This window comes from Candidatus Binatus sp. (genome assembly GCF_030646925.1).
Taxonomy (GTDB): domain Bacteria; phylum Desulfobacterota; class Binatia; order Binatales; family Binataceae; genus Binatus.
In genome coordinates, this window is sequence record NZ_JAUSKL010000047.1 from 1 (window position 1) to 55,942 (window position 55,942).

42 protein-coding genes, 1 tRNA gene and 1 pseudogene are annotated in these 55,942 nt (G+C 60.8%); 13 read left to right on the plus strand and 31 right to left on the minus strand.

The annotated features are described in order from the left end of the window. The 4 genes from Q7S58_RS07775 to Q7S58_RS07790 form a co-directional block, all read right to left on the minus strand. On the minus strand, nt 1–239 hold a 239-nt coding region (locus tag Q7S58_RS07775), incomplete at its 3' end, for a hypothetical protein (protein WP_304823036.1). Nucleotides 240–2,440: 2,201 nt separating this feature from the next. Then, nucleotides 2,441–3,016 (minus strand): hypothetical protein, encoded by a 576-nt coding sequence (locus tag Q7S58_RS07780; protein ID WP_304823039.1) that lies wholly within the window; start codon nt 3,014–3,016, stop codon nt 2,441–2,443. A gap of 819 nt (nt 3,017–3,835) precedes the next feature. Beyond that, the gene (locus tag Q7S58_RS07785; protein WP_304823042.1) at nt 3,836–4,912 is read right to left on the minus strand and encodes a hypothetical protein; all 1,077 of its coding nucleotides are present in this window, start codon (nt 4,910–4,912) and stop codon (nt 3,836–3,838) included. 1,170 nt (nt 4,913–6,082) lie between these two features. Next, nucleotides 6,083–6,640 (minus strand): CPBP family intramembrane glutamic endopeptidase, encoded by a 558-nt coding sequence (locus tag Q7S58_RS07790; protein WP_304823045.1) that lies wholly within the window; start codon nt 6,638–6,640, stop codon nt 6,083–6,085. A 66-nt stretch (nt 6,641–6,706) separates the two neighbouring features. Here Q7S58_RS07790 and Q7S58_RS07795 point away from each other — a divergent pair. Next, nucleotides 6,707–7,774: pseudogene (locus Q7S58_RS07795) on the plus strand (DUF1329 domain-containing protein); the annotation flags it as partial. A 128-nt stretch (nt 7,775–7,902) separates the two neighbouring features. On the opposite strand, the gene jag reads toward Q7S58_RS07795, so the two are convergent. The 9 genes from jag to Q7S58_RS07840 all read right to left on the minus strand — a co-directional run bounded on the left by jag (nt 7,903) and on the right by Q7S58_RS07840 (nt 20,940). Further along, nucleotides 7,903–8,970, minus strand: a complete 1,068-nt coding sequence (gene jag, locus Q7S58_RS07800; protein ID WP_304823049.1) for an RNA-binding cell elongation regulator Jag/EloR — start codon at nt 8,968–8,970, stop codon at nt 7,903–7,905. Between the two features lie 10 nt (nt 8,971–8,980). After that, a complete protein-coding gene (yidC, locus tag Q7S58_RS07805) occupies nt 8,981–10,750 on the minus strand; it encodes a membrane protein insertase YidC (protein ID WP_304823053.1) in 1,770 nt (589 codons plus the stop codon). Between the two features lie 4 nt (nt 10,751–10,754). Further along, nucleotides 10,755–11,090, minus strand: coding sequence for a membrane protein insertion efficiency factor YidD (gene yidD, locus Q7S58_RS07810; protein ID WP_304823056.1), 336 nt, complete (start codon nt 11,088–11,090; stop codon nt 10,755–10,757). Beyond that, nucleotides 11,087–11,473: a ribonuclease P protein component gene (gene rnpA, locus Q7S58_RS07815; RefSeq protein WP_304823059.1), complete on the minus strand. Its 387-nt coding sequence runs from the start codon at nt 11,471–11,473 to the stop codon at nt 11,087–11,089. Before rnpA ends, yidD begins: the two co-directional genes overlap by 4 nt. A gap of 196 nt (nt 11,474–11,669) precedes the next feature. Then, a complete protein-coding gene (gene rpmH / locus Q7S58_RS07820; RefSeq protein ID WP_304823062.1) occupies nt 11,670–11,828 on the minus strand; it encodes a 50S ribosomal protein L34 in 159 nt (52 codons plus the stop codon). A 181-nt stretch (nt 11,829–12,009) separates the two neighbouring features. Next, nucleotides 12,010–16,794 carry an NAD-glutamate dehydrogenase domain-containing protein gene (locus tag Q7S58_RS07825; protein ID WP_304823065.1) on the minus strand — a complete coding sequence of 1,595 codons (4,785 nt, stop codon included), beginning with the start codon at nt 16,792–16,794 and terminating at the stop codon, nt 12,010–12,012. 161 nt (nt 16,795–16,955) lie between these two features. Then, nucleotides 16,956–17,654: a hypothetical protein gene (locus tag Q7S58_RS07830; RefSeq protein WP_304823067.1), complete on the minus strand. Its 699-nt coding sequence runs from the start codon at nt 17,652–17,654 to the stop codon at nt 16,956–16,958. Between the two features lie 825 nt (nt 17,655–18,479). Continuing rightward, the gene (locus Q7S58_RS07835; RefSeq protein ID WP_304823070.1) at nt 18,480–20,072 is read right to left on the minus strand and encodes a DHA2 family efflux MFS transporter permease subunit; all 1,593 of its coding nucleotides are present in this window, start codon (nt 20,070–20,072) and stop codon (nt 18,480–18,482) included. Nucleotides 20,073–20,151: 79 nt separating this feature from the next. After that, nucleotides 20,152–20,940 (minus strand): class I SAM-dependent methyltransferase, encoded by a 789-nt coding sequence (locus tag Q7S58_RS07840; protein ID WP_304823073.1) that lies wholly within the window; start codon nt 20,938–20,940, stop codon nt 20,152–20,154. A 329-nt stretch (nt 20,941–21,269) separates the two neighbouring features. Here Q7S58_RS07840 and Q7S58_RS07845 point away from each other — a divergent pair. The 3 genes from Q7S58_RS07845 to Q7S58_RS07855 all read left to right on the plus strand — a co-directional run bounded on the left by Q7S58_RS07845 (nt 21,270) and on the right by Q7S58_RS07855 (nt 24,271). Continuing rightward, nucleotides 21,270–21,345: transfer RNA gene (locus Q7S58_RS07845), tRNA-Thr, on the plus strand. A 294-nt stretch (nt 21,346–21,639) separates the two neighbouring features. Beyond that, on the plus strand, nt 21,640–22,392 hold the full coding sequence (locus tag Q7S58_RS07850) for a PTS sugar transporter subunit IIA (protein WP_304823076.1): 753 nt from the start codon (nt 21,640–21,642) through the stop codon (nt 22,390–22,392). Between the two features lie 658 nt (nt 22,393–23,050). Beyond that, entirely contained in the window at nt 23,051–24,271 is a 1,221-nt protein-coding gene (locus tag Q7S58_RS07855; protein ID WP_304823079.1) for an iron-containing alcohol dehydrogenase, read from the plus strand. 458 nt (nt 24,272–24,729) lie between these two features. Here the strand turns inward: Q7S58_RS07855 and Q7S58_RS07860 are convergent, their stop codons facing one another. The 10 genes from Q7S58_RS07860 to Q7S58_RS07905 all read right to left on the minus strand — a co-directional run bounded on the left by Q7S58_RS07860 (nt 24,730) and on the right by Q7S58_RS07905 (nt 35,724). Then, nucleotides 24,730–25,572: an adenylate/guanylate cyclase domain-containing protein gene (locus tag Q7S58_RS07860; RefSeq protein ID WP_304823082.1), complete on the minus strand. Its 843-nt coding sequence runs from the start codon at nt 25,570–25,572 to the stop codon at nt 24,730–24,732. 358 nt (nt 25,573–25,930) lie between these two features. Further along, nucleotides 25,931–26,689: a hypothetical protein gene (locus Q7S58_RS07865; protein WP_304823085.1), complete on the minus strand. Its 759-nt coding sequence runs from the start codon at nt 26,687–26,689 to the stop codon at nt 25,931–25,933. 21 nt (nt 26,690–26,710) lie between these two features. Next, entirely contained in the window at nt 26,711–28,105 is a 1,395-nt protein-coding gene (locus Q7S58_RS07870) for an NADH-quinone oxidoreductase subunit C (RefSeq protein WP_304823089.1), read from the minus strand. Nucleotides 28,106–28,272: 167 nt separating this feature from the next. Next, a complete protein-coding gene (locus Q7S58_RS07875) occupies nt 28,273–29,709 on the minus strand; it encodes a proton-conducting transporter membrane subunit (RefSeq protein WP_304823092.1) in 1,437 nt (478 codons plus the stop codon). 5 nt (nt 29,710–29,714) lie between these two features. Next, a complete protein-coding gene (locus Q7S58_RS07880) occupies nt 29,715–30,368 on the minus strand; it encodes an NADH-quinone oxidoreductase subunit K (RefSeq protein ID WP_304823096.1) in 654 nt (217 codons plus the stop codon). Continuing rightward, the gene (locus Q7S58_RS07885; RefSeq protein WP_304823099.1) at nt 30,365–31,273 is read right to left on the minus strand and encodes a respiratory chain complex I subunit 1 family protein; all 909 of its coding nucleotides are present in this window, start codon (nt 31,271–31,273) and stop codon (nt 30,365–30,367) included. The genes Q7S58_RS07880 and Q7S58_RS07885 overlap by 4 nt, the downstream gene beginning before the upstream one ends. A gap of 4 nt (nt 31,274–31,277) precedes the next feature. Further along, nucleotides 31,278–33,275, minus strand: coding sequence for a proton-conducting transporter membrane subunit (locus tag Q7S58_RS07890; RefSeq protein ID WP_304823102.1), 1,998 nt, complete (start codon nt 33,273–33,275; stop codon nt 31,278–31,280). Then, a complete protein-coding gene (locus Q7S58_RS07895) occupies nt 33,272–33,970 on the minus strand; it encodes a PTS sugar transporter subunit IIA (RefSeq protein ID WP_304823105.1) in 699 nt (232 codons plus the stop codon). The genes Q7S58_RS07890 and Q7S58_RS07895 overlap by 4 nt, the downstream gene beginning before the upstream one ends. A 351-nt stretch (nt 33,971–34,321) precedes the next feature. Next, nucleotides 34,322–34,780, minus strand: a complete 459-nt coding sequence (locus Q7S58_RS07900; RefSeq protein ID WP_304823108.1) for a MaoC family dehydratase N-terminal domain-containing protein — start codon at nt 34,778–34,780, stop codon at nt 34,322–34,324. A gap of 107 nt (nt 34,781–34,887) precedes the next feature. Next, complete coding sequence (locus tag Q7S58_RS07905; RefSeq protein ID WP_304823111.1) at nt 34,888–35,724, minus strand: enoyl-CoA hydratase/isomerase family protein; 837 nt, start codon at nt 35,722–35,724, stop codon at nt 34,888–34,890. Between the two features lie 166 nt (nt 35,725–35,890). Between Q7S58_RS07905 and Q7S58_RS07910 the strand changes: the two genes are divergently transcribed. Further along, nucleotides 35,891–39,739 carry a G8 domain-containing protein gene (locus Q7S58_RS07910; RefSeq protein WP_304823114.1) on the plus strand — a complete coding sequence of 1,283 codons (3,849 nt, stop codon included), beginning with the start codon at nt 35,891–35,893 and terminating at the stop codon, nt 39,737–39,739. Nucleotides 39,740–40,028: 289 nt separating this feature from the next. On the opposite strand, the gene Q7S58_RS07915 is transcribed toward Q7S58_RS07910, so the two are convergent. Then, nucleotides 40,029–40,922, minus strand: a complete 894-nt coding sequence (locus tag Q7S58_RS07915; protein WP_304823117.1) for an alpha/beta hydrolase — start codon at nt 40,920–40,922, stop codon at nt 40,029–40,031. Between the two features lie 174 nt (nt 40,923–41,096). Here Q7S58_RS07915 and Q7S58_RS07920 point away from each other — a divergent pair, with 174 nt between their 5' ends. Both Q7S58_RS07920 and Q7S58_RS07925 read left to right on the plus strand, forming a co-directional pair. Then, nucleotides 41,097–42,089, plus strand: a complete 993-nt coding sequence (locus Q7S58_RS07920; RefSeq protein ID WP_304823121.1) for a magnesium transporter CorA family protein — start codon at nt 41,097–41,099, stop codon at nt 42,087–42,089. Nucleotides 42,090–42,270: 181 nt separating this feature from the next. Continuing rightward, nucleotides 42,271–43,104 carry a hypothetical protein gene (locus Q7S58_RS07925; protein WP_304823124.1) on the plus strand — a complete coding sequence of 278 codons (834 nt, stop codon included), beginning with the start codon at nt 42,271–42,273 and terminating at the stop codon, nt 43,102–43,104. A gap of 27 nt (nt 43,105–43,131) precedes the next feature. On the opposite strand, the gene Q7S58_RS07930 is transcribed toward Q7S58_RS07925, so the two are convergent. Further along, the gene (locus tag Q7S58_RS07930) at nt 43,132–44,106 is read right to left on the minus strand and encodes a radical SAM protein (RefSeq protein ID WP_304823127.1); all 975 of its coding nucleotides are present in this window, start codon (nt 44,104–44,106) and stop codon (nt 43,132–43,134) included. Between the two features lie 138 nt (nt 44,107–44,244). On the opposite strand from Q7S58_RS07930, the gene Q7S58_RS07935 reads away from it, so the two are divergent. From Q7S58_RS07935 to Q7S58_RS07945, 3 genes are all read left to right on the plus strand, one after another. Further along, nucleotides 44,245–45,054, plus strand: a complete 810-nt coding sequence (locus tag Q7S58_RS07935) for an SDR family oxidoreductase (RefSeq protein WP_304823130.1) — start codon at nt 44,245–44,247, stop codon at nt 45,052–45,054. Nucleotides 45,055–45,260: 206 nt separating this feature from the next. Further along, entirely contained in the window at nt 45,261–46,160 is a 900-nt protein-coding gene (locus Q7S58_RS07940) for a XamI family restriction endonuclease (protein ID WP_370655482.1), read from the plus strand. A 2-nt stretch (nt 46,161–46,162) separates the two neighbouring features. Next, the gene (locus Q7S58_RS07945; RefSeq protein WP_304823136.1) at nt 46,163–47,743 is read left to right on the plus strand and encodes an N-6 DNA methylase; all 1,581 of its coding nucleotides are present in this window, start codon (nt 46,163–46,165) and stop codon (nt 47,741–47,743) included. Nucleotides 47,744–47,788: 45 nt separating this feature from the next. On the opposite strand, the gene Q7S58_RS07950 is transcribed toward Q7S58_RS07945, so the two are convergent. The 3 genes from Q7S58_RS07950 to Q7S58_RS07960 all read right to left on the minus strand — a co-directional run bounded on the left by Q7S58_RS07950 (nt 47,789) and on the right by Q7S58_RS07960 (nt 50,407). Further along, a complete protein-coding gene (locus Q7S58_RS07950) occupies nt 47,789–48,790 on the minus strand; it encodes a hypothetical protein (RefSeq protein WP_304823138.1) in 1,002 nt (333 codons plus the stop codon). A 146-nt stretch (nt 48,791–48,936) separates the two neighbouring features. After that, a complete protein-coding gene (locus tag Q7S58_RS07955) occupies nt 48,937–49,857 on the minus strand; it encodes a methionyl-tRNA formyltransferase (RefSeq protein WP_304823141.1) in 921 nt (306 codons plus the stop codon). 115 nt (nt 49,858–49,972) lie between these two features. Continuing rightward, nucleotides 49,973–50,407, minus strand: coding sequence for an NUDIX hydrolase (locus tag Q7S58_RS07960; RefSeq protein ID WP_304823144.1), 435 nt, complete (start codon nt 50,405–50,407; stop codon nt 49,973–49,975). A 129-nt stretch (nt 50,408–50,536) separates the two neighbouring features. Between Q7S58_RS07960 and Q7S58_RS07965 the strand changes: the two genes are divergently transcribed. Further along, nucleotides 50,537–51,559, plus strand: coding sequence for an alcohol dehydrogenase catalytic domain-containing protein (locus Q7S58_RS07965; protein ID WP_304823148.1), 1,023 nt, complete (start codon nt 50,537–50,539; stop codon nt 51,557–51,559). Nucleotides 51,560–52,381: 822 nt separating this feature from the next. On the opposite strand, the gene groL is transcribed toward Q7S58_RS07965, so the two are convergent. Together groL and Q7S58_RS22120 are read right to left on the minus strand one after the other, a co-directional pair. Further along, nucleotides 52,382–54,085 carry a chaperonin GroEL gene (groL, locus tag Q7S58_RS07970; protein WP_304823151.1) on the minus strand — a complete coding sequence of 568 codons (1,704 nt, stop codon included), beginning with the start codon at nt 54,083–54,085 and terminating at the stop codon, nt 52,382–52,384. A 39-nt stretch (nt 54,086–54,124) separates the two neighbouring features. Next, nucleotides 54,125–54,484, minus strand: a complete 360-nt coding sequence (locus Q7S58_RS22120) for a cupin domain-containing protein (protein WP_370655481.1) — start codon at nt 54,482–54,484, stop codon at nt 54,125–54,127. 166 nt (nt 54,485–54,650) lie between these two features. Here Q7S58_RS22120 and Q7S58_RS07975 point away from each other — a divergent pair, with 166 nt between their 5' ends. Continuing rightward, nucleotides 54,651–55,100 carry a hypothetical protein gene (locus Q7S58_RS07975; protein ID WP_304823154.1) on the plus strand — a complete coding sequence of 150 codons (450 nt, stop codon included), beginning with the start codon at nt 54,651–54,653 and terminating at the stop codon, nt 55,098–55,100. Nucleotides 55,101–55,265: 165 nt separating this feature from the next. Here Q7S58_RS07975 and Q7S58_RS07980 read toward each other — a convergent pair whose 3' ends face one another. Further along, nucleotides 55,266–55,547: a hypothetical protein gene (locus Q7S58_RS07980; RefSeq protein WP_304823157.1), complete on the minus strand. Its 282-nt coding sequence runs from the start codon at nt 55,545–55,547 to the stop codon at nt 55,266–55,268. A gap of 255 nt (nt 55,548–55,802) precedes the next feature. Between Q7S58_RS07980 and Q7S58_RS22125 the strand changes: the two genes are divergently transcribed. Continuing rightward, a partial coding sequence (locus Q7S58_RS22125; protein ID WP_370655455.1) for a 4Fe-4S binding protein occupies nt 55,803–55,942 on the plus strand: 140 nt, incomplete at its 3' end.

Below are 55,942 nucleotides of genomic sequence, written 5' to 3' on the forward strand. Positions count from 1 at the left end.
CCATCCGCGCAAGCGCCGTCAGCCAGGCGGCCAGTTCCAATTCGCGCGGCGAACTTTTTCCCCGTACAATCACCCGCCGCCCTGCCTGCGGCGTAATAGTCGCGCTCGATTCGAGCACTGGATCCCAGCAGAGTGCCGAGAGCTAGGAAGACTAGAGTGTGACGTTTCGGAATTTTCGATTCTGTTCCTGAAAAGAAGAAAAAGCCCGCATCCATATAGGGTTTTTGAACCGAGGACATAATCAAACAGAGTTTCTGCAGATTTCAAGAATTTGAGCTATATCATCTCGTCGAACCTGCAAGGTTGTCGAAATCATTAGAGTGCTCAGCGTCGAAATCATTAAGAGACGTGCTCTAACAACTTCCACGAGCCTTCACTAGCAATCACCGCCGGCGTCCGCTCGATCGCGCTCACGGCTTCTCCGATGGGCTTACTCGAAGGCCTAGGAGATTCGGGTTTAAGACTTGGGAGGGGCAGCCGAAGGATTTAGCGATTGGATGGCCGGCGTCAAAACTTCGCTGCATTTCGCTAGCGGCGGTTCGGATAGCAGCGTTCGGTACACTTCCTCGGTCATGCGCCGCGGTTTTGGTGGTACTGCAGCTGGAGCTGCAAGAACGTTAGGATCCTGCGGACTTTCCTTCCTTACCCGGCGCAAAGCCCGCCTGAATCTGCCTTCTTGCTGACTCGGATACGTTAGCCCCAAGCACCCCCGGCAACGAAAAGGTCCATTGAAGTAAAGCACCGCGACTCGCTGATTGCACCCCGGACAAAGAAGCCACGGGCGCTGTCCGCCGTAATTGCAGGCACTGAACGCGAGTGCAACCGTATCATTAGCCAACACGGCGGACCCGTCCTGCCCCTTGGTCGCGTAAATGAGCTCTATCTGCTGTGCCTGGACCTTGACGTGTACCTCCGCTCCTTTGCCACATTTTTCCGACGAGCAGCGAAACGATTTGCCAGGCTTTACCAGTCCCTTTCGGTATCAGCTGCGGATGTCTATCGACACGTAACCGTCGACTGTTTCCTTCGCCAAAGGGTTCGAGCGCCGTGTTAGGACTTCTTCATGCGACCTTCTTTCCAGCGCTTCTTCATCAGCTCGGAAAGGCGCTTCCTGCCGGCCGGCGTGAGCCCACGGCGCTTGGAGGTGCCGGCAGCTGCCTTTGAGGTCGCTATGCCGCTTCTGGTCGAAGTGCTCGGCCTCGAGTTGCTACCCTCCAAGGCCGTGATAGCTCGATCGAGCCGATCTCTTTCCTGCTTTAGTTCTCCGAAGGGTGCCAATGTCGGCTAAACCTTTTCCGTAGCCAAGAGCCGAATGCGAAGCCGAATCCAATCGCCGGTCCTAAAATTAGGCACTGGAAAGCGATCTCGATTGGATAGATATTTCTCTCAGTCTTGTCCAATGCAACGTCGATTAACACACCGATAGCGACGCCCGCAAAGAAGAAACTATAGCTGAATCTCGACGCCCATTCAGAAAAAACTCCGACGGACGCTGCTAGGAGAAAGGGAATAAAGAACATAAATGCCAGCGGTAATGACGGTCCGAGCCCGTTGAAGTAGGTTGTTGGGATTCTGTAAAAGAGAGTCACCAACAATATACCAAAGATCGTAACAGCCAACCCATCTGACAAAATTCCAACGATCCGCTTCATGGAATACTCCAACCGCCTATCATGCAGCCTACTGCAGCCGCATTACATCCGGTACAGGCACCCCAAGGAATGATGAATTGCCAAGAAGAAGAGTTGCACTGGTTAGGTGTATAGCAATCGTCGTGCGCCTTGCAGCAAGCCAAGATTCCAGGCAATCCATTCATGGCGAGTCCGGGGAGCCCTCCAACACTGCACTTCTGGTCCTGCTCTTGGAATCCGGGTCTAACGTTACCGTTGCCGGTAGGCGGATTTGAATTCTGGCCGTTCGGGTAGTTTCCTCCGCCCTGCATAGATGCAAGCTGCACCTTCCGTTGGCTCCAGACGTTCGCGTATACAATCCCCGCAACTAAGGGCGCCTGAATCGAGTGCGCTGGCTCATAGAGCTTGGGATTTACCCACGGAGTGCCACCAAATAGTTCGGATAGGTCCAAACCACCTGTTACCAAGATGTCGACTGCCACCGCGACTAACAGTGCGCCAGTCAAAACACCACCACTGCCAAGATCTACAGCGACTAAGCTGGCCCAGAGAGATAAACCTCCGGCGGCCAGCCCGGCACCTGTTCCGATACCCGCATTTACTCCCGCTTGCTCTCCGCTGAGACCTCCGGATTCGGGAATACTTCCGCCTTGGCCGGCTAACCCCGGACCACCTCCGCCACCGCTGCCACCAACCGCCGAGATGGGTCGCTGGAGGGTCGGGCTGTAGTAGCGGCCGGTCTGGCCACCACCACTTCCGCTGCCGCTGCCCGCACCAACCTCCGAAATGGGCGCGAAGCCTCACGAAAGTTAGGTCACTCGGCTAGGCGCAGTTGTATCACCGATGATGGAACGGGGCGGTACTGCCTTCCCTTTCAAATACCAAGCAACGATAAGACCCTCGACCGCACCCGCGAGCGTGCCCGAGAGCGCGAAATATGGAACAAAGGAATAGTCTCGCACCGGGGGACCTTCAGGGAGGACTGTGATCAGCGAATACAGAAGAATGAAACCGGCTCCGGCTACCCCTCCCGCCAATACTGCGACCATTGAGAGCTTCGCGAACGACAGTCTAGCTGCAACTGAACTGCCCTGTGCGAGCATCCACGCCAACGCTCCTATGAAGGCTGCCCATGGACCCATGGCTACCAACGCAAGTGGGAAGTAGATCACCGCAGCCATCATGAAGCGCAACCACAATGCAGGTTCGATGGTATGCGCGCCCGAGGTGCTGACCCAAAAGAGAAGTGCGAGTTCCCCGGCAAGCGGCACAAGAAGCGATGACACGATCGCGACTCGCCAGGAGATCCGACGAATCAGAACAATAACCATCAAACCGGCTAGCGGCAAAAGAAGCGCGAAGTAGTGAATCGGTGATGCAGGCATAGTTTCCTCGATAATCACCAGCTTACGGTAGAATCAATTGTCTGCACGAGGGAATAGTAAAAGGAGTGAGCGGATTCTGTCCACAACGCTGATAGCACTGTTGATGCCCTATCGCTCGATATTGCTGCACAGACGCCGACCCGAAGTATCTGTTCTCAAAACCGAGGAGACATCCGCGAACGCAGTTGGCCGTCGGATTGTCACCAAAGTCTCTGCAGCATGGTCCCGCGGCGCAGGCATACGAATCGGCCGGGGTTGCGGAACATTCAGCGTCGTATTGTGAACATGCGCTAGGCGGAGCGCCGTTGGCCGCTACCAGCTGCGCCTTCCCTTGGCTCCAGACGTTCGCTCTCACACTTCCCGCGACTAGAGGCGCCTGAATCGGATGCGCCGGCTCATAGAGCTTAGGATTCACCATGGAGTGCCGCCAAAGAGTTCGGATAGGTCCAGTCCACCCGTGACCAATACATCGACTATGATCGCCACGCCTACTGCACCAAGGATCGCAGGGGTCAGAAGACCGCCGCTTGCCACATCTACCGCCCCCATAGACCAGATAAACGATCCCGCACCAACAGCTACTCCGGCTCCGCTTCCGATCACCGTATTCATAACAGCTTGATCTCCGCTGAGGCCACCGGACCCAGGTATAGCTCCGCCTTGGCCGGCCAACCCCGGACCACCTCCGCCACTGCTGCCCGCACCAACCGCCGAGATGGGTCGCTGGAGGGTCGGGCTGTAGTAGCTGCTGCCGTAATAGAGGCCGTCCGCGTCTTGCTCCAACCCTTGAAATAGAAACGGATCGCGAAACAGTTAGGACTAGTTCACGCGTCCGATTGCTGGAGCAGTTCTCTCGTCTTTTGGTCCTGCGCCTTTAACGGGTATGGGAAGCAAGAACTTGACCCTTGGAAGTTTTCTGCCTTCGCCAGTCCAATACAGATGCGAATGTGCACGTCGGATATGGGGTCGTAGGTTTCGCCCGCTCCCTCCGTCGGATTTATGCTGCTGCTCGATTTCCCAGCGCTCGATAGTTTGCTGGAACTGACGACCTACGGTCCGCGCATCGGGTTCTCGAAGATCGCGCCAGCGTTCTGGGTCTTTCTTGCGGATCGACTCTTTGACGGCTGGCTTGGATCCGGGGTGAACGACCCGGACGGTATCCGGCTCGCCACCGAGATATAGCAGCGTCGTTATAGCCAGCCGGAGATAAGGGTCTTCACGCATAACTTGCACGACTGCGCTTCTGCCGGCCTCAGTAGATCGGATCTCGATAGATTTTAGGTATGCTTGGAAGCATTCGCCTAGTGTCGCTCCGGTGAGGCGAAGAGTTCCAAACTGTATCCAAGCGGGGGCCACCGCTGCTTCCAGAAAGTTAAATCTCATCTCCAATGCGTTTTTTCCGTCATCGCCTGTCTCAATGTCGTACCGTATACCAACCGCTGTAGGCCTGTCTGAATCGGCTGCTTTGGGGAACACGAGAACAGGGAAGCGCGAAGGCAGACGCAGTGCAGCGAGAGGTGTTTGCTCTGGCCAAGGTGTATTTGAGAGACACTGCGCCAATGCTGGTTCGATAGAATAGACGGGTTTCGACTCTCGCCAGCCAGCCCAACAAACCAGCGAGTAGATATTGACCTTGTGCGTACACAAACTCTCCGGGTCTTTAGGGTCGAAATCGCTCGCCATCACTACGGAAGCTGCGGCACCAGTGTACAGAGTTATTTCGGGTGGGATTTCGTCGATTCCCATCTGTTCTGCGGCTTCGTCTTGTATCGAGAGAGCCTGATCAATCGCAGCGTTCATTCTTCTGCGGTATTGTCGCCACGCACCTTCGAGCATTTCGCTGGCTGCGCGTGCTCTACTGGATTCACTCCCGATGGATTCAAATTCAACAGCCACTTGCTTCCTCCATCTGCCCTACCGCCGTTTGTCCGTTGGCCGCACACGCTCCTAAACGATTCTATCGAATGCGGAGCGCGAGGCGAGAGCCTCGCCGATTTTCCCGAACAGTGAGTTAGCAGACTGCCGCGCGACCGACAAACGTCGAGCAAGCGTGGGCACCGAAAATGTGTCTTTTTGTGTCTGAGCCGAGCAAACCGAGACGATGCCGTTACAACCCCCCGGCCACCTTAGCAATCTGGTGCCTTTCGACCACTCGGCCACCTCTCCGCTTGAGAAATCAATAAGTACGCAATTATCGTCAGGTTTCCAGCTCCGCGTTATCGGAATGAGCGAAATCCGATGGCTCGTTGGCGTACGCTCTCGGGTTCGAGTACAGCGTGGAGGTACCGATCGGGTGTTGTAGTACCGCGAGGTCAGCGCCGATTCTTAAGTGCGCCCTTCAAGCGGTTGGCCACCTCGGAAATATCCGGCTGACGTCGTCCGGCTCGGGGAGCCTTCGGACCCTCGTTTTCTGGATTCAAATCGCCGCGAACGAGGCTTGCAACGCGCTCCCAAGCTTCCGGGGTCAGCGGACGAGAACTTCTGAGTTCGACCAACTCCTTCTGAACTCCGGGAATGGTAAGCAGGAGCCGGATTGCGGCCAGATCGCCTTTGGCGATTCGCGACATTGCCGATCTAGATGTTGTTGCTCACCGTGGTGGGATTGTATTGGGCCATTTGACACAGCATCGCGCGCAGCAGAGCATGGCGGCGCCACCTCGGGAACCGCTGCAAAGAGATTCCAACCGCCCTTCCTGTTCGTTCCTACAAAAGCGGAAGTTCGATCCCTTCGTGTTCCGGTTCCCTGTCGTGCTCGACCGGTGCCGATCAACTTGTCATAGTGGCGTAGCCGCGGGGGATAACGCATTGGAGATTGTCGCGAGTCACTGATGCCGGTACGCGGATGCACGGTCGGGAGGCCGTCTGACGCCATGACCAAGGCCGAATTGATTGAAGCGTTGTCGAACTAAACATTCTCGGATCCGACAGAGGTAAATTTAAGATTTTCCAGGCTATATTGCGCAAGGTTTGTTGGAACCCGCCCCGCTGCCGCTGACTAAAGATCAGCAGCACGGGATGCGCCTCCAGTAACGGTTCGTGGAGAGGCCCAGAAGAAGAGCATGCAGCTTATAGCTCGAAAGCGACAACATCCAACATCAAATGAGCGAGGATACAGGCCAGCAAGCTGCGCCGCCAAAAATAAAGAATCACAAAAGGCAGAAGTGCAGGCAATTTGATCAACATGCCGTGTATACCCCAAATCGGTGCGTGAACCACCACGTTCATGGCTAGTGGGACAGCGATTGCCAAAGTTGTGCTCTGGGTCGATTCCTGGATTCGCTCGATCGCGTAACCGCGGTAGCCTATTTCCTCAGCGACAGCGTTGGCGATCAGGCCCGCTACGTCCAACCATTTTGGACGCAACGACGCATACAATACGCTGCCTGCCTTCAATTCAGCCATTACAACCGGCATCGAGGACGCGATTCTCAAAAGTTGGTGATCGAGTTGTAAACACACCAGAATAATTGCGAACGTAGCCAATATGTCTGCTACGGAAATACCGCGAATGCCTATCGAGGTAAGAGAACGCCGTTCCCAATAGACAACGATCGCGGGTATAGCAGTAATCACTACTAGCTTGGAGGCCAAACCAACAGATTCCCAAGCTGCGATCCACGACATCCCCCACCCTATCCTGAGAAGATCTAAAAAAGGCTCCCGGTAAGGCGGTATCGGCAGTACAAGGATGCGACCGAGAAATACTCCTCGCAGGTTCGATTGACCTCCGATCGCCGTAGCCTGCTCGGTTACGTGGCGGGCCAGCCGTTCCCGCTCATCGACGCCAACGATCGCGACGTCGGTGTCAAGGTCATCTGGAACAACGTGTTTCGCCCGATCACCAGTGACGACTACGATCTCCGGTTCTATGATTGCGACACGGAGTATCAGAAAAAGGGCCCGCAGACCTCCCAGATCGAGTACTTTCAGATCGGTCACTATGCCGGCTACGACCTCGTCGGTCGCACCGAAGTCGAACCGTTGCCAACCGATCCGGATTTCAAGAAAACCGGACGTTTGTGGCTGTTCGCCCTCTATCCGGTGCTCGCACCGCAGGAGCTTCATGGCATTGGATTCGTCCGCTGGCGTTACGCCGATCCGTCGAAGGGCGATGACACCTGGTCGCTCAACGCCGGCTCGCGCCGCGTCCGCCGCATCGACGAATCGATCCTGAGCTCCGCCGTTACCTCGGGAACTGCGGCGTTCTCGTGGGATCCCGATCATTACTCCGGCTTCAACGCCAAGACCGAGGAGTACGACTATAAATTCGTTGGCGAAAAGAACATGCTCGGCAGCATGCATGCAGCGCATTCGCCCGAGGTCCGCTGCGCCACCGACGGCGGCGCCAGCGCTTGCCCCGAGAACTGGGAAATGCGCCACCTGTACGTGCTCGAGGTTACGCCGCGCCCGGGACACATCAATGCCATCGATTCGCGCAGCATGATCTACTTGGACGCCGAAATGTGGTTCGAGCCGTACATCGACACCTATGATCGAAGCGGCAAACTATTCCGTTCGCACATCTACTGGCTCGCTTATCGCGATCGCCCAGTGCCCGATGCCCGCGTTGCCATCTATCCCTTCAAGCGCGGGTTCGTCGTTGCTGCGGTCTCGACCGACGTTCAGTCCGGTCAAGCCACGATGTGCTACCTGCCGGGCATCGAAACGCCGGAGAAGGAGTGCTGGTACATCAATATGGGCGCGGTGGATCGGCCGTTCTTCACCACCGACGCGATGGTCCGCGCGGCGGCGATGTAATCAGCTAGTCGAAACTGTCCCCTAACCGGACTGGCGTGGTCGAAAGATCGCGCCAGTCTTTTTTTGCACTAAAACAAGGAGGCGGCCTCGTTCGACTGCCTCTTTCGCATCCCACCGTCGCGACTCATCTACACGATTCGCTTCTGCCCGTGCTTGAATCCGCCCTGCTCGCCGAGCGCATCGTTGCGTTCCGGCGGGCGTTCGCGCTCGGGCTGGCGTTCGCGCTCGGGCTGGCGCTCGCGCTCGGATTGTCGCTCACGCTCCGGCTGACGCTCCCGTTCGCGGCGGTGCCCGCGTCCCTGATTCGCCTGCCCGTCGGCGTGCTCGCGATTGCCGCCGCCGACCGGGATGATCTCGATCTCGCGCAGATATCCGTCGCCGGCCGAGCGCGTCGTGATCATCGGGTCGTCTTTCAGCGCGAGATGCACCACGCGCCGATCGCGCGGCGGCATCGGATCGAGCTTGATCGACTGATGCTCGCGTTTGGCGCGTTCGCCCATCGAGAGCGCCATCCGATGCAACTGCTGGCGGCGGCGCGCGCGATACGATTCAGTCTCGAGCGAGATCGGCGCCGAGTCCTTGATTCGCCGCGACAGGATGCGGTTGACCACGTACTCGAGCGCATCGAGCGTCTGCCCGTGACGGCCGATCAGGATGCCAGAACCGTCGCCCTGAATCTCGAGTTCGAGCGCTTCCGGATCCGATTCGATCGTCCGCACTGCGGCGCGCTCGCCCATCAGGTCGAGAATCTGGCGCAGGATGGCGATCGCTTCGTGGCCCTGTTCTTCGAGGCCCGCGCTTTGTCGCGTGCCGGTTTCCTCGTCGTCGGGGGTGGCGGAAGATATCGGCTTTTGCGGCGGACGTTCGCGCGGCGGCGGCTCCGATCGTTGCGGTGCTTGATTGCCGCGTTCGTCGGATGAACGCGCGTCGCGCTGCGGCGCCGACCGCGCGTCGGCGGGACGCTCGGGACGGATCGGCGGCGCCGGCGGAGGCGATTGCACGCCGCTCGACGCGGCGCGCGATTCGCGCCGGCTCACGCGCACTTTGGCCTGGCGCGAACCGAGCCCCAGCACGCCCGCGCGCGGAGTCGCCAGCACCTCGATCGAGACGTCGTCCTCGTGTGCGCCCAGTTGATCGAGCGCGTCCTTGATTGCCTGTTCAACTGTATTCGCGGTGAGTTCGATAAAGTCGGCCATGCTACGTCAGCTATGTCGCTGGAGAGTACTGTTTGAATTCGCGGTTCAGAAAAAATTGCTGGATCACGCCCAGCATGTTCGACGAAAAATAATACAATGACAGTCCCGCCGGAAAGTTGATCAGCATGATCGTGAAGATGAGCGGCGTCAGCATCATCATCCGTTGCTGGCTCGGGTCCGGCGAAGTCGGCGTCATGTATTGCTGCGCGAAGCTCGATAGCCCCATCAGCAGCACCAGCACCGGCAGCCCGTGGCATTGAAGCATCGGGAGCTGCGGCAGCCACGAGATATGCAGGCAATCGGGCGTGGACAAATCATTGATCCAGCCGATGAACGGCGCGTGGCGCAGCTCGATCGAGTTGAGCAGCGCCTCGTACAGGCCGATAAAAATCGGCAACTGCAGCGCCATCGGGGCGCATCCGCCGAGCGGATTGACGTGATTGCGCTTGTAGAGGTCCACCATCTCTTTCTGCAGTTGCTCGTTGTTGTCCTTGTATTTTTCGCGCAGCCGCTCCATCTGCGGCTGCAGGCGCTGCATCTTCATCATCGAGCGCTGGCTTTTGATCGACAACGGCAGGAACACGATCCGCAGCGCAATCGTCAGCAGGATGATGTCCACCCCATAATTTGGTGCGATTAGATGAAATAACTTGAGCGTGCGCAAGAACACAAGCGCAAGGATTCCAGCCCAGCCGAAATCGATTGCCTTGTGCAGCGCCGGATTCGCGGCGTCGAGCGTATCGAGCAGTTTCGGCCCCATGTAAACGCGAGTTTTGACCTGGTTCGCGCCGGGGAAAAGCAGGCGGGCGACCGCTTCGTCGCCTGCGTAGGCCATCGCGAGCGTGCCGACGGAGGGACTCTGCGGCAAAAACACCGATAGAAAGTAGCGATCGCCGAAGCCCGCGTAAGTGATCGGGCCGCTCACCGGCTCGACGCCCTTGCGCAGATTCTTTTCGTCCTGCGTGAGGACTTTGTCCTTAACGTCGGCCTGCAATTCGGGGATGTCGTAATAGCCGAGATGCGCCGTCAGCGGCTGGCTCATCGAGACACCGATCTGCTGCAGCGGCGGACCGCCCGCGACCGCGACGTCCATCTCGAACACGTAACTGCTCGGGTGAAAAGTAAAAGTCTTCTCGATCTTCGTGCCGTCGGCGGTCACCGCGGTGAAAGAGACCTTCGCCTCTGCGCCAGTCACGTCGATTCGATCTTTGGGCGCTGTCGCAGAACTCCCGGCGCTCGCCGCATAGATCAAATCCTGATCGCCGAGCACTTCGCCGTCGCGTGTCATCACCACGCCGAGCGGCAGATGCCCGCCCGGAGACATGGACACCATCTCGTACCATCCGCTATCGGCGGCGGCCTTCTCCTGGTAGCGCTTGAGCCGAAAACTCTTGAGGCGCGCGCCGCGCGTGGTCAGCAGCGCGACCCAGTAATCGGAATCGATCTCGATCGTCCGCTCTTCTGCGGACGTGGCGGTTGCTGCCGATGCGAGCGCCTTCACCTGCGCTCCGCTTGCCGCAGTGCTGCTGGCGACCGCTCCTGGAGCTGACGTCATCGATCCAGCGGGCGTCGAGGAGACCGCGCCCGGCCCTGCTACGCTCGACGCCTTCGACGCGGGCGCATTTGCGAGCGCCCGGCTCTCAGCAGCTTTCGCGGCCTTGGCCTGCTCGGCGGCCTGCTGGCTGGGCGGCGGATAGATCCTCTTCAGCACGAGTTCCTGGTAGGCGAACACGATCGCCAGCGACAGGATTACGGCAATTAGAACTCTGCTGGTATCCAACTATTTAGTCCCTTGCGCTTGAATTGTAGGTTTGAGATTCGGCATCCGGCGCAGCCTCGATGTGCGAGCGCCTGGCCGGCGCCGGGTCGTATCCATCGCCGCCTAGCGGATTGCAGCGCGCGATTCGCCACGCCGCCCTCGCGCCGCCGCGAATCAGCCCGTACTCGCGAATCGCGCCTGCGGCATACTCCGAGCAACTCGGCTCGAACCGGCATGCGCGCCCGAACAGCGCCTGAATCATCGGTGAGATCGCGCCACGATAAATCGCGATCGCGCCGAGTGCCGGATAGCGCGCGGCTCGAGTGAGCGGGATGCTCGCGATGCTTCCCCGCGTTTTCACGTGCGCTCGGCTCCCAGCCTGATCGCGATCTTGCCGACGCCGGCGGCCAACTCCGAAAAAATCATCGACGACGCCAACTCGCCTGCGCCGCTACGCGCGATCACGACCAGCGACGTGCCGGCCGGAATCGATTGTCGAAGCGCGAGGCGAAAGCATTCGCGGACGCGCCGCTTCAGACGATTTCGCACCACCGCATTGCCGATTCGCCGCGATACCGTCACGCCGAGCCGCGAGCGCTCGATGTCGTGCGGCAGCGGACCGGCGTACAGCACGAAATGCGGACATTGGATGCGGATGCCCTTGCGCTGCAAGGCGAGAAATTCCGCGCTCCGATGCAATCGATCCGCGGCGCTGAATCCCAGCGATGTACGAGCCGAGGGCATCGCGGCGCCCCTTACCTCGAACCTCGAAATGATATCGCTCGGCGCAATTGGAGCGGCCTCGTGCGAAGCTTGCGGTCGCGAATCCGTGGTTGCCACGACGCCGGCCGTTGTCGTTACCTGAACTGAATTCCGATCGAATTGGCAGGCGGCGCCCGATGGCGTCCGCGCGGCTGAACCGTCCCTGCCCAACCCTTGGTTAGCCCGGCTGCTTCGGCGGGATCGAGATGGCGAGCCTCACGCGGCCCTTCGCGCGGCGGCGTTTCAAAATCTTGCGCCCGCCGGGAGTGGCCATTCGCGCCAGAAATCCGTGAGTTCGTTTTCGTCGGCGGTTGTGCGGTTGATAAGTCCTTTTCATCGCTGGCGGCCAGATTCACTTGTGGATTCAGACCGTTGGGTCTGTTGTAGGTCGGGTCTCGGCATGTCGATGGCGAAGCAGGGCCGAGTGGTCTCGACATCCCCGATCATGCAATCGAACCATACCGCACGCCATTGAGCAAGACTCTAGCCTAGCCTTTGGCGCTGGATTGGACCATATTTTACGGCGCTTGGGGTTGAGCGGCGGCGGCGAGGCGCGATAGCGCGCGAATCAGCACGTGAATCGCGGGCAGGCCCGGCGATGGCATCAGCTTCAGTTCGTCGAACAGGCGCGCAACTTCGGCGAATCGATTCGAGCGTGCAAGCTTCAACTGCGCGATTCCTTCCGCGACGCCGGCCTTGCCCGCGTCGAGCACCGCGCAGCAGAGCGCGACTCGCGCGGCGCGCAATTCGGCGGCGAGTTCCTGCCCCGCGCGCCGCTCCCATCGATCCTCGATCCCGATCGACAACAGCGCCTCCTCGAGCAGCGCAAAATTGATCTCCGCGCTCAGCCCGAAGTAGGCGCGGGCGGCCGCTGGAATTTCGATCGCGCGCGCGCAACTCAAGCTCAAGACGGCGAGGATGTGATCGGCGAACGCGAGCCGCGCGAGGCCGTGCGCGAGTTCGCCGTCGGCGACGTCGTTTCTGAGTTCGCGATAGATGCGCTCGAAGCGCTCGCGCTCCGCGGCGGCGAGCATCGTTTCGAATTGCCCCGACAGCGACTCGAAGGCCGGCTTGAAGTGCGAAACCACCGCGCCAATCGAGCGCGCCGGCTCCGCCTGCGTCAGCGCCCATCCGGTGGCGCTGCGCGACGCGCGCTCGAGCGCCAGGTACGCGCCGAGATCATTGTCGGCGCTAGCGGTCAGCGACGGATTGCGTTTGAGTTCTTCCGCGCTCGGATGAATCGAAAGAATATCGCTCGCGATCACCCACGCGCGCACCGCGTCTTCGGCCGACACGCCGTAGTCGCGCACGAAGCTGAAGACAAACGTCGAGCCTTCCAGATCGACCAGTTCGTTGATCGCGCGAGTCGCGATCAGTTCGCGGCGCAGGCGATGATGCGTCATCTCCTCGCCGAAATCGACGGCGAGCGAAGCCGGAAAATACGGCTTCAGGAATCGCTCGACCAGGTACGGATCATCGACGAACGCCGACGTCGCGATCCGCGCGACCAGATCGATCTTGGTGTAGGCCGTGGTCACCGCAAGCTCGGGCCGCGTCAGGCCCGCGTATCGCGCGCGCCGCTCATGCAGCGCTTCCCGCGTCGGCAGCACGGCCTCGGTGCGGCGGATGATGCCGCGATCCTCGATCGCCTGCAGATGATCGCGAAACGCGATCATTTGAGCGCGGCTGCGCACCTGCTCGAGGCTGAGCGACAGCACCTGATCGCGATTGTCCGCGATGACACGCTCGGCGACGTCGTCGGCGCATCGCGCGAGCGCCTGGTTGCGCGCATCGAACGTGAGCGCACCGCGCGCGACCGCCGGCTCGAGCAATATCTTGAGATTCACCTCATGGTCCGACATATCGACGCCGCCCGAATTGTCGATCGCGTCAGTGTTGATGCGCCCGCCATTGAGCGCGTACTCGATGCGCGCTTTTTGCGTGAAGCCAAGATTGCCGCCCTCGACCACGACCTTCGCGCGCAACTCGGTCGCCGCGATTCGGCTCGCGTCGTTGGCGTGATCGCCGACGTCGGCGTCGCTCTCCGTGGTCGCGCGAACGTAGGTGCCGATGCCGCCGTTGTAGAGCAAATCGACCGGCGCGCGCAGGATCGCCTGCACAATCGATTCGCCGTCGAGCCCCTCGAAATCGCAGCCGAGCGCCGCGCGCGCTTGCGGACTCAGCTCGATTCTCTTCTGCCCGCGGCGGAACACGCCGCCGCCCGCGGAAATCAGCGCCGGGTTGTAGTCCGACCACTGCGAACGCGGCAAATCGTAGAGGCGTCTGCGTTCGTCGAAGCTGCTCTCGGGATTCGGCTCCGGATCGATGAAGATGTGGCGATGATCGAATGCCGCGATCAGCTTCACGTTGCGCGATCGCAAAAGTCCGTTGCCGAACACGTCGCCCGACATATCGCCGATGCCCGCGATCGTGACCGGCTGCCCCTTCTCGATGTCGCGGCCCATCTCGCGCAGATGGCGCCGCGCCGATTCCCACGCGCCGCGCGCCGTGATCCCCATCTTCTTGTGGTCGTAGCCGTGCTCGCCGCCCGACGCGAACGCGTCGCCGAGCCAGAAACCGCGCTCGAGCGCGATGCCGTTGGCGATATCCGAAAAGCTCGCGGTGCCCTTGTCCGCCGCGACTACCAGGTATGGCCCGTCGGTGTCGAGCACCTTCACCCGCGGCGGATGCACCACGCCGGCGTCGGTGAGATTGTCGGTTAGATCGAGCATCGCGTTGATCAGCGTCTGGTACGCTTCGACACCGTCCTTTGGATCGGCGGGATGGCCCGTGCGCGGCTTGACGATGAAACCGCCCTTCGATCCGATCGGCACGATGATCGCGTTCTTGACCGTCTGCGTTTTCATCAGGTCGAGAATTTCGGTGCGATAATCGTCGGGGCGATCGCTGAAGCGGATTCCGCCGCGCGCGATTTTGCCGGCCCGCAGATGGCATCCTTCCATCCGCGGACTGTTGACGTGGATCTCGTAGAGCGGCGCAGTGTCGGGCAAGCCGGTGATGCGCGCGCTTTCGAATTTCAGCGCGATGTACGGATCGGGCGCGGGCATCTCGCGGAAGAAGTTGGTGCGCACCGTAGCCTCGACCATCGAGAGCAGCACGCGCGCGATGCGGTCGTCGGCGATATGCTCGATCGCGGCGAGGCGCGCGGTGTACGCGGCGCGGAGAGCGGCAATCTGCTCGACTGACGCCTCGAGATCGGGTGACAATCGCGCGCTGAACAATTCGACCAGCGCCCGCGAGAGTTCGGGATTCAGCAGCAGCACGCGCTGCAGCGCGAGTCTCGCCGGCGCCAGCCGCATCTGAAAAACGGCGACAAGATAGGTTCGGAGCAAACTCACTTCGCGCCAACTGAGATCGGCGCTCAGCGTGAGCGCGTTCAGCGCGTCGTCGGCCGCCAACCCGCTTCGCGCGGCCGCGAGCGCGTCGGGAATCAGCTTGGCGCCGGCGAAATCCGCGAACGGCTTCGACCCCGGTCCCCGCACGGAGAACGCCTGCAGATAAGCATGCGCGCTCTTGCCGGCGATACCGGGCTTCAGTTCGTACGCATCTTCGGTGAGCACCCGGATGCCGAAATTCTGCAACGTCGGCATCAGATCGGAGAGCACCGGCGCTTCGCCCAGGCCGATAATCCGAATCTCGCTTAGATCGGCGGTAGCGCCGCTATCGCTCGCAGCTTTGGATTCGCCGCGTCCCGTCTCGACCATGAAATCGTGGCCGCCCGCCAGCAGCCGTTCGACGTCGTCGATATCGCGCGCGGCGCGATCGATATCGCAGGTGGCGACGTAATCCGCGCTGAACGCATCCTTCCATCGCGCGGCCAGTTCGGCCCCGCGCTTTGCGCCGAATTGCTCGATCAGTTTTTCGCGCAAACGATCGGGCCATCTCCGCGCGAGCCGAATTATCTCCGCCTCGAGTTCGCGGATCACCGACGCTTTGGGCTGATCGGTGGCGAAACAAAAATGCAGCCGCGCCGTGTATCCCTCGCCCAGCGCCAAATAGTAATAGACCAGCGTGCCCTGCAGCCGTTCCGCGATTGCGCTCTGGATGCGTTGACGCACCTCCGCCGAGAACGCGTCGCGCGGCATCACCACCAGCGCGATCACGTGCCCGTGATGCACATCCGGCGTGAGGATCAACCGCACCTCGGACTCGCGCTTGACGTCGAGGATGAGCCGCAACTGCCGCACCAGCTCGGGCGCCGGCGCGCGAAAAAGTTCGTCCTTGGGGAAGCTGTTGAACGCGCTGACGATTTCCTTGTAATCGTGCGAGCCGGATTCGGCCCGCTCCGCGGCCAGCACTTCGCGCAACTTGGCGCGCAGCACCGGAATATGTTGCGCTTCCTCGGAGTAGGCCTTCGAGGTGAAGAGTCCGACGAAATTGTCGAATGCGATCGCTCGACCGTCGCTGCCGCTGCGGCGAATCGAAACGCTATCCATCGGGCGCCTGCGATGCACGATCGATTCGGCGCGCGTCTTTCCGATCGCCAGTGGCGGTCCTTCGAAAAAAAGCTTGCGCCGCGCGGCGGTGAGATCCTCGAGCGAGCCGGAACTGCGAAAGCGCGATTCGTCGTGCTCGCGCATGATGCCCAGCTCCGTGCCGGCATCGACCGTGAACTTGCCGGCGCCGTCGCCGAGGTTCAATCGGCGATAGCCGAGAAACACGAAACCCCCCTGCACCAGCCAGCGCAAAAACTCGCGCACCTCGATCAACTCGCGATTCGGCGCGGTCTCGTCGCAGATCTGCAGCGCGCGTCCGGTCATGCGATGGAAATCATCGGTCGCGTCGTGGACCTCGGTAAGAATCGCGATGACCTCGTCGCGGATTTTGCGCGCAAGATCGGCCGACCACGGAAGTTCCAGCTCGGCGTGAACGAAGGACTCGCCGCGCTCGGCCGCCGACGATTGCTCCATCGAGATGATGCGCCCGCCGCCGTCGCGCGCGACCCGAATCACCGGATGAAGCATCGTCCGGACGGTCGCGCCCAGATGATGAAAATATTCGAGCAGGCTATCGACGATGAACGGGCAATCGGCGGTCACGGTCTCGACCGCGGTGAGTGATTCGTCGCCCGCCACCGGTTCGACGCGCGCGACGATCGGCGCATCGCGCACCGCGAAGAACTCGGCCGCCGATTGCACCATGCCGAGGCGGCGGTCGGCGGGCACCGGCTCGCGGGAATCCTCGCGCTCAAACAAGCGCTCGGCGAAGATCGCCACGCGGCGCGCGTCCTCGGGCGGATAGTTGCTGGCAATCAGGTCGCGAAGCTCGGTTTCAATCGCCAAGGCAGGTCACCCGGTTCGTTCAAGCAGCAGTAGGCGTCGGAAGCGATGCTTCCTGTGCGATTATAAGTCCGGCGGGATGGGCAGGGCTACGCTTGATAGACCGACTCACGCGTGCGCAGCGGCGGCGTCAGGGGAAAAGATGGTGCATCCGCGCGCGCAGCCTAGGCCGGCAACGGACGCCAGGTGAAGATCACCTGCCCGCCGGCGACATAACAATCCAAATCGTAGTGCGGGAGTCCCGCTTCCGTGCGCTGATTGCGAAAGTGCTCGACCGCGTGATGGAGCGCGTCAGGCGTGAGCGTTCCGTTCGCGCATTTTCCTTCGAGTTGCTGAGCGCGGACTTCCGCGCCCAGATGCACCGGCAGGCATCGGGTCCCGCAATGTTGATCGAGCGGTCCCGCGCCCACGCAGGAGCATCGGAGGCATAGCACCACCGGTCCGCACTCGTCGCTGACGCTGGCAAAGAATTCGCGTTCGAGGCGATCCAGCAGAATCGCGCATTCGGACCATGCTTCGCGCGCGCGCTCGGCGGAGAAGCGGCGGATCGCTCGCGCCAACTCGCGCATCAGCGCCTCGCTCGAGCTTGGCCGCAGCGCGACGATCGTGTCGTCCTCGATTCGCATCGTCGGTCCGAGTTGCTCGGCCAGGAAGTGGCGCAGATTGATCGGCAGGCGGCTGCCCAAATGCAGTCGCTGCGGTTCGAAGCGCGCAGCTTCCGGCGCCGCCGGCCGCGCGTGCCGCGCGAACGTATGCGGACTTCCGAACGCCGCCAGCGCATGCAAGCGCTCGAGCGGCGTCGGCGTACCGTAGGCGAATCGAGAGGCACGAGCGCGTCTATGAACCAGGGGACCGTTTCGCACAGGCTCAACCTCCGAGCGCTGAAAGGCCGGGTCGAGGCGACGCGCAAATCGTGCGCGCGAGCTCAGCGCCGGACACCGTCGAGTGCCGTTCGATTATTCTCTGATTGATGTGATTGAAACTGAGCGATTCGAGGAAGGAAAAGAGAGAACCGGAAACCAGCGCCGCCGAGTGCCGCGCCGCCATACGCCGCAGCCGTCGCCAACCGGCGATCAGGTCAAGGCTCGCGTGATAGAAAGCGCCCGAACAGACTTGCGCCATGCGCACCGGCTCTTTTCATCAGCCCATCAGCCAGCTCAGAGCCCGCGACCCCGCCTGCCTCAACCACTGTTCAATCCAAGCAGCGGCTCGATGGAAAATGCGCGTCGATTTCCGAACTCCGAACTTCAGTCGCGACGCGCGATGTTACCAGACCAAAAACTGATAGCGACCCGAGGACACCTACTTAATTAGCGCGCGGGTAGGTGTCGAGCAACATTGAACGATCGATTAAGAGATGGAACTTCAACTTGACAATACCTTGCCTGCGTGCCCTTTTTCGAACTTATCCGACGCCGTGTCGGCAGCAGTATGAGCCAGCCTAATAGGCCGGCGTGGATCGTCGAGATGTATTTTGCGCCCGCGCCTCCGCGTCGCTGAATCAGCCATGCAAGCGGGGATGGATTTTTTACGCATCGCTCGATCGCGGCTGCGGTCTCAGCGTCGTGCGGCGCCGGAATCATCGCGCGCCGGCGTCCGGTTTCGCGCACATTAAAAGAATAAATCCGGCGACACGATTCCTCACCGATGCTCGAGCACCTGGATAGTCATTCCGAACTGATTCCTGCTCAGTGGCCGCCGCCTTCGCCCGCCGGCAGGTTGCGCGTATCGCGCTTCAATAAGAGGAACGTCGGCACGAGCGCCAGCATCAGCACGCACAGGATGCGGTAGATGTCGTTGAAGGAGAGCATCATCGCCTGCCGCTGCACCATCCCGTAGAGCATCATGATTCCGTGCTTGTGGCCCATCGCGAAATCCTGCGCCAGGCTCGCCCCGCGCCCCGGCATCCTGAGATGCGGCAGGGTGAACACCGTGATGTGCTCGACGAGGTAGCTCTGATTCACCTGCTGGCGATGAATCAATAGCGTCGTCAGGTACGACGTGCCGATCGCGGCGCCCAGATTGCGCGTGACCGAATAGAGGCTCGCCGCGCGACCCATCCTGAATTTCTCCATCGAGCTGAGCGCCGCGGCTGACAATCCCGGGAACACCAGCCCGGTACCGAGTCCCTGCAGCACCGTCGGCCACACGATTCGGTAAACGTCGGAGTTAAGGTTGAGCCCCGCCATCTCCCACATCGCAAAGCCCACCAGCATGAAGCCGATCCCGACCAGCGGACGAATATCGCCGCCGCGGCGCGCATAGGTGCCCAGCACGATCATGGCGAACATCGTGCCGAAGCCGCGCGGCGCCATCACCAAGCCGGCCTTCGACGCGGTGTAGCCAAGCACCTCCTGCAGGAACACCGGAGTCAGAATCGCCGTGCCGTAGAGCGTGAAAGTCAGGAAAATCACCAGCGTCACCGGCAGCGTGAAGTTCATGTTCTCGAGGATGCTCATATCGACGACCGGATCCTCGGTGTGCAGCTCATGATAAACCAGCACCGCCATCGAGATGATCGCGGCGGCCGTGCAATAAATGACCCACGGAGAGTGGAACCAATCGGCGCGCTCACCGCGATCGAGGACGATCTCGCCGAGGCCGAGCGAGACGAACAAGCAGAGGATTCCCAGGTAATCGACTCTCGCGCGGCGCAGATTGCGCATGTACGAAGGGTCATCGACGAAGCGATAGACCATGAATGCGGCCAGCGCGCCGATCGGCACATTGATGTAGAAATTCCAGCGCCAGCTCCATGCGTCGGTGATATAGCCGCCGACCGTCGGACCCATGATCGGCGCGACCATCATGCCCATGCCCCACACCGCCATCGACATCGCTTGCTCGCGCGGCGGGAAGGTTTCCATCAGGATGGCTTGCGAAAGCGGCATCATCGCGGCGCCGGCTGCGCCCTGCAGCAGCCGGAAAAAAACGATTTGATTGAGCGATTGCGCGATACCGCAGAGCGCCGACGCACCGACGAACATCGTGATCGACGCGACGAAGTAGCGCTTGCGGCCGAATCGTTCTGCGAGCCAGCCGGTCATCGGGATCATGATTCCAGCGGCGACCAGATACGACGTCACCACCCACGCGATTTCGTCGATGCTCGCGGAAAAGCTGCCCTGCATGTGCGGCAGCGACACGTTTAACATCGAGCTGTCGAGCACCTCGAGCACGGTGCCGAGCATCACGGAGACCGCGATGATCCACTTGCGCGTCGAGGAAAATTCGTGGACCTCGTGCGTCTCCTGGATGATCGGTTTGGGCGTCGCGCTCATGTGGCTCGATCGCTCAAGCTACAAACCTCGATGCATCAATGCAAAGGACTCGAGTCGGCGATGCGGTCAGCGGGCGATCCTAGCGCGCCGTGAGCACCACGCAGTCGCCGCTCGCGGCATGATCGGCGCCGTAGCGTGCTGCGATTTCAGCGAACCTGCCCGCCGCAATATCGCGTTCGAGATGCGCCAAACCGCGCGCGATTCCATCCGCCTCGAGACGGCGAAAACCCGAGGTCGCTGCGCGGAAGCCCGCGTCGAACAACAACTGAGGACGCGCGCGCGCCGCCTCGAACGTCAGATCACAGTCGCCTGAGTAGAAGACCTTGCGCGTCGCGACGTGCGAGAAACCGCATCGCAGCAGCGTCGTGAGCAGGCTGCCAAGCGTCGGATGCAACGGCAGCAGCACCTCGTCAATCTCGGGAAAATAATGGCGGTACCAGAGCGTCGCGAGGTTCTCGCGCACCACCGCCTGCAACACGACTCCGGCGCGCGCAACCCGGCGGCATTCGGCGAGCGCCGCGGCGAGGTCGGGCAGATGATGCAACACGTTCACGCCGGCGACCGCATCGACCGAGTTCGCGCGGAGCGGCAAACGGCCGGCGTCGGCGACAATCCAGGCCGCACGCGCCTTGTGCGCGCCAATCGCGACCATCGCCGACGATCGATCGAGTGCCGTGACCGCGTATCCGCTCGCATCGAGCGCGGCGGTGTAGTTGCCGGTGCCGGCGCCGAGCTCGAGTATGTTGCGGGCGTGGAGTGAATCGAGACCGCGCACCAGAGCATCGATGATCGCAGGCTCGATCCGCCGCGAACGATCGTAGCCGCGAGCAACCTGCGAATAGTCGAGGTGGTTGATGAATGCTGACATCGCGGGACCGCAGCGTCGGATAGATTCGACCCAATCGCGTCGAGCGTCGTGAGCGCGACTTTGTGTCTTCTGGATCGCGCCGCATGCGCCGGCTTCAGTCAAAACGATGCGCCGATAATTGCCACGAGGCAAACTTGGGGCGTCGTACCGAACTCCGAAACTGGGCGAATCGAACGGATCGATCGATACGCCCCGCTTGATCCGAGAATTGTTGGGAACCTTTCTCGATGCCCGATGCTTCGCTAATGTGTTATCTCTGCGCGTGCAGGCGCGGCCTCATGACGTGGAGTCCCGGAGTTGAATGGGGCGCGGTCGGTACGCGGAACGGGGCCACCCTAGCTCAGTTGGTAGAGCAGCTGATTCGTAATCAGCAGGTCGTCGGTTCGAATCCGACGGGTGGCTCCAACAAATCCAGGAAAATCTTCTCGAGCATTTTCTGAGCGGTCTTTTCGTCCGTACTGCAGCTGCTCTCTCGATACTCCCGCCCGTTTCTGGAATAGGCTATCCACCAGATTCGGCTTCGCAGAAAGATTCTTCCGTCTCCTCGCGTGAGTCCTGGAATCACCAAGTTGCCGGTGATTCTGCAGCTCTTGTGAGTGCTGCGGCGCGAGGGCTTGTTTTTGAGGTAAAGCTCGTAAAGCAATGTAATTCTCCGCCGGTGTTGAACTATTTCGTAAAATGGCGTTAAATTCCAAACCAATGTCAAAGTTCCCGAAAACAGTTGGACTCTCTGACGATCGGCTCCTGACTCTTAGGGAACTGGCCGCATACCTGAGCGTCAATGAGCGCACACTTCTCAAGCTGGTGTCGGAAGGTGATGTCCCAGGCGTCAAAATCGGCAATCAGTGGCGCTTCCGCAAGGCGATGATCGATACCTGGCTCGACGACCAGATGCTTGGCGTCGCCCCGCGCCGTTTTGAAGTGCGAGGCGCACCCTCTGCACCGCAGCGGATGCTTGCGCTCGAAAGCTGCTTTCAGCCGAGCCACATCCTCCCCGAACTCGTCGCGACCACCAAGCTTGGCGTGGTTGAAGAGCTGGCTGCCTTAGCCAATCGTCTGGGCTTGGTTGGTGACGAGACCTGGTTCGTCCACGCCCTTATCGAACGCGAGAACATCATGCCGAGCGCGGTCGGTAATGGCGTTGCGTTCCTGCATACGATGTACCGCCATCCGGAGCACGTGGTGAGACCGTTCATGGTGCTGGGAAGGTCCGCGCGCGGAGTCGATTTCGACGCATTGGACGGCAAGCTTACGCATCTTTTTTTCGTGCTCGGTCTCAAGTTCCACGAGCTGCATCTGCCGTGGCTGGCGAAGCTGTCGCAGATGTTCGCGCGCGCCGAAGCGACGCAGGCATTGCTCGAAGCGCCGGATGCCACAGCGATCTTCGAAGTTCTGTGCGGAGTTGAGAGAAACCTGTTTCCCGCTTTCCAAAAGAGGCCGATCGCATCGTGAATGCTCTGAGTCGAAATGATGCAGCCCTACGCCTCTAGGCGCTTGGGTGAATGAGATGGCGTGGTTGACCCAGGCCAAAAACCGCGGCGCGGCTGCAGCGTGAGACAACTAGCCGCCGCACTCGAGCTCTGAACAGAAGGTTGCCACGGTCAAAGTGCCAACCACTACCAGGCCCTGGAGAGTCAATGAAGCCATCCGAGGTTAAGGAGTTGAGACTTGCAGCACCCGTTTGGGTGTGGATTGTCCGCTTTGGTACGGGCCGGTGGTGGCCTGGGACGGTAGAAGGGATCGAAACCAAAAATGGCCTGCCACTTGTCATAATCAGGTTCGAATCTTTTTGGCGTAGCCGACATCGCACCGATCCGCCTGTTACGGTCGGCTTCGTTACCGCGCCGATGAGACGGGTTGAACGCCGCGACATTAGTCTGAAGCGCGAGGATCGCCCGCGATTCGTGCCAACTTCTCGCCTGCGAACGCCGGAAACGCCCGGCTCATCGCAGGGCTTACCTCATGTCGAAGCAGACTCTCGAGTCTCTAGCGAAAGCATCGGCGCGAATGGCGAACACGGCGGCGCGATCGCGGAAGGCTCGCATGGAAACGAGACGATGTCCGCACTGCTGAGTAAGAGTTGAATACGGCAGCCCGTCCTGTCGCAGCGATGAATATAGACGCGCACGATCAGCTCACAGGCATGATTCAGTTCCTGCCTACTGTCGAACGAATACTGTATGGAGCCAAGACGGTAGACGAGCATCTCGAATCGGAAGTCGAACGACTTAACGGCCAGCGGGTTTTATTACTCGCGCCACGCTCCCTGCAAGGCCAGTCACCGTTTCAGCGAGTATCGGCGATTCTTGGAAAGCGGCTCGCGGCGAGCTTCACAGCCGCTTTCGAGCATGTTCCACTTGAGATTGTCATTGAAGCTGCTGTCGCCGCACGCCGCTGCGATGCCGATTTAGTCATTGCGATGGGCGGCGGCAGCGTAATCGACGCTGGAAAAGCCGTCCGCATTTGCCTGGCCGCTAATCTTGATAGTTCGCAGCTACTTGGATCGTTCATGGAACGCCGCGAGCCGCTGGCCGCGACGCTGATTCCGCAAATAAGCATTCCCACCACTCTTTCAGGTTCAGAGTATACTCGCAGCTTCAGCGCCACCGATTTTGCAGCGGGCGTCAAGCGCTCATACACAGCTTCAGCAGTGGCCAGTCGCGTCATCATGTACGACCCCGCCGCTACTGTCCACACACCCATGGCTCTGTGGTTGAGTTCAGGAATCATGGCGATCGATCATGCGCTGGAGGTCCTTTGCGGCTCCCCGCCGCATCTGGTGGGGGATGCAATGAAACTCTCCGCGCTGCTGGCGTTGTTTACCAATCTGCCTCGCACTCGGCAGGCGCCCGACGATTTAGAAAGCCGCCTGCGCTGCCAAATAGCGGCCTGGCTCGCCGACCACTCGCCGATTCGTACGCAACCTTTAAGGCCCGCAACTCCGGCCCTTCCCAGCCATGCATTGGCCTATGAACTCGCAGCGCTGTGCCGCCTGCCCTACGGGCTCACCGCTTGCCTGACGTTACCCGCCAGTATGCGCTGGACGGCGGCGCGAGAGCCCGAAGTGCTGGCTCGTCAGGCAGAGGTAGCCCGCTCGCTTGGGCTAGTTCCGCGAGACGCGCCGGACCAAACTGCATCGAACGGCCTCACAGACAAACTACAAACGCTGCTCGCAAACCTGGGCTTGCCAACCCGGTTTCACGAGGTCGACATCAGCCACGAGCAACTAAGGCTCGTAGCAAGCCGCTTTGCGCAGCGAGGCGCCTGCCTCATATCGGGCCAGGCCGCTACCGAAAGCCAGGTGATTTCTCTGTTAGAAGACGCATTGTGACAACACCCAGAAGCAGTGATGGAGGGAGATTTTGATGGACCCACGTGAGGCAGGCAAATTAGCGCCGGGAACCGAGGTCTGGATATGGATCGTTCGACAGGGAGAGGGCCAATGGTGCCCCGGAACTGTCCAGTCGCTGGCCGCCTCGAACGGAGTAGCGACTGTAACCGTGAGATTCGAATGCCATTCGCTGCGGCGCAATAGTTCACGCCCGGCTATCTTCATTGGAATCAGTACCACACAAATGAAACACCTGGAGCGACGCGGGATACGTTCTAAAGGAACAGATCGTCCTCAGTATGTCCCTCCTTCATTGGTCGTCAGACCCGACGTAAACATTTCGGGGCACAACCTCTAGCAGTTCTTCCAGGTAGTGGCGCAACGCAGCGGATCGAATCGGCAGAGGGTCGCGAAGCTTAGGAGCGACCAGAGGGCTCTTGCGGCAATGCTCACCCAGATCAGGCAAGCCTGAATAGCTCGCAGGCGTCGCCGAGGCCCTTGAGCTGATGGATCCCTGCGGATTCGAACGAGAGCCCCGAACCGGCAAGCAAAAGTTTTGTCGTTGCGGAGACGAGGACTTCGCCTGCCGTCGCGGCACCCGCGACGCGTGCGGCTTCGTGGACAGCAAGGCCTCGAACGTCGGAGCCGACTAGTTCGACCTCGCCTGTGTGAATTCCGGCTCGGATGGCGATGCCGAGGTTGCCGACTGACGAACCGATTGCCTGCGCGCATCGAACCGCCCGAGCAGGTCCGTCGAATACGGCAAGGAAGCCATCGCCGGTAGTCTGGATCTCGCGCCCGCGAAACCGGTTAAGCTCTCCACGCGTCTGCTGGTTGTGCTCCGTGAGCAGTTCGCGCCAGGCGGAGTCGCCAAGCCTCCGGAGATGTGAGGTTGAGTCGACTATATCAGTGCAAAGTACGGCCGCGAGTACGCGATCGCCGTCGGTCGGCATGGCGAAAATCCGGGCCGAAGCGAACTCTATCGCCTCAAAAGTCTCGTCGCCGACGACCATCGCATCATGACCCGGAGGAATATCGTAAACGTCGTCGACTCCGAATTCGCACACTTCGCCAGCGTCAGTCTCGACGCGGAGGCGACCCTTGAGAACAACACCCAGGTGATGGATTTGGCAGGAGTGGGTGTGAGCGATTGGCCCTACATCGCGCGACCATCGCCAGCCGGGCTCAAATGAGAACCGCCCAATGGTCGTTTCGTGATGGGAAACGGTATCAATCCGCCCGTTAGGAAAACGCCGGACCTGCTCCGGGCGGCGAAGACTCTTTGCTTCGGGACGCGGCATGCTTTCCTTGGAGAGACTTAGCTGGAATTTCCGTCTCGACTCTTCGATTCCAACCCCTGTATAGGCCGGACGATCTCTCTCTGCAAGGGGCTCAGCCGGTATTGGTCCACCTTGTTTGCCGGCGGCGCCGGGAGGGGCCGGTTTCCATCTGATTGGCACGCAACGGTTAAACGCGGAGGCGAGGGGGAAGTTCCCCCTCGCACTACCCCTCATCAGACAACCACCAAGTGGGTCAGTTTTACTTCGGCGACCGCTGCAAAAGTGGGTCACCTTTCAATCGGCGTTGACAGCGTTGGTGATCAATCACAGAGAGCGAGCCGGACCACGGCTCAAGATTGCCGCTCAGCCTACTGGTTCATCAACTCGGTTCCATCCTGCCGAGCAGTCGCAGGAGCCCATCCATAATAGTAAACGGATGCGGCGGGCAGCCGGGAATGTAAAGATCAACGGGCATCCCGGCCGGGACGCCATCGCCCGACTCGCGGGCGCCGGCGAACGGACCGCCGCTGATGGCGCAGGCGCCAACTGCGATCACCAAGCGCGGAGACGGTGTTGCCTCGTAGGTCGCAAGCAGTGCAGCGCGCATGTTGTCAGTGACCGGACCCGTGATAACGAGACCATCGGCGTGTCGGGGCGAGGCTACGAACTGAATCCCAAAGCGCGCGAGATCGAAGACCACGTTGCCGAGCGCCACGAGCTCGGCTTCGCATCCGTTGCAGCCTCCCGCGGAGACCTGGCGGAGCCTCAGCGAACGCCCGAAAAGTCTGCGGCTCTCGTCGTCGAGCGCCGTGGCGAGCCTGACCTCAGAGTCGCCGATCACCAGCTCGTCGCGAGTGCGCGCCGCGAGCCGATGGTCATGGGTATAGGTGACGGCGCCCGGCGGGCAGGCCTTCTCGCAAACCGGGCAGAAGGTGCACGCGCCCAGATCGATTCTCAGCGGCTCAAGCGAAATAGCCCCCACCGGACAGGCATCGGCGCAGGCTCGGCAGTTTTCCTCGCATTTCGATGCGTCGATCGCTGGCCGGCCGCGGAAGTGATCGGGAAAGGCGACATCGGTCTTCGGGTAGGGCGAGGTCTGGTACCCTTGCCGGAATCGAAGTCTGAGCAGATCTAGCATCGACAGCCTCGCGCTCGACGATCAGAGATCGTGTCCCGCGTAGGAAAGATTGAAACTCTTGTTGCAGAGCGGAAAATCAGAAATCTGGTTTCCCCGCATAGCCATCGCCAAGCCAAACCAGTTGTGAAACGAAGGATCGACAACTTTGTACGCAACGAGTTCACCCTCACTCCCGGTTACAGCCAAATGCGCGATCTCGCCCCGCCACCCCTCGATGAGAGACGTGACCAACATTTCCGGACCGGGTCTCGGTACTTCCACGGCGACAGCAGAGTCCGCCAGCGCGTGGAGTTGCTCACGGACGAAAGTGAGCGAGCGCTCGGCCTCGACTTGCCGGATGAGCGCGCGGGCGAACACGTCGCCGTCCGTGAGCGTGGCGACGGGAACGTGCGTGAAGCGGTAGATCCCGCAAGGATGATCGCGGCGCACGTCCCGGTCACATCCGCTCGCGCGCGCGACCGGCCCGACGAGGCCCAGATCGTTGGCAATCTCACGGGTCACCACTCCGGTTTGTTCAAAGCGCGAGAGTACCGAGGGGGTGTTGAAGACGAGTTCGGCGGTCCGCTGGAAATCAACTTTGGCTCGCTCTAAGCGCGCCAGTATCTTCTTTTTCTGCGCAGGGTCGAGACCGAAACGAACCCCGCCCACGCAGAGCAGGCCGCGACCGTACCGATTTCCGGAAATTTCCATCAAAGTATTCAGGAACTCTCCACGAAGTCTTCCAAACCAGGATGCTCCGGGCAGATAGCCGATATCGTTGCATAGCGCGCCAAGATCACCCACGTGATTCGCCAGACGCTCCAATTCGAGCGCAATCCCGCGAAGAACCTGGGCGGCCAATGGAGCCTCAACTCCGGCGAGCGCCTCGATCGCCGTGCAATAAGCCAGCGCGTGCCCGATCACAGTATCGCCAGCGATGGATTCAGCGACTATCAGGCGCCGCGCCGGAGCACTCCGCAACAGAAGCTCCTCGGCGCCGCGCCGCTGGTAGCCGAGGTGGATCTCCAGGTTCAGCACGATTTCGCCATGACATTGAAAGCGGAAGTGGCCGGGTTCGATGATGCCCGCGTGGACCGGGCCAACGGCCACTTCATGGATTCCCGGTCCTTCGACGCGGAAGAAGCGATAACCGGGCATGACGGCAGCGGCTTCGCCCGTTTCAATCCGGGCAAGCTCGGGATGGTTGCGAAGCGGCTTTAGCCACGGATGCCCTTCGGGCAGGATTCCATGCTGCTCGAAAAGCTCGCGTTCAAAGGCCTGCGCTTGCGGGAGTGTCGCCGAAAGCGCGGGTCTGGAATTGCTCTCCGGTACTTGCGTGCGAACAAAAGCGATCTCGCTTCGCTGGTCATGGGCGAGCGCGGCTATGATCTGCTGGTTCTGCGGCTTGTCGCCCGGAAGCGGCGGAATCACAGCCATGGCAGACATCCGTCCGCCGGCGCTAACGACGCTCAAGCACGTATTGTTAAATTCCACTGCGCTCACTATTGGGACTTCCATGAGCGGGAGTGGAACAGAGCTCGATTGCCACTTTGGACCTTTCAATCTGTCCTTCATGCGCGCTTGCCATTCGGTCCTTGCAAAGATCAGCCTCCTAGCAGCATCGCCGCACGGTGCAGACGATCCGATAGAAACGCCGGCACATAGAGCCCGAGGATCAAGACGGCCAACCCCAGGACGAGAGGCGTCGCGACGGACAGCCACGGCTCTCGATCACTTTCTGAAACTGATGAGCCGTCAGCCTGAAGCATCGGCAAGAGCACGCTGGCTGTTCCGAGGAACGCGATCGCGAGCAACGCCGCGAAGAGCGGCCCGAGCCATGCCTGGGTACCCCGAATCGCCGCCGCGAAGATCGTAAACTCGCTCACGAACAGTCCGAATGGAGGTGTACCACCCAGGGCAAACAGGAGCGTCATGAGAAGCATTCCGCTCCCTGGCAGCCGACGCAGCACGCCCCTAACGTCGCCCGCGCTCGCCGTGCCGAATTCACGGAGAACGTTCCCCGACAGCAGAAAGAGGCCAGCTTTGCACAGTGAGTGATTTACCGCGTGAAGCAAAGCGCCGAAGACGGCCGGGCCGCCAAGACCGACCCCGATCGCGATTACCCCCATGTTCTCGATGCTCGAATAGGCGAGCAGGCGCTTGTAGTCACGCTGTCGGACCATCAGCGCGGCAGCCACACCGAGCGAGGTGAAGCCTAAGAGAAGAAGCAGGGTTCGTGCAAACGCTCCATTTCCGGACGCGGCTAGAATCTGAAAAAAGCGGAAAATACCAAGGAATGCGCAGTTAAGCAGCGCGCCCGACAGCAGCGCCGAGACTGGCGCCGGCGCTTGGCTATGTGCGTCGGGGAGCCAGGTGTGAAGGGGCGCAAGGCCCATCTTCGTTCCGTACCCAACCAATGCAAAGACAAAAGCTCCCTCAAGCCAGCGCCGCGAAAGGTGTGGAGCTGCCTGGATCAACGCGGGCAGTGAGAGTCCCGACCCCCGTGCAAGTGGTACTGTGGCTGCGACTCCCAGAAAAAACGTACCGAGCAGGGCGAGCGCAATTCCTACAGAGCAAATCATGAGGTATTTCCAGGTCGCTTCCAGGGCCTCCTTGCGCCGGTGGAAATAAATGAGCGGTGCGCTCGCCAGCGTCGTCGCCTCAATCGCCGCCCACAACATCGCCAGGTTCTGGGCCACGGTCACAAGGGTCATTGCCGCGAGAAACCAGAGTAGGCAGGGGACGAAAAGATGGAGCCCGCCGGGTTCCTCGTGAGCTTGCGCAAGAAGGTAAGGAACGCAATAGACAGCGGCTACCAGGAACAGCACGCTGGTGATCGAAAGGAAGATGATTCCTGCGACATCAAGCCCAAGAACCGCCCCGGGCGGTATAGCTGCATCTTTTGCCCATAGCGAGAGCGTAACGCAGAGGTGTGCTGCGCTCACCCCGAGAAGCATCGCGAGCGCGACGCGAACATTTCGCGTCTTAAGGGCAATGACACCCATGCTAGCGGGGAAAATCACGAGCAGCGCGAGCATCATCGAGTTTAATCCCTCAGGCTGGTCAGTTCGGCGACGTCGATGTGATCGAACTCGTCGCTGATGTGGTAGATGGCAATGCCGAACACGAACACGCCGACGAAAATATCGAGCAGGATGCCCAGTTCGACGGCAAAAGGGATTTGTCCGGCGAGCACCTGACCAAAGATAAACACACCGTTTTCGATCACGATGTAGCCGATGACCTGCGTGACCGCCTTCTTGCGGGTCATAAGAAGGAGAAATCCGATCAGCAAAGTTGCCAGGGCCCCTGGAACGATGAGACTGGATGCGACCGGAATGGGCAATGCGAGCGCGCTCGCGAGCCAGAATGCCACTCCCACCAGTAGTGCGGCGGAAAAGATGGAGAGGTGAAGGCTGACGAACGGCTCCACTTCGCGCCGCACGCCCGCTTGGCGGATCGCGCCAAACAGGAGCCTCGGAATGAGAAATCCCTTTATCACAAGGGCGCCGACGCTCATCGCTAGGATGGGCGCGAGTTGTGCGCCAGGTTCGCTAGCCCAGAGAACGAGCGGCAGTCCGGCCAAGACCACCCCTTGGAGCGCCGAAGCTCGTACGCAAGCTCCAAGGCGGCTCGTGGCAACCATATACAAGTCCAGAAGGACCGCGGTGAGAACCAGCAGGTCGGCGTAGCCCTTCATGGCTGACCCCGATACAGAAGAACTGCGAGACCAAGCGCGGCGATCGCCGTGGCGCCAATCAAAAATTGCGGCACACGGATCAGCCTCAGGCGGGCCATTACCGACTCCGTTATCCCCACCAGTATCGCAAGCGCAAGTTCGCCAGTTACCATCACGAGCGCGCCCGGCAGTCCCCCTTGGGCTGGAACGGGCAGCAGCACATGGACCAACAACGCCCCGATCACAAAGAATTTGACCGCGCCCGCGTACAGGATCAATGCGAGGTCGGGACCGCTGTGGTCGAGCACCATCACCTCGTGAATCATGGTAAGTTCCAGATGCGTCGCCGGATCATCGACAGGGATTCGCGCGTTTTCCGCGAGCAGCACCGCAAACAGCGCCGCGGCAACGGCCAGGTACGCTGGATGCGCCGCGCCCCATGTAGACCAGGGAAGCGATCGCCAGACATCAGCGAACGTAACGCTGCGGGCAGACACGCAAAGGATCGCGAGCCCGAGAAAAAGCGCGGGCTCGGTGAGCGCAGAAAACGCGGCTTCGCGACTCGCCCCCATCCCCTCGAAGCTTGAACCCGTATCGAGCGCAGCGGCCATAGTGAAGAACCTGCCCAGCGCTAAAAGGTAGGCGAATACAATTACGTCGCCCGAGAAGCTCATCGGTGAACTCGATGCCCCGAGCGGCAGCACGAGACTGGCGGTCAGAACGCTGGCCAGCGAGATTATCGGCCCAGCGCGGAAAATCCAGGTGGTCGTCCGGCTGTAAACCGCACCTTTGCGTAGAAGTTTTTGCAGGTCGAAGTAAAGTTGAAGCAGTGGTGGACCGCTTCTTCCACTGACCCACGACTTGGTGCGGGTGATGACGCCCAGAAGAAGCGGAGCAAGGGCCAGTTCAAGAGCCAGTCCGAGCACAGGTTCACCTGCTCAGCAAGCCGCTGAACTGCAATGCCAGCAGCGCGATCAACGTGAAAAAGATATAGGCCAGGTATAGCTGCAGCCGTCCATGCTGGATCACACGAAGCTTTTCCAGGAAGGCTACGAACCGATGCGTGAGCGGTACAATGAACCGCTCGCCAGCAATATCACTAAAATGCTCTTCGTAACGCGCGTACTCCGGGAAGTAACCGGTCGGACCCTCGAGATGAACCTGTCGATGGAGAAGTGTCGAGAACGGAGCGAGGACAGGTTCGGCAAACGAGGACGCAGTGTACTGCATCCGCGTTGTGACACCCGTGTATCCGCAGGACCAGGTCTCTCCGAATCGCACGTCACGCGCCTTCAAAAGGACGCCCCGAAGTAGAGCCAGCATCCCGATCAGAAGCAAGAGAACGATCATCACGCGCGTTATCGCGTCAAATTGTCCCAGTATCGGCGCCGTGGACAGGGCGGTCCTAGAAAGCGATGAGGCGACCGGCCCTACCAAGCGGAACGCCCATGCCGGAAAGACGCCGATCGCGAAACACAGCGTAGCGCCAATAACCATCGACAGTTGCATAGAGGCCGAGGCTTCGTGAGCTTCAGACGCCTCACGGCTGCGCGCCTCGCCAAGGAAAATGATACCGAAGGCCTTGACGAAACAGGCCGCCGCCAGACCTCCGATCAGGGCAATAACCGCCACGGTCGTCACGGCTAAGGCCGTGCCCGCAACCGGCAGATTTCCCGCGCCTCGGAATGCGCCCACATAAATCATCCACTCACTGACAAACCCATTGAGCGGCGGAAGGCCTGAAATGGCTACTGAGCCCACAAGAAAGGCCGAGCCGGTGATAGGCATTCGGCGATACAACCCGCCGAGCGATTCGATATTGCGAGTCCCGGCGCCGTGGAGAATGCTCCCCGCAGCCTGGAACAGCAGCCCCTTGAAAAGACCGTGATTCAGCACGTGAAGGAGCGCACCACTATAACCCAGAATCGCCATCGTCGGTTGATCGTAACTTTGTCCAAGGAGTCCAATACCGATGCCGAGGGCGATAATGCCGATGTTCTCCACGCTGTGATACGCGAGAAGGCGCTTCAGATCGTGCTGCGCCAATGCGTGCAGTACCCCGGCCATCCCCGAAATTCCCCCGACGGCAAGCATGAGGACGCCCCACCACCCAGGTGGGGGCCCGAGTAGCATCAGAACGCGCAGTAGTCCGTAGATGCCCATTTTGATCATGACTCCGGACATCAGAGCGGAAACATGGCTCGGTGCGGCTGGATGCGCGTCCGGGAGCCAAATGTGGAACGGCCAAAATCCCGCCTTAGTGCCGAAACCGACTACCGCGAGGACAAAGCAGATATTGGCTAACCGGGCCGACGGCGCGTGGGAAATCGCAAAAGCATTGAGATCGAAGCTCCCCGCGTGTCTTGCAAAGAGCGCGAACAAAACGAAGAGAAAAACGACGCCGAGCTGCGAGGCCATCAGGTAAGTCATGCCGGCGCGCCGGACATCCTCCCGCTCGTCGTCGAAGGTGACAAGAAAGAAGGACGTAACCGACATCACCTCCCACGCCATCAGAAAGAGGACGCCATCGCGGGCGATCACGATCACGACCATCGCCGCCACCAGAAGGTTGAAGAAGGCTACCGCGGGCGCAAGCCGCCGCTTGCCCAGGTAACCTTGCAGGTACCCGACGCCATAGACCGCCGCCAGCCCCGAAACGACGAATATGCAGATTAGAAAGAACGACGATAGCCAGTCGATACCTACATGAAAGCCGCCTATCGGGATCGACCACGAGGCTTTAATGGACTCCTCTTGGCCGCGCGCCAGAGCGACAAGACTGGCGACGATCCCACCGACGCAGCCGGCGATGCTGCCGATGCTGCCAATCCACAACGCGGCTCGATCGCGGCGGCTTACGATTGCCGACATCAAGGCGCTGGCGCACAAAGCGCCAACTGATAGCAAGACCCAAAAGAGCGGCGTCATTCAGATTCTGCCGGAACTGTCGGGCCGGACGTATCTTGCTCGAGCGCGCGCACCCGCTTGAGAATCTCGGATTCTGGCGCGCTAGCTTGGAGCAGTTCCTTGAGCGCTTGGTCGTGCAGAACGAAAGCCAGCTTCGATACCATCTGCAGATGACAGCGCACCGTGGGCGACAGCAGCAGGAAAAGCACCCGAACGGCCTGACCATCCGGAGCGCGGAAGTCGACGGGTTCTCTGAGAAAGCACAGCAGCGCCAAGGGAGCCGCGACCTGAAGGACGAGCGGATCACGCGGGTGAGGGATCGCGATTCCGTCGCCTACACCGGTTGAAGCAAGCGCCTCGCGCCCGACCAGGAGCTCGTATAACAGCCCCCGATCGATGCCACGCGGAATTCCGGGCAGTTGGCCTACGGCCTTGAGAACCTCATCGCGCGTCGATCCGGGCACATCATGAAAAATGCCCCCACGTTCCAACGCGTCGCCCAAACTTGGTAGTTCAGCAAGACGCCCATCGGGCGCGAAGAGCTCAAGGGATATCCTACGCTTCTGCGCCGCGGCCCATTCCTGCAGCTCAACCTCGTTAAAACGATAATGATCATCGACTCGATGAGCCGGGAGATCCTTGCCACGAATCCAGTGACGAACAGTTTTTTCTGAAACGCCGAACAATCTTGCGACGTCTCGCACATGGAGATTCATTCAGACTGCGGTTTCTCCTCCGACGCTCTTTTCACAACCCACCCACACCTTCAACAGTCGGAAAGCCGACCGCGTAGCGGTTGCTCTTCGGATGAATTGTCCGTAATTTTACGCATATTTACGATAACCGACGTAATTTTACGTAAACTCCGCGGCTAACTCAAGAGCGATCCTCCACGCAACCGACGCACAGGCAATCCCGTCTCTACTTTTTACTTCAATCTCCCGCCCAACTCCATTCTGGGCTGCGCGGCGCCGTGAGCCGCCCCGCGAGCGCTCCGGCTGAGCGCCTGTTGAGCTCCGCGCCGATGAAAGCAGACTGCAACGGAAGCCTGCCGTGCCAGGTGTGAATCATGGACGTCTGGGCGAAAGACGGCGCATCATGCGATGATCGACGTGCGCGATGAGTTCGCCGTTTTGATTGGTAAGCGTCGAGCGCACTACGACAAAGACCATCGTGCCGGTGCGCCCGGTCTTTTCGTAGGTCTCCTTGACTTGCGACACGACGCTGATGAGATCGCCGGCTCGAATCGGCGCGGCCAACTCGAGGTCGATACCAGCCATCAAACCGCCGCGGCTAAAGACCGGTAGCTGATCGAAAACATTGTCGGCGTAACGGAAAGAGGCAACGAAAGCGGGCGGTGCGACGATTCCGCCGTATGGCCCCGACTTAGCCGCCTCAGGATCGACGTACAAAGGATTGTCGTCGCCGACCGACACGCAGAAGCTTGCTATCCTCTCGGCAGTTACCAGCAGCGCCTCGCCGGCCTGATAGGTGCGGCCTACAGTGTTCGCGTCGTCTCGATGCATACTTCAACCATTCACACCTATTGGACCGCCGTGGCAGATTCAGCCGGCCTTAACCTACAGGACTCATTGCACAGTTTCACACTTGCTGGTTATCTGTCATCCACGGATCAAAGTTCGCGCTCGGCGCCGAGCGCCTTCTTTGTATAGTTGCGCGCCGCTTGGCGCGACTCGGCTTCGCCGATCGAACCTAGCAGCGCGTCACCGTCGGCAAACGAAGTAATCCCGGCGCTCATCACTCGCGTCACCGCGTTGACGTGCTCCTTGGTGATGATGACGGGCACGGACGGCTTTGCCAGCAACTGCGCGGCTAGTTGATTGACTTCGCGCTCGAGCTGGTCGGCGGGAACTACGCGGTTCAGAAAGCCGGCGGCCTTGGCCTCGGCGGGCGTGAATCGGCGGCACGTCATCACGAGTTCCTTGGTGAGCGCCGGACCGATCTCGCGCACCAATCGCGGGATTCCGCCCCATGCGAGCGGGACGCCGAGATCGATCTCCGGGATGAAGAACACCGCGTCGTCGGCCGCGACTCTGAGATCGCAGAGCGCCATCAGCACCAAGCCTCCGCCGACGGCGTAGCCCTGCACTTGCGCGATAGTGACCGCGTGCATCTGCTCGAGCGCGTCGGCCGCGCGAAGCCCGGACTGGCCGACCTCGCGCCGATAGAGCCAGCTATGGTCGGCGTTGACCGCGCCCATCGGCGAGTCGCGCAGATCGGCGCCCGCGGAGAATGCCCGCCCGGCGCCGCTAACGATCACGACGCGCAACTCGCGATGGCGGTCGAACCATCGCGCCGCCTCCGCCAATTCGAGCAGCATCGTCGCGCCGATCGCATTCAGGCGCTCAGGCCGATTCAGGATTAGGCGTCCAAGCGCGCCTTCCACTTCGACCTTGATCGTTTGAAACTCGCGGGTATCTTTTTCGGTCGCGCCAATTTGAGTTGCCATGGGATTTCCTCTGCGAGCCGTCATTGTGCAGCCATGGTCCATTGTTAGTCGAACACGTTTCGTTTGACTAGCTGATCGATCTCGCTCGAAGTCGTCGCAAAAGACAACTTGGTGCACGCGGCTGCCTGTGGTAAAGGATGCTGCCACGCGGATAACGGGGACTTCGATGACAGAACATTTCTATCGTTTCACCGCGCCACGATCCTTTCTCTGTTTGCTCCTGGTGTTTGTTGGCCTGGCGATTGGGAGCTGCACGGGCGGTGGTTCCGATAGTCAGGGGAGCCGGTCCTCGACGCTGCGTCTCTGTCCGGCGCTGTTCAATCAAGGCGCTGAAGGTCGGTCGGCCGCCGCGACTCCACCTACCGTCCTGCTATCGAGTTGCGTCGCTGCGGCCAATCAGAACGTAACGATCGGGTCAGGTGCGGGACAATGCGGTCCGGCCGTCATCGTGGACAAAAGCTTTAGCGGCTCGAATGGGCTAGGAACGATCACGATCGGGTCGGGCGGCGTGCTCGGCTTTCCGACAACTATCAAAGCTCCGATGGAATTAGACACCACCGGGATCACTATCCAGAGCGGTGGAACTTTTGGGGTTGGAACTGCGCAATGCCCGGTCGATCCGATAGCAGGCGTGAATGCGCCAACCGTCACAGTTAATTTCACCGGCTCGTCAAAAGCTACCGGCAGCAATGGAATCGTCGTGCAGAGCGGCGGCACGCTGCAGTTGCACGGGTCGAAAGGAGCGCCGACGGCGGAACCGGGCAAGCCGAATGGAGTAAGTTGGACCTATTTGTCGGCACCTGCGGGTCCGGCCGCATACGGCGTTAACACGGGAACCCTCGAGCCGGTTACGGCACCCGCGACTGTTATACGTGTGCCGGGGCAGGTCGATTGGGCCAGCGGTGACTGGATTGCGGTAGGTACTACCACCTATGTGGCGGACGAGACGGAGTTCGTCGAGATAGCGGCGCCGCCGGTGTTCGACTCGACCACCAAGACCACCAGCATCACCCTGGCGGCGCTGACAGCGCTGCAGTTCTATCACTTCGGCGGAGCGGATCCGGGACCGGCCGCAGATCCAGCCAAGCTGGGCCAGCCGTCGGCGAGTTACAGCGGCACGGCGACGACCAATTACGGCGTCGATGAGCGCGCGGAGGTCGCGTTGATCTCGCGCACGGTCAAGCTGACCGCGACTACGCCGTCCGCCTCGAGCGGTGGCGTCCTGATCAATCCGCAACCGCCCTGCCTCCACTGCGGCGGCGAGATCGACGTGAATGCCGGAGCAAAGGTCGCTATCCAGGGAATCGAAATCGAAAAATTCGGCAAGGGCGGAACGGCCGGCAGCTATCCGATCAATTTCATCGGACAGCCGGCTAGTGCGACATTCGATAGCAATAGCATTCACCACAGTTACAACCACGGGATCGTGCTAAGCGGCGCCAGCAACCTGACGATCCCGAACAATGTCGTGGCGAGGGCGGTCGGCCACTTGTTCTACCTGGTGAATGGCACCGAGAACGGCAACAACTTTGTCGGCAACGCGGGCCTGGGTGCGATGGCGAACACGTTTGTGGCGCCGAGCGATCTGAGTCTTTTTTGGGGCGGCGATAATCTTGCAGCGCATAACGGCTACGACGGCTATCAGATTCCTTATAGCGATCCGGCTAATGGCGCCGGTGGAGCGCCGGAAACTTCACCTGCGTGCGGCTTCTGGCTGAGCAACATCGCCAACAACCTAACCGGCAATTCGATTGGCGGGGTTCAAGGCGTCGGGACCGGCTATCAGTACATCCCGTTCGTCAACAGCCAGCCGCAGGTAGGACCGTTTGGGACATTTCTGAACAATCGCGTGCATGCGGCATATCTTGGCCTGGGCACCGCCGCGGGCGGCGCCAACAATCCGGGCGATTGGCGCGGCGACGCGCTGATTCCGGTTAAATGTACCGGCGGCTCGCCGGGTCAGATGTGTCCGGGGCCGCAGCAGGGGCAGCATTTAATTGCGACCTTCGAAGGTTTAACTGCGACTCGCAATCGACAGCTAGGCAGTTGGGTTCGTCCGGCATTTTACGTGTTCGACAATGCGCGCTTCGCGGGCAATCGGGAGGGGCTGTCGATCGTTTCGGGCGGTGGGAGCGAAGGTGTCATCCCTGGCGGATGGGGCCTGGTGCTTAACTCAGTGTTCGCGGGGATTAGCCGGAACAATCCGGATCGATGGGGTCCTTGCCCGCAAAATAACGACCTCGGATGTATCAACGATGCCTTCGGCGGCAACGGTTATCCGCCACCGAATTGGCCGATGTTCGGCTATATGTTCTACGACGGTCCGGCGCGGCTGGAGACGGTCCGCTTCGTCAATTTCATCGAAGATCAGACCACCGGCATGACGATCTTCAAGCGGTTTCTTACCACTGCCGATTTTACCTTTCTAAGCAACGATCTGGCGACCAAAAAAACCCAGTACGAAGGGGACGCGTCGATTGGCTGGATGCAATCGAACGTCAATGTGTACCCGCCGACGCAGTACAGCGAGGCGCTTACCTTCGAGAATGCGAGCTTCCGGCATCGGGTGTACACGGCAAGCGTCAATCAAGGCGCCTTTCTTGACGGTGACAAGTTTACCGTGGTGCTGGATTTCGACGGGAGTTTGTCGGGCTATAGCGTGATACCCGGCTCGTGTATGGCGGGTCCGACTTGCAAGAAGGCGGCAGTCTCGCTGAACAACCTGCCGTTTGTGGGGGTCGGGGGTTTCGACCTGTCGGACAAGCCGCTGGAGGTGGATTCGGTGAACGAATGCGACGCGACTGGGCCGCTCGACGCGCAGTTCGAAGGCCGCCCGACGGCGCTTATGAGTCCGCATGACTATGCCACGCTGGAAGCTAATGTTCTGACACCTGGCAATGGCTTCCTGCGTCAGGACAACATCACGCCGTGCCCGTGCGCTGGCAACAATACCGGCGTGACTTGCAATGGCAACAAAGCGATCACCAGCGACCCAGCTTCACCCAACTGCAACTGGCTCACGATCGAAAAGGATCAGGTCGATTTTCCCGGCGTCGTTCAACAGGACAACGAGTTCATCTCGCCCGGAGAGAACCAGGGCGTCGTGAAAACTCCGGTTGCCTGTTCGAGCGATCATTCATGCGTCGCGCTGCAAGGCCGAAATCAGCAAGGCGTTTACGAACCCAAGGTGATGAACGGGCTAGGCTACGGTTTCGACAAGGGCCAATACGCGCTGCCGAGTTTTCTGGATTTGGGCTTTGCCGATGCGGCAGCGACGGGCGGCATTTCCGTCACCAATCCGTTCCAGGTGCGGATGGGACTTTGTTACAAGACTGCGGCGGGAACTGCGCCAACTTCGGCCAGCTCATTCACGGTCAAGGTGGGGCGCAAGTCGCTCGGTGCGACTAACACCGGGGCTCCGTTTGTGGCAAGCGGCGTCACTCTGTATCAGCAAATACCTTGTTTCAATCTCGATTTCACCGCCGGCCTCGCCCACGTGATGAGCAATTGCCCGAGCATCCCCAACGGCAGCGGTGGATTCACCCAGCAGACCGCGACTTTCAAGACGGTGGACGTTACCCCGGGCACGATCCCGGCGACGCTCGATCCAAGCACCGTTTACTACGACGAGAACGCCGGGATGCTATATCTCCTGATGCAGGAGACGCAGCCGGTGGCCCATGGTCCGTCGCCGCTGGGAGCTTGTCCCGGCGCAATTGGATGCGACGATGAGGAGACCTTCTACTCATGTCCGGCCGGCGGATGCCTGCTCTATACGATCCAGGCCGACAGCACTTATAAGCCAGTGGGAGCGATGGCATGCGATCCTTATGACCCGGCGCTGGGGACCAACTCATTCAGCCTGCCGGGTTACGCACTTCCATATCCATCGGGGCTGAACACGCTGGCTTACTTATCCAATGGCAAGCCGGTTAGCTTGAGCAAGGGGACCGATCCACAATTTTCCTCGTTTCCAAATATTGTGGATAACAACCCATCGCTGGTGTGCAAATGAAGGTTTGTGATGGATCCGTTCCTTTGATTTGAGCCTGGCATGCAGCGCGCGCCGCAGGGCCGCGGTTTCATTACCTCGCAAGTAATTGATGCCGACGGTTCGCACGGCGCAAAGTTGCGGCTAACAAGACGTGACCTTGCAGGAGTTGCATATCGAGGCATTCTATCCGGCGGACGCGGAGACTGAATCGATGTCGTTCTACGATTAATTAATCTTGCCTATAAATGAGCGGGGCGATCGATGACCGCCCCGCACCTTGATCGTTCTCAGCACCTGACGCGGCGAGCAATCAGAGCGTCTTGCGCAAAAATGCAAACATCCGCGATTGCGCCTCTCGGCATCCGCTGAGATTGTCCATCTGGAGAAAGCCGTGCGGCATGTCCTCGATGATGTGCAGCTCGTGGCGGATGTCGGCGCGCTTCAGCGCGTCCGCGATCGTGTTCGATTCCGGCAGCAGCTCGTCGGCCGTGCCGCACACGACGAAACACGGCGGCATCGCGCCTGCCTTGACGGCCTTGATCGGGCTGATGCGCGGGTTGTCGAGATTCGCCGGATAGCCGGCGGCGCCGGCATACGCCTTGGCCATCCCTTCGATCGCGGTCGGGTCGGCGGAGCGCTTGATCACCGCCGGAAAATCGAACACGCCGTAAATCAAGACCGCCGCTTTCGGCTTGGAGCCGCTGTAAGTTTCCGCTGCGAGCGAGGTAACCGTTGCCGCAGTGAGATTGCCGCCGGCCGAATCACCGCCCACCGCAAGCCGCGACGCGTCGCCGTTCCATCGCTGCGCATTCTCGCCCGCCCACTTCACCGCGAAGATGCAATCGTCGAGCGGCGCCGGGAACGGATGCTCCGGCGCAAGCCGGTAATCGACGTTGATCGTGAGAAAGCCGGCCTCCGCGAATTGCATCCCGAGCTTGCGATGAGTCTTTGGACTGCCCGCGACCCATCCGCCGCCGTGAAGATACACGACCACCGGATGCGGTCCGCTGCCTTTCGGCACCGCTACGTCGGCCTTAAGCCCCGGACGGATCTCGACGTCATCATGAATCGCGCCGATCGCCGGCAGATTCTGATTCATCATCGGTGCGAAACTTTCGAGCGCCCCTCGCAGTCCCATCGGGTCCATCGGCAAGGGAGTCTTGGCGAGCATGTCGAGAAATTGGCGTTCCTGTTCAGTCAGCATAACGACCTCCGCGCGCGTAGTTGATCACCTCTACGCCGCCCGCGGCGATTAAATCAAGCCGATTTGCGCCCGCGGCTTGGCCAGGATCGCGGCGCTTGAGGTAGCATCCGATGACACGCGGCGTCCGTGCTCGCTCAACGTTAGCGGGGTGCCTGGACCCTCGCACAGGTGATCATGCTTACTCTCCACAGCTCGACCAGTCAGAAAGAAATCATCGCCGACCTCACCGCCGCGACCATGCCCGACGACGCGATATGGATCGACATGCTGAGTCCCGATGCGGCCGAGACGAGCTTTGTCGAACGCGCGACCGGATTGCACGTGCCGACGCTCGACGAACTGAGCGAGATCGAAAGTTCGAGCCGGCTTTTCAGCGAAGCCGGGGCGCTCTATCTCAGCACGCCGATCGTATTCCGCGCCGACGCCAACGATCCGCGCACCACGCCGGTCGGGTTCGTGCTGACGCGCGAGCGGTTGATCACGGTGCGGTTCCAGGCGCTGACGGCCTTGAGCACCTACGTCGAGCATTCGGCGAAAGCCACCGCCGCGAGCCGCACCAGCACGATGATCTTCGTCGGCCTGCTCGACGCGATCGTCGATCGGATGGCCGACGTGCTGGAGCTGGTGGCGGCGGCGCTCGACAGCGTAGCTCAGCGGATTTTTCGCAACGAAGTCAGCACGGCGACCAGCAATCATTCGCCGTCGCGCGAAGGTGCGAGCCTCCGCGAAATCCTGCGCCGGATCGGACGCAACGCCGATCTCACTTCCAAGATTCGCGACAGCCTGCTCGGGATCGGGCGAATCGCGCCGTATGTGATGGGCGCCGGCGCCGACTGGATTCCCGCCGAAGCAAGCCAGCGGCTCCGCACGATTCGGCGCGACGTCGCCTCGCTCAGCGACTACGACGGTCATCTCAACAACAAGGTGCAGTTGCTGCTCGACGCCACCCTGGGGCTGATCAACATCGAGCAGAACAACATCATCAAGGTGCTCACGGTCGTGTCGGTGGTGGGAGTGCCGCCGACGTTAGTCGCGAGCATCTACGGGATGAACTTCAAGTTCATCCCTGAATATGGCTGGTCGTGGGGATATCCGTATGGGCTGGCGCTGATCGCGCTGAGCGCGATCGTCCCGTTGATATGGTTCAAGGTCCGCGGCTGGCTGTGAGAGATCATTTTGCCTTGGCCGCAGCAGTCAGTACACCGGCGTCACCATCACTGACCGCATTTCCATCGAGCTAGCTGGCTTGACAAGCGCGGGGGGATTAACGATATTGAGAATTATTCTCAATTACGAATTGCCAGCCGGGTCGAAAAACAGAATGCCCTCAATCGTGCGTGCTCCAACGATGAAATGGCCGCTGCTTATCGCGGCGATGCTGATCCTGACCGCTGCCCGCAATGCCGCGGCGCAGGTCGACCCGTGGGAGTTCGAAGTTTACCCGTATCGGACGCTCGGTCGCGGGATGGTCGAGCTCGAGACCGACAACGCGGTCGTCGCCAACGGCCACAGCCAGCCCGATAACGGCACCGCGCCGGGTGCGACGAAGAGCCAGGACTATTGGTACAACCAGTACGAGCTGACGTATGGGCTGACGGATCGAATCGAGGCAGCGGCCTACGTCAATGTCGGATTGGGCTCCGGCCAGGGACTCAAATACGCCGGCTCGAAGTATCGCTTGCGCGGCAGGTTCTTCGACGAAGGCGTGCTGCCGGTGAATCTCGGCTGGTACATCGAGCTCGAATGGCATCAATTGCAATTCGACGAGAGCGAGCTCGAGCTGGAACTGCGCCCGATCATCGAGAAGGATATCGGCCGCTTCTCGTTCGTCGCCAATCCCAAGTTCGAGAAACCAATTTTTACCGGCCCCGAAAAAAACAAGGGCTTCGAGTTCGGCTACGCCTGCGGCGCCTACTATCGCTGGATGCGGCGGATTTCTCCCGGCGTCGAATTTTACGGCGGAATCGGGCATATCGACGATAGCGATCCGATCGCCGAGCAGCAGCACTACATCTTTCCGGTGGTGTGGGGCGAGTTGCCGCGCGGAATCGAGTACAGCGTCGGTCCGGGCTTCGGATTGACGCCGGGCTCCGATCACGTGCTGATCAAAATCAACTTCGCGCTCGAGCGCTTCGTCGGCGCGCTATTCGGACCCCCGGCGGAGAACGGATGGTTCTTCTAGCTTTGCAGAAGCTGCCAGAAAACGCGGTTAAATCAGGCTCAATTGGCGCGGCGGGTCCGCATGGATCGGCGGTTGCGGACCGTCGGGTTCGTGCGTGATCGGAAATCCGTAGCGGCGCCGAATCCGATCGAAAATCCTGCGCATCCGATCGTCGTACGCCTGCGGTACGTACTCGGCGTGGCCGTAAAACATGTCGACACGATCCGCCAGATGCGGGAATCGCTCCTTGACGAACGGGAGAAATCGGCGCGCCGCCGCCGGCTTCAGAAATAGCGGACGCCACCAGACGGCGCTTGCGCCCGCCTTTTGCGCGGCGCGGATAACGTTTTCGATTCCGGCGGGATCGTCGCTGATAGCAGGAATCACCGGCATCATCAGCAGGTTGCATCGGATATTCGCGCGCGACAGCTCAAACAGCGCGCGGAGCCGCAATCCGGGCCGCGGCGCGCGCGGCTCCAGGACGCGCTGCAGCTTGCGATCGAGCGTGATCAGCGAAAAATTCACCGACAGTTTCGAGCGCCGATTGATCTTTTTCAGCAACTCCAGGTCGCGCGTGATGAGGCCCGATTTGGTCGTGATCGAGAGATTGAGGCCCGGCAGTTGCGCGAACACCTCGAGCATCGAGCGCGTGAGCCCGTACTTGCGCTCGGCCGGTTGATACGGATCGGTCGCGGTGCCGATTGCGATCGCGTCGGTGCCGATTGGCGTCCGCGAAAGCGTGCGCCCGAGCACTTCGGCCGCCATCCGCTTGACGAAGATGCGCCGCTCGAAGTCCATCGGATCGCGCAGTTCGAGGAATTCGTGGGTGTAGCGCGCGTAACAATAGACGCATCCGAACTCGCAGCCGCGATACGGGTTGATCGTCCAGCGGAACGGCATCCGCGGACTGTCGCATCGATTGAGGATGGTGCGGACGGGCATCTCGACGAACTCGACGTCCCGGATCCGGGGCAAATCCGCGGCGGGAGGCGAATAGAGCGGCAGTCTGGCGGCGGTGTTCATGACGGCAGCCTCGTCATCTTCGCTTTTTCTTCGCGCTCTGTCAATCGCGCATCATATCGCCTTGAGCGGCTTGGGGTCGCCTCGACGAATCAGGCGGTGTACATCAGGGCTTGACCGGACGACCCGGAGGGATTTGCGATGGCGACCAGCGGATACAAGTTTCGGGAGAAATACGGGGAATGGGCGCTGGTGACCGGCGCTTCGGCGGGAATTGGGCTCGAATTTGCGCGCGGGCTGGCGCGCGAGGGCATGTCGATCGTGCTGACGGCGCGGCGCGAGGATCGCCTCAACAGCCTCGCCGACGAATTGAAGCGGCAGTACCGAATCGAGACGCGCGTCGTCGCCGCCGACCTGGCCGAGCCCGACGGCGCCGACCGCCTGGCCGACGCGGTCGCGGACCTGCCGATCGCATTTCTCGTGAACAACGCGGGCTTCGGTTACGCGGGCCGGTTCGACAAGCTCGCGACCGAGCGGCTGCGCGCGATGGTGATCGTCAATTGCCTCGCGCCGGTGGTGCTGACCAGCCGGATTCTGCCCACGATGGTGCAGCGGGGGCGCGGCGCGGTGGTGATAGTCGGCAGCGTCGCGGGACGCCAGCCGCTGCCGCTGCACGCGGTCTATAGTGCAACCAAGGGCTTCGACCTGCTGCTCGGCGAAGCGCTATGGGGCGAACTGCGCGGCACCGGTATCGACGCGATCGTGATCGAGCCGGGGCCGACGAAGACCGAGTTTCAATCGGTGGCGGGCGAGAACGTCGGGCCCGATCACGGGGAGCCGGCGGAGAATGTCGTGCGCGTCACGTTCGACGCATTGGGCAAGCAGCCGAGCGTGATCTCGGGATGGTTCAACTGGGTGCGCGCGAATGCTACGCGCCTCGCGCCGCGCTCGACGGTCGCAATCCTCGCGAAGAAGGTGATCGAAGGCCAAACCCCCGTCGAGCTAAGGTAGGGACGCTGGCTGGTGCCTCATTTGAGCACTCTCGTCGATCTTCTTGCTAGAGCTAGAGAAAAAGATGTAGTCAGCGCTATGCGAGTGCTTTAGGCACATACTAAACTCCAAGGTCGAGACCCAGCGTGCCGACTGCCGATCGCAACCCAGGTGTAAACAGGACAAAGCCAGATCGCTGGAAGGCCGATATTCTTCGTTCGGTCGATATGTACAATGATTGGTTTATAAAGTTCGCTCCCTCCGCGTACCGCAAAACACGAATCAAGACAACCGAGGACGTTGAATCGACGCTGGCGAAAACGGCAAACCTGACGGATGTCAGCCCGGCCGTGCTAAGGCGGGAACCTGGTGTGCTCCCGACATTGCGTATGGCGACCTGCCCGCCACTAGCGGTCGACCGGTTGATCGGCCTCGCAGGGATTTCACGAAACTTGGTCGGCTGTATGGAGAGAGGCACGATTCCGCAACGCATGAACGCCACGTTGCTTGAGAGAGATCTCGATCGGATTGGCAGCATTATTGAACGAATGGCCGATCCGGACATTTTTGTGTGGCTTGGCCGACGTGGTGCCGCAAGCGAACCTGAGATACATCGTGCGGCGACCATCGTCGCTGATCGCCTGTGCGGAGCCGTCGCCAATCCGATCATCCGCAATGCGCAAGAGAAACGTCAGCTTGCGGCGATTGGCGCGTGGCTACAGATGCGCGGCTACCGGGCTTTACCTCCAAAGATTATGTTTGACGCGATGCCGCCTGGGACATTCGGCTTCCGCCTGAACGTACCTGTGAAGCGGCAAGGCCCCGAGGGAACGAAAACGATCAACATCCCGGTCGACACCGTCGTCATGCCGAAGAGGGGCAAGGCCGGTGACCTGCCGCTTCTAATCGAGGCTAAATCGGCGGGCGACTTCACTAACGTGAACAAGCGGCGCAAGGAAGAGGCGGCCAAAATGACTCAACTGCGAGTCACCTACGGTGCGAAGGTTCGCTTCATCCTGTTCCTGTGTGGATATTTCGATAGCGGTTATCTTGGATACGAGGCGGCAGAAGGCATTGATTGGGTGTGGGAACATCGGATCGATGAGCTCGCAGAGTTCGGGTTGTAAGAATGGACGCTCTGACTGCAATCGAAGCACGCCGAGTCGCCCTCCAACACGATCTCGACGGCCGCAAAACGCAGAAGGAACGCAACCGCCTCGGCCAGTTCGCGACGCCGACGACACTTGCTTCTGATGTTCTGACACACGCGCGCACGTTACTGCCGGAAGATGCGAACGTGAGGTTCCTAGATCCCGCATTTGGCACGGGATCCTTTTACGCGGCGCTCACGCGCTACTTCCCGGCCGAACGGCTCCAGAAGGCAACCGGAATCGAGATTGATCCGCACTACGGTATTGCGGCGCAAGAGCTATGGCGCAATCACGCCCTCGAGATCGAGATCGGCGATTTCACCGCCATGAAGCCGCCCGCGCCGCGGGAACGCTTCAACCTCGTGGTATGCAACCCCCCTTACGTTCGGCATCACCACATGGGAGCGAGTGAAAAGGGCCGCCTGCAAGCCGCTACGACAGCCGCGTGCGGCGTGCGCATGGGAGGCCTGGCTGGTCTGTATTGCTATTTTCTGGGCCTCGCGCATGCGTGGTTGGCAGACGACGGAATTGCAGGATGGCTGGTGCCCAGCGAGTTCATGGACGTTAACTATGGCGGTCCGGTGAAACGCTATCTCCTGCATGAAGTCGAGTTGTTGCGGATTCACCGATTCGATCCAAACGAGTTGCAATTTGGGGATGCGCTTGTATCTTCGGCGGTGGTGTGGTTTCGCAAGCGGCGGCCGCAGGCACGGCACGACGTGGAATTTAGTTACGGGGGGACGCTCTCGCATCCGATCCACTCCCGGCTTGTGTCAGTCACGGCGCTACAAAATCTGCGGAAATGGACGGGCTTAGCGGCGGGGGGACTGAAGGAGACAACCGAAGGGCTTCGGCTCACCGATTTCTTCTCGATCAAGCGCGGCCTCGCCACGGGGAACAATCGGTTTTTTATTTTGTCGCGAGCCGAGATCGAGTCGCGCAATCTACCTCGTGAATTTTTCAAGCCGATTTTACCGGGACCGCGCTATCTTCCCGCAGACGTGATCGAGGCAGAGGCAGACGGGACACCCAAGGTTGAACGGCAACAATTCATCCTCGATTGTCGGCTGCCGGAAGATCAGGTCCGTGCGCGCTTTCCGAGCCTCTGGGCCTATCTGAAAACAGGCAAGCCAAAAGTGTCCGACACCTATTTGTGCAGCCGTCGAAGTCCCTGGTATTCGCAGGAAAACCGGCCGCCTGCGCCGTTCGTTTGCACGTACATGGGCCGCGGCATCGCCAAGCGGGAGAAACCTTTTCGATTCATCCTCAACCGTTCACAGGCGACGGCGGCAAATGTCTATCTGATGCTGTATCCGATTCCGGCGCTGGCAAAAGCGATCGAGCGCGTCCCGGAGCTGGCGCGGCGGGTATGGGAGTTCCTAGATTCAATCCCGCCCGAAGTCCTTCTAGGTGAAGGTCGGGTCTATGGAGGCGGACTCTACAAGATGGAACCGAAAGAGCTCGCTAACGTACCGGCGGACGCTATATCTGCGCTCTTGCCTGCGAGCGACCTGCGACCTGCAAAGCAACGTGAGATGTTCCCGGAACGGGCCGCGTAAACCGGAGAGACTCGAACTGACATTCGATTAGTTTTTCGACACTCCTCATGGGATGGCGGCGAGGTCGTAGGCGGGGGGGAGTTTGTCGGCGACGATGGCGAGCGTGGCGCCATCGGGGGAGGCGCGCATCACCTGGCCGTCACTGCTGACGGCGAAGAAGCCGCCCTGCTCCGGATCGGGTTTGAATCGCATCACCATCCCGCGCCCAAACCCATGGTCGAGCGGCAAAGGCTCGAAGCTGTCGCCGCGATCGTCGCTGCGGAACATGATCGCATCGGCGCCCGACGGTCGCGTGGACCAGGTCGGCGGAGGACCCGCGGCAGCCGCGGTGAAAATGGTTTCGTTGTCGGCGCGATGCACCAGTAGCGGGATGGTGTAGCTGCGATTCATCCCGTGCATCACGCGCTCCCAGGATTTGCCCGCGTTCACCGATCGATAGAATCCACCGCCAGTGGTGGCATAGAGGCGGCGCGAGTCGCGGGGATCGACGGCCACCGTGTGAACGTCCCAGTAAAGGCCTTCGTTGAGAACCTCGAACGTGGCGCCGCCGTCGCGCGATCGAAAAACGCCGCCCTCCTCGACGCCGATGTACATCGTGGCGGGCTCGCGCGGATCGAAAGCGATCGAACGCACGTGCGGAATGTGCGGCGGCGGCGGAAACGTCCAGCGGTCGCGCCCCGGAATTTTGAGGAAGCCGTCGCATTCCTTGAACATCCGGCCGCGGTCGTCGCTGCGGAAGAGACGCGCGTGAGAGGTGCCGATGAAGAGGCGATCCTTGACTGCCGGCGACGCGGCCAGCGCCCAGACTTCTTCTTCGCGCGCGAGGGTCGGCGTGATATCGCCCCAGGTGCGCCCGCCGTCAGCCGAGCGCGCGAGCGTGCCGCGGCCGCGGATGTGCGAGGTCGAGCCGGCGTAGATTAGATTGGGGTCGGCGCTGTCCTGCGCCATGCACCAGACTGCCGACGGGTCGGCGAGCACCATCAGTGGGGTGCCGCGCGCAGCATCCAGAATCACGATGCCCTTGGAAGTGCCGATGCATAATCGCATCCCACTCGACCTCCCCGCCGCCCGCTGGTCGAATCCAGCCGGGTGTTGATCGCTCGCCCCGCAAAAGATTCGGCGCGAGCGTTTTCGTCGAGCCGAGTGTAGCGAATGAACTGGTCGAGGAACAACGACGCGATGCGTGAATTCCGTTACGTGAGGTGGGCGCCGGCGCTGATCTCGCCTGATGCGGCGAGATCGGCGGGCGCAACTTTTTTCGGACTTGGATCGATTCGCGCGCGCTTCGCGACGATCGATCCGCCGCTTAGGGCAATTTTCATTCCGGCGGAATCGATCGCAACGATCGTTCCAGGCGCGGCGGTTTCGGTCGTCGTCGAAAGCGCGACGTCGTAGAGGCGGAGTCGCTTCTCGCCGAGGCTCGCGTAAGCGCCCGGTTGCGGATCGCATCCGCGGATCAGGTTGAACACGGCGCGCGCCGGCTTCGAGAAATCGATCTTCGCGTGCTCGTCGCGGCACGGCGCTTCGTAGGTCGCCTTGCTTTCGTCCTGGACGATCGCGGGCGGATTGCCGGCCTTGATCAAATCGACCGCTTCGATCATCGCGTCGATACCCATCGGAAAGAGCGTGTTGAAATAAATCGATCCGACCGTGTCGCTGTCGGCGATTGGGACGCGCTTTTGAACGAGGATCGGGCCGGTGTCGATACCCTGATCGGGCCAGAACCAGGTAACGCCGGTCTCCGCGTCGCCCTCGATAATCGCCCAGTTGATTCCGCTGGCGCCGCGACGGCGCGGCAGCAACGACGGATGGAAGCAGATCGATTTGTAGCGCGGCGTGTAGAGGATGCGCTCCGGGACGATCAGGGTGACGAAGGCGAGAATCGCGAGGTCGGCGTCGAGGGTTTTGAAATGCTCGTAGGCCTCTTCCTTCTTGAAGGACTTGGGCTGGCTGAGCGGCAGGCCGAGTTCGCGCGCTTTGGCCGCGAGCGGATCGGGCTTGCCGGCGGCGGGATCGGGCGGCGCGAAGACGTGGACGATCTCGTCGCCATGCTTTAAGAGCGCCTCGAGTGCTTTTTCGGCGAATGCGGCCTGTCCGAGCAATGCAATGCGCACAGCGATGATGCCTCCCGCGTTTCGATCGGCACGCTACCAAATCGAAAACAGAGTTGCACACCGAAACGAAGCGGCGCGGCGAACGGCTATTCGCGCGATGCGCAGTTGTAGCGATTCATCGAGTGGCGCGCCACGGCGCGGGGAACTGCCCGGTATCGAGAAAGCGCACGTAGTCAGCGAGGATCTCGGCGTGATCGAAAGCGAGCGGCGACGGCGGACGGCGCGGATCGATCAGCACGACGCTTTTCGCGTCGTCGGCGGCGATTGGCGATCCGCTCGCGCGGGCGACATAGACGACCGTGATCGTTTGCCCGCGCGGATCGCGCTCAGGCCGCGAATAGATTCCGAGCAAGGCGCGGATATCGACCTCGAGCGAAATTTCCTCGCGCGCCTCCCGGATCGCCGCCTGTTCGACGGTCTCGCCGAAGTCAACGAAGCCGCCCGGGATGGCCCATCCATGCGGAAAATTCTTGCGCTCGATAAGAACGATACGGTCGCCGATTTCGGCGATCACGTCGGCGGCGATCGGTGGGCATTCAGGACGTGGCATACGACGATGCTATCATCGGCGGCGCAATCACGCATCGCGCGCCCCGTCCGCGCAGCGACTGAGTGAGATTGACATCGGATGTAGCGCACCACAAAGTTCCAGTTAGTCTCATCCGCGTCCAGAGTGATTATGCAGGTAGCTCGGCTCTACGATTTCGGTGATATCCGCGTCGAGGAAAGTGTCCGGCCCGAGGTCGGCCCCGACGATATTCTGGTGCGCGCGCGCGCCTGCGGCATCTGCTCGGGCGACATCATGCCGTGGTACATCAAGCGCAAGGCGCCGCTGGTGCTCGGGCATGAGCCGGTCGGCGTAGTCGAGGAGGCGGGCGCGTTGGTGCGCGATTTCAGACGCGGGGAGCGCGTGTTCGTGCATCATCATGCGCCGTGCTTTCAATGCAGCGCGTGCCGGCGCGGCGAATACGTGCAATGTCCGACCTGGCGCGCGACGAATATCCGTCCGGGCGGGATGGCTGAATATTTTCTGGTCAGCGCGGACAATCAGCGCGATACGCTCCGGCTGCCGGACTCGGTTTCCGACGCGGATGGAGTGCTGATCGAGCCGGCGGCGTGCGTGGTCAAGTCGCTCAAGCGATCGAGCCTCAAGAACGGCGAGACGATTTTGGTGATCGGCCTCGGCATCATGGGCATGATGCACGTGAAACTCGCGCGGCACATGGGCGCCGGGATGATCATCGGCGCCGACCTGTTTCATACGCGAGCGAATCGCGCGGTGGAACTCGGCGCGGACCGCGGAATCGTGGTTGCGGGCGATAATCTGATCGAGCAGGTGCGGGAAATCACCAAGGGCGCGATGGCCGACGTGGTGATCGTCGGGCCGGGGACGTCGAAGGCGATCGCCACCGGAATCGCCGCGGCGGGCAAAGGCGCGACGGTCGTGCAGTTCACGGCGACACCGCCGGACGACGAGTTGGTCGTCAGGCCACACGATCTCTATTTCAATGAAACGCGGCTGATACCGAGCTATTCGTGCGGACCTGATGAAACGCGCGAGGCGATGTCACTGGTCGAGCGCGGAGTGATCAACGCGGGTGAGCTGGTGACGCATCGATTTCCGCTGGAGCGGATTACCGAGGCGTTCGAGACGGCGCAGAAGCCGGAGTCGCTGAAGGTGATCGTTACGTTCGCGAGCTGAAATCGATCGCGAGCGCGGATATCTCATCTGGAAACTTGAAAGGCCGGACCGGTTCGGTCCAGCCGCGAAGATCGGGTCAAGGCGAGGGCGGTCGCGCGATGCAACCGCCCTCGATTTTCAAACCGAAGCTAACTTACGGGGTAGCAGGAGCCGGAGCGGGCTCTGGAGCCGTCGCACCACCTGCCGCTGCGCCAGCCTCGGAACCAGCCGCTGCGCCTGCTGCCGCACCTGCCTCGGAACCAGCCGCTGCACCCGCTGCCGCGCCTGATTCTTCAGCCGCCTTGTGACGACGACGGCGTGCCGCGCGATGACGTGGCGCTGACGACATGGTCTTCGACGCGATCGCTTCGGCGCGGTCCGCAGCCGCTTTCGCATCGCTGGCTGCCTGCTCTACGCGGCTTGCAGCAGCCTGTGCGGACGCCGCTGCCTGCTGCGCCTTCTGGCTGGCGGCTTCAGCGCGCGACGCGGCCTGATCGGCACGGTTCGCGGCGTTGATCGCACGCTGTGCAGGGTCCGGCTCGTTCGACGCGCATCCCGCGAGCAACGAAAGGGCTAACACAGCCCCGGCGAGTCCAACCAGTTTTGAAGATTTTCTCAGTAACCCTTCCATTCTCTTCCTCCTAGAAATCGCGGGGGCCGAGGTATTCGCCACACCCGCATTACGACCCTAACTTTGTCTCATAAATTCGGAGCGCCATGCAAGACATTGTTCCGTGAACAGGATGCAACTAATGCCGTTGAAAACAGGATTATTCACAGGAAACAGTGCCTTAACCTCTTTCGATCGAACTGTATCTCGACTGATGCTGCCCGCACGAGCGGTTAGAAATCGTCGCCATAATCGCCCATCCCGCCGCCCATACCACCCATGCCGCCCATTCCGCCCATACCACCCATGCCTCCCATTCCACCCATGCCGCCGCCGGGCATCGCAGGCGCCCCGGATGCTTTCTTCGGGGCTTCGACCACCGCGGCCTCAGTCGTGAGCATCAGGGCGGCGGCGCTGGCCGCATTTTCGAGCGCCGAGCGCACGACCTTCGCCGGATCGATCACGCCGGCCTTGACCAGGTCCTCATAGATCTCGCTCGCGGCGTTGAAGCCGAAATTATCTTTGCCCTCGAGCACGGCGTTGAGCACGATATGCGGCTCGAAGCCGGCGTTGCGTGCGATCTGCTTGAGCGGCTCGGATATCGCGGCGGCGACGATATCCGCGCCGGCCTTCTGGTTCTCGTTGAGGCGAAGCGATTTGACCGCCGCGATCGCGCGCACCAGCGCGACGCCTCCGCCAGCGACAATGCCTTCTTCGACGGCGGCCCGCAGTGCATGCACGGCGTCATCGACGCGCGCCTTTTTTTCCTTGAGTTCGACCTCGGTCGCTGCGCCGACTTTGATCACCGCAACTCCGCCGGTGAGTTTCGCGAGGCGCTCCTGGAGCTTTTCGCGATCGTAGTCGGAAGTGGTGTCCTCGATCTGGCGGCGAATCAATTCGATTCGTCCCGAGATCTCAGCCTTCTTGCCGGCGCCGCCGATGATCGTGGTGTTGTCCTTGTCGATCAGGACGCGCTTGCATTTGCCGAGCACGTCGAGCTTGATGTTTTCGATTTTGGTACCGAGTTCTTCCGCGATTACAGTGCCGCCGGTCAGGATCGCGATATCCTGCAGCATCTCCTTGCGCCGGTCGCCAAAGCCCGGGGCCTTCACCGCGGCGACCTTCAGCGTGCCGCGCAGCTTGTTCACGACCAACGCGGCCAGCGCGTCGCTCTCCACGTCTTCGGAGATCACCAGCAATTGGCGGCCGGTCTGCACGACGCTTTCGAGCAGCGGCAGGATCTCGCGCAGGTTGGAAATTTTCTTTTCGTGGAGAAGAATCAGCGGCTCTTCGAGCTCAGCCGTAAGGCGCTCCGCGTTGGTGACAAAGTAGGGCGACAGGTAGCCGCGATCGAAGCGCATCCCCTCGACGTGATCGAGCACGGTGTCGAGTCCGCGCGCTTCCTCGACCGTGATGACGCCTTCCTTGCCGACCTTGTCCATCGCGTCGGCGACGATCTTGCCGATCTCGCGATCGCCGTTGGCGGAGACGGTGGCAACCTGCAGCATCCGCTCGTGATCCTTGACTGGCCGCGACATTTCCTTGATCTCCGCGACAACCTTGAGCACGGCCGCTTCGATTCCGCGCCGCAGTTCCATCGGCGGGAACCCTGCCGCGAGCAGCTTGATTCCTTCGCGCACGATCGCGCCCGCGAGCACCGTCGCGGTGGTAGTGCCGTCGCCGGCGACCTCCGAAGTTTTCTGCGCGACTTCGCGAATCAGCTTGGCGCCCATGTTCTCGAAGCGATTCTCGAATTCGATTTCCTTGACCACCGTGACGCCGTCTTTGGTGATGAGCGGAGCGCCGAAACTGCGCTGGATCATCACGTTGCGGCCCTTTGGACCAAGCGTTACGCGCGCCGCGTCGGCCACCATGTTGGCGCCGGCGACAATCCCGATCCGCGCTCTTTCGTGCAGCTCAACCGTTTTGGCTGGCATCTTTTATAAATCTCCGTGTTGCGGTTTTCGATCGTTGAGTCAGTTTGGAATTCGCGGGTCTCTTTCGTTCGAGATTTCAGTTCCTTCTGTATTGCTGATGTATAGCAACGTTACCGCGCCGCGCGGGCGGGGCGAATGCCACAGTCCTCGCGGAACGACGAAAACGGAGCCCGGACGGAGCGTCGTTTCGATCGGTCCGTCGGCGGTCAAAAGAGTGAGATCAAGTTCTCCCTCGAAGACCTGCAAAAACTCGCCGCCGGCCGGATGGCGTTCCCATCGCGGATGCGCCGAAAAACGCGCCACGCCGACCGAGCAACAATCGAACGCAGCGAGCGCTCGTCCCCTGCTGTTTTTGCGCAGCTTGGATGCCGTGGCTCGAATATCGTGGGCGCTTAACATTTTGCGGATTCAGTTCGGCACAACGCCACACCGACGCCATGAACACCGAGCTTAAGTTAAACATCGCGGCGCGCAATGCAAGAGGGATGCTCTTTGTTGTCGGCGCGGAGCGTGCAAGGATTGTCGTCGGAGGACCAACGATTGTCCTTCGGAGAGGGAAAGACGAGTGGAAAACAACGGTCACCCGGCACTGCTGCGGCGGGCGGGCGCATTAATATTGGTAATCGCGATCAGTTGCGTGGTGACAGGGGCGGCGTCGAGCGCGTGGTCGCTGACTCAGGCGAGCGAGAATCCGACGGTGGCGCGATCGACGCCGGCGAATCCGCTCTCACTCGGCGTGGCGTCGGCTTCGACCCAGGTCCAGGGCGATATTCCCAGCAGCGATGACGACAAGGATGTCCCGCCGAAGATGGTCGAGAAGTACACCAACGCATACAAGGCGATGCAGAAAGATCACAACATGACGGCGGACCAGGCGGCTGCCGCGCAAGGGCTCACGATTGCGCAATTCAGATCGCTCGAGGGACGGATCGAGCGCGACGACACGCTCCGCGAGCGGGTTCGGAAGGCCCTGCGCAGCGCGACTCCGGGCGCTAAGGAAACCTCGAATCAGTAGGATCGAAGGAAGGGAATCTTACAGAATCGGCCGCGGGAAGGATCGGAAGAAGAAAAACGGTCACGGAAGCGCTGCGCCCGCTCAGATGGAATCGCAGCGACGCGATAATCGGCGGCGGAAAGAGCAATCTCCTTCCGCCACCAATCTCAACTCAAACTTATTCGACTACTTCGTAACCGAGGTCGAGAACGCGGCTTCGAGGCGGGAGACCGCGTCGTTCGCGCGGCGGACCGCGTCTTCGGCGCCACTCGCCGCAGCTTCGGCCTGCGACGCAGCCGTCGCCGCCTGATTGGCCGCCGCGTCAGCCGAGTTAGCCGATGCTTCCGCCTTGGTCGCAGCCGCTTCCGCGCGCTCGCTGGCGTTGTTGATTACCCTCATGTCGGGCCCGCACGCGGTCACAAACCCCGTCGTGGCCACGACGCCGAGCAGAATTGCAAATCGTTTCATCCGAACTTTCCTCCAGTGATCCAGGTCAGCCGAGTCGCAGCCTTGGCATCGCTACATTGCGATCAGCGGCTGGACGTACAGTCACGCATACTTACAAAACCGGTTTGCTGACGCAAGGCAGCAACCGTCGATGAGGGTTCCATTGACAGTGAAAACTGGCAGCGGTTATGGTCACGGCGCACCGCTACCTTGCGGTATTTTTCCCAGGTCGGGATAATCAGCATCAGTCCAGTTAACTGAGGTCGGATCAGCAAAATGGCGACGGTCATCACGAGCGAGTGCATCAATTGCGGGGCGTGCGAGCCCGAATGCCCCAACACCGCGATTTATGGCGGCGGTGTGACATGGGAATTGAATGGCGCGACCAGTCCGGCGATCGCGCAGGATATCTATTA

Bases quoted from the DNA above. Each gene is read 5' to 3' on its own strand.
- Q7S58_RS07895 (WP_304823105.1), bottom strand. From the start codon at position 33,970: ATGAATCTCCATGTGCGAGACGTCGCAAGATTGTTCGGCGTTTCAGAA.
- Q7S58_RS07935 (WP_304823130.1), top strand. From the start codon at position 44,245: ATGGCGACCAGCGGATACAAGTTTCGGGAGAAATACGGGGAATGGGCG.
- Q7S58_RS07965 (WP_304823148.1), top strand. From the start codon at position 50,537: ATGCAGGTAGCTCGGCTCTACGATTTCGGTGATATCCGCGTCGAGGAA.
- jag (WP_304823049.1), bottom strand. From the start codon at position 8,970: ATGGCCGACTTTATCGAACTCACCGCGAATACAGTTGAACAGGCAATC.
- Q7S58_RS07865 (WP_304823085.1), bottom strand. From the start codon at position 26,689: ATGCTAGATCTGCTCAGACTTCGATTCCGGCAAGGGTACCAGACCTCG.
- Q7S58_RS07840 (WP_304823073.1), bottom strand. From the start codon at position 20,940: ATGTCAGCATTCATCAACCACCTCGACTATTCGCAGGTTGCTCGCGGC.
- Q7S58_RS07960 (WP_304823144.1), bottom strand. From the start codon at position 50,407: ATGCCACGTCCTGAATGCCCACCGATCGCCGCCGACGTGATCGCCGAA.
- Q7S58_RS07860 (WP_304823082.1), bottom strand. From the start codon at position 25,572: ATGCCGCGTCCCGAAGCAAAGAGTCTTCGCCGCCCGGAGCAGGTCCGG.
- Q7S58_RS07950 (WP_304823138.1), bottom strand. From the start codon at position 48,790: ATGCGATTATGCATCGGCACTTCCAAGGGCATCGTGATTCTGGATGCT.
- Q7S58_RS07915 (WP_304823117.1), bottom strand. From the start codon at position 40,922: ATGCTGACTGAACAGGAACGCCAATTTCTCGACATGCTCGCCAAGACT.
- Q7S58_RS07940 (WP_370655482.1), top strand. From the start codon at position 45,261: ATGTACAATGATTGGTTTATAAAGTTCGCTCCCTCCGCGTACCGCAAA.
- rpmH (WP_304823062.1), bottom strand. From the start codon at position 11,828: ATGAAAAGGACTTATCAACCGCACAACCGCCGACGAAAACGAACTCAC.
- Q7S58_RS07925 (WP_304823124.1), top strand. From the start codon at position 42,271: ATGAAATGGCCGCTGCTTATCGCGGCGATGCTGATCCTGACCGCTGCC.
- Q7S58_RS22120 (WP_370655481.1), bottom strand. From the start codon at position 54,484: ATGTTAAGCGCCCACGATATTCGAGCCACGGCATCCAAGCTGCGCAAA.
- groL (WP_304823151.1), bottom strand. From the start codon at position 54,085: ATGCCAGCCAAAACGGTTGAGCTGCACGAAAGAGCGCGGATCGGGATT.
- Q7S58_RS07870 (WP_304823089.1), bottom strand. From the start codon at position 28,105: ATGGCTGTGATTCCGCCGCTTCCGGGCGACAAGCCGCAGAACCAGCAG.
- Q7S58_RS07790 (WP_304823045.1), bottom strand. From the start codon at position 6,640: ATGTCGTGGATCGCAGCTTGGGAATCTGTTGGTTTGGCCTCCAAGCTA.
- Q7S58_RS07875 (WP_304823092.1), bottom strand. From the start codon at position 29,709: ATGATGCTCGCGCTGCTCGTGATTTTCCCCGCTAGCATGGGTGTCATT.
- Q7S58_RS07850 (WP_304823076.1), top strand. From the start codon at position 21,640: ATGTCAAAGTTCCCGAAAACAGTTGGACTCTCTGACGATCGGCTCCTG.
- Q7S58_RS07930 (WP_304823127.1), bottom strand. From the start codon at position 44,106: ATGAACACCGCCGCCAGACTGCCGCTCTATTCGCCTCCCGCCGCGGAT.
- Q7S58_RS07890 (WP_304823102.1), bottom strand. From the start codon at position 33,275: ATGACGCCGCTCTTTTGGGTCTTGCTATCAGTTGGCGCTTTGTGCGCC.
- Q7S58_RS07780 (WP_304823039.1), bottom strand. From the start codon at position 3,016: ATGCCTGCATCACCGATTCACTACTTCGCGCTTCTTTTGCCGCTAGCC.
- Q7S58_RS07920 (WP_304823121.1), top strand. From the start codon at position 41,097: ATGCTTACTCTCCACAGCTCGACCAGTCAGAAAGAAATCATCGCCGAC.
- Q7S58_RS07855 (WP_304823079.1), top strand. From the start codon at position 23,051: ATGAATATAGACGCGCACGATCAGCTCACAGGCATGATTCAGTTCCTG.
- Q7S58_RS07945 (WP_304823136.1), top strand. From the start codon at position 46,163: ATGGACGCTCTGACTGCAATCGAAGCACGCCGAGTCGCCCTCCAACAC.
- Q7S58_RS07900 (WP_304823108.1), bottom strand. From the start codon at position 34,780: ATGCATCGAGACGACGCGAACACTGTAGGCCGCACCTATCAGGCCGGC.
- Q7S58_RS07880 (WP_304823096.1), bottom strand. From the start codon at position 30,368: ATGAAGGGCTACGCCGACCTGCTGGTTCTCACCGCGGTCCTTCTGGAC.
- Q7S58_RS07835 (WP_304823070.1), bottom strand. From the start codon at position 20,072: ATGAGCGCGACGCCCAAACCGATCATCCAGGAGACGCACGAGGTCCAC.
- Q7S58_RS07980 (WP_304823157.1), bottom strand. From the start codon at position 55,547: ATGAAACGATTTGCAATTCTGCTCGGCGTCGTGGCCACGACGGGGTTT.
- Q7S58_RS07910 (WP_304823114.1), top strand. From the start codon at position 35,891: ATGACAGAACATTTCTATCGTTTCACCGCGCCACGATCCTTTCTCTGT.
- rnpA (WP_304823059.1), bottom strand. From the start codon at position 11,473: ATGCCCTCGGCTCGTACATCGCTGGGATTCAGCGCCGCGGATCGATTG.
- Q7S58_RS07905 (WP_304823111.1), bottom strand. From the start codon at position 35,724: ATGGCAACTCAAATTGGCGCGACCGAAAAAGATACCCGCGAGTTTCAA.